The sequence below is a fragment of the Heyndrickxia camelliae genome, from assembly GCF_002844575.1.
Classification (GTDB): Bacteria; Bacillota; Bacilli; order Bacillales; family Bacillaceae_C; genus Margalitia; species Margalitia camelliae.
In genome coordinates this window covers 1-52,504 of record NZ_PIQO01000026.1, presented here as the reverse complement: position 1 = coordinate 52,504, position 52,504 = coordinate 1, and the positions used below count along the sequence as shown (strand labels likewise).

The window sequence follows — 52,504 nt, the reverse complement described above, 5'->3', positions numbered from 1 at the left end:
GTTCGATATTCGCTAACATAATCATTCTCCTCCATCGATTTATTTTTATATTTAAACTTTTAATTTACATTGCAATTTTACTTATCTATAATTAATAATTGGTGATTAAAATGACTGAATCTAAAATAGAAACTAAAGGTATTGATACTAGTATTGTTTACGACTATAAAGAATTCCCTGATGAAACCGAGGGACGTTGTGATAATTGTGGTAAAGCGCATTTTGAAAGTACAGTCAAAGATTATAAATTCATTCGTAAATGTCGTAATTGTGGAATGACTAAGAGTATTTGAGGGATCTGCAACAATCCCTCATTTATTTACTTCTTTTTTCCGTTCTAGTTGTTCAAAAAACTCTCTGACTTGTTCTACTGTCAATCCTGCCCTTTTAGCTTCCATCAACAACTCATACCATTCTTGATAACTAACTTCAGATTGGATTGTAAGTACCTCCTTTCTTTTTATGTAACAATCCAATCTTACAATGTATTTATCTACAAACTCTCAACAAATTACTGCACATCTGTTTAATTGTAATTTCTCCATTTTCAATTTCTTGCATCGCTTCTTCAAGTGTTAAATTTGCGAACATTCCATCTGCAACATAATCTAAAAAGCACAATTCAATATTACTGGCATTTGGTTCCCCTTCATAACCTGCAGCATCTAAAACTCGTTGAAATAATTCCTCCATTCATTTCATCTCCTTTAGATTTATTAATTACATTTTATCAATTTATTTATATTAATACAATACATTTTTTAAATTTATTTTCAAAAAAATAAGCCATCTAATGATGACTATTTAACCATACCTAATATTTTATTTACTTGGTGTTTTATATAATCATTGCTGTCTCCATACCATATATTTGCTTCATTTATCTCACCATATGCTAAAATCTGCAATATCTCTTTAATTCGGTTAAATTCAGACATCATTACTAATTTAATATCATATAACCAATCTAAGAATTCTAATGACTTGTTGTATTGATCCTCGTTCAGTGTAAATATCATTTAAAACACCCTTCCCTAATTTAAATATTCTACCTGATTTCTATTTAAAGCTTCCACAATGTCCCTGTATAGTTTCTTTGTCATCATCCCATTTTCAAGATGGATAGTCCCCATATTCTTACGTCCGTTTGTTTCAATGACCGTTGCTGTCAATGTCTTGTTGCAGTGGTTATACTTGAATCTCCTCATTATAAAACCTCCTACATTAATTTAATTGTTAATCGTGTCGATTTTAATGATATTATATAAATTCTCATCTACTCCACCTAATTCGATACCTGAATTTAATATTACTATGTTCTGAATTTCTGATAACATGTGCTTTAAAATATGATCATAAGACACTTCTTTTTTACCATTATCCCACCAAGCTCTTTTAAATATATCTGTTATGAATGTATCTAATTTAAATTGTATATGACCATTAGCTACTAACTTTTGATAAACATCTGTTACCATGTGCAGCACATTATACTGATATGTTTGTTCTAAGGATAATCCATAAAATTCAGAAGGAAAGTGAACTAAATCTTTTTCATAATCTGTTCTTGGATAATGTCCCTTTGTATATAAAATTAATTGTTTTTCCCAATATTTAAGATCCATTAAATTTCCCCTCCCATAAGCAGTCTTTTATTTTGAATTTTCTATTAGAGTACCTAAAATATTTCCAACCTGACTAATAGAATATTGATATTGTTTATCTAAATTTTCTCTGGACTCCCTTAGATCTTTTTGCAATCTTGTGTTTTCTCTTTTTAGTCTTCTATTTTCTTCAATGATTTGTACCGTCATTAAAGCGTTTTGATAAACTTCCTCATATTCATCATATTCATTTTCCCATAAACCATTTTCAAAATCTCTATTACTCATAATGTTTACTCTTTTCATCCTATTCTCTCCCTTCAAGTCTTAACGAAATGGATATTTTATCTAGTAATTACTAAGCCATTTTTCAAAATTATAACGATCAGGATTAAACGCTCTATCTATATCCATTTCACTAACAACTTCTCTAAATCCAAAATCTAAATAATTGAATGGTTTATAACAAAATAACCTTTTATTAAACTTTAAGAATGTAAAACCTAAATTATTTGTATAGGTATTTTCTTCAAAACATTTATCACAAAATTCTTTTGTTCCATGATAACTTCCTATGCCAATATCCTCTGTTACCCCTTCTCTAATTCCAATCACTTCTTTATCTCCGCATATCTCACATTCTTCTATATTTACAGATTTAAATCTCATGAGAATACCTCCATTTCCGTTAAAATCAGATTTTTAATCTAATATTTCAATTCTAACTCTTTTGCCATAATTAGCTCTCAAGATATCATTTACATTAACACCATCAATTGCATAGCCTTCAGGATACCAGTCACCTTCGTTACTATCGACAATTACACCTTCGTGAACTTGTAAATATGGAGTGTGATATTCTTTTACCAACTGTTCCACTAAAAACTCTTTTGTAAATCCTCCTTGCGAACCTCGACTATATTCTTCCCCTCTTTGTACTCCATCCTTGTAAACTACTAGTTCGATTTCTTGCCATTCTACAAAATTCTTTACATCGGTATTAGGATCACCATCCCAATCTATTTTGGCACCAGCTTCTCGAATTTCTATATCTAAACCAGTTATATTTTTAACTTCATTAACTGCTTCTTGTACAATGGATTTAAAACTTTCAGATCCTCCCTTTAAATTAAATTCGTGTACTAAACAATCTTTTTCTTTTTCAAATATTTTACCATCCACTGCCTTATAAATTTGTTTCATAGTGTTCCCTCCTTATAAAATTAGAAATTTATTTCAAAATACCTTTCATCACTTCATTAAAGGCTTTTTTATATCCTTCTCCTTCATTTCGAACATTCCAAACTTCATAACATGCATCTACATGCCAGTGATAATCTGATCTCGGATTATTGTTTGCATAAGCTGAAAGCCATATTTTACTTTTAGTTTCTTCAAACAACTCCTCATCTGACATGTTATTAATTTTATTTACATATTCCATTTTTGGTTTACCGTAGTTGTCATTCCCATCAAATCTATTCATTTTTCTCATCTCCTAATTATTTTATTAGTAATATATTTTCATTACAAATTATGAATCCAAATATACCCTGTTACTACCGCTAATCCTATAACTAAAACTGTATATGTGTTTTTCTTTATGTATGCTGTCATTATTATTTCACCTCCATCATTTTAATTTATTTATATTACTTTGTTAAATTTACTTTAGATAATTTCACTAGATTAATTGTATATGGTCTTTCTTGTGTTTGACGAGGTAATTTTACTTTGTTTAAGTTGATCATTTTAACACTCCTCTCCTTTTTAATATTGATTTAATTAACAAAATTCATGTGAAGCTTCAGATGTTCCCATTATAAGGTTTCTTAGTTCCTCTAATTTATCAGTATAATTTTTCAATTTTTTCACCTTTTTAGAAAGACATATTTCCATCCTTTCTACTGTACTTCATGATTCTTTAGTTCATTTTAAGTAATATCAACATTTGATCTCCAATTTCCTCTTATAATTCTCAAATCTTCATCTTCATCTTTATCAAAAACCTTATTGCATTTTGGACATATTAAATAAGATTTCAAAGTATCAGTGTAATATTCGCTTGTCATTCTACCTTCTCTGCCATCTTGGGTAATTTGATACTCTATTACACTTTCTTTTCTTTCTCTTATTCTTAATGGACTTCCACATGTACATAGTGGTTTTCTATATGTCATTTTATACACCCTTTTTTTATAAGTATCTTGCATAATAAATTTGTTATTTTATTCACTTATATAATTAGCTAATAATTTAATTACATTCTTGTTGTGACTATTGACAATTCCCATCGTTTTCCCATTAAAGACCGGAATATACAGTATTTCTCCATGCTCGTTTTCTCTAGCCAAGTATTCTAAAACTCCATCAAAGCCAATTGATTCCCATCCCATTGATATCAATTCCTCTTTAGTTCTATCCATGCTCTTCATACTCCTTTGTATATTCAAATATTTAAATCATCTAAAATCAATATCGTTTTCATTTCCACAAGAGCATTGAATTATAACTCTTCCTTGCACTGGATAAACTTCAAGCTTATTAAAACTATTAGCGTTTACATCTCCAGTTTCAATTAATATTTCTTCACCACATTGCATACATGTAATTCAAAACCCATTTACACCAACTCCTTATTAAGTTATAATACCTGTTTTAACGTGACCTACTAAGTAATCTTATTACTTCATCATCGTTTTCAGCGTATACAATAGTGAGAGTGGATTCTGGATTAAATACCCCTTGCTCTAACCAAAGTCTTCCATCAACTATTTCATTATTCTTACTTTCATTCACTAAAACTAATCCATAATTCACACAATCTTTGTTGTAAGACATATTAATATCCATTCCTAATATTTCTTCTGCTTCCTTTATAGTTACTGTTTTAGTTTTCATTTTTAATTACCTCCATTTTTCTTTTATTTTACCATCTCAATCACATTAAAAGGGAAACTTTATTTAAAATGTGATTGCGGCATATTTCCTACCTGTAACTAGGTTTTTAGTGTAACTATAAGACTTATTTATGATCTGAATTCTGTTATTTCCCATTTTGTTTTTAAGTTCAATTGATTCAACTTCAAATTGACTCATTTCTTTCTCAAAAAATTTTTCAGCAGCTAAATCGACCATTCGCACCATATAATATTTAATTTCTGTTGGCATGTATTATTCCCTCCTCAATTTATCTTAAGTAAATTATATCAATTTAATTTTATTATTACAAGTGTTATTTTAATTTATTTTTAAAATTATTCAAAAAGAAAAGCCTCCTTTTTAAGAGGCTTAATACACCAATACATTTTCCTTTACATACTGTTTATAAGTCTTCCTATATACTTCATCCTTGAAGTTTAATGACACATGTATAGGTTCGTCAGTTTCTTTAAGGAATCCAATCAGCAGCATATAAGCTATTTTCGCTTTCATTGAAATGTCATTTTTTCCATTAATTTTAATATGGAAAGGAGCTTGTGGAATAGGAATTCTTTTATCTGCCATTGCAAACTTTTGTGAAATTAATACAGCCCAACCATCTTTACCTGTGTATTTTTCACTCATGTCATCAATATATTTTACACGATCATAATTTTCATACAATAAGTCTAGGATCTTAAATACATACTCCTTATCTTCTTCATGATTCCGGTTAAATACTGCACTTAATTTCTTCATGTCATAGACAAAATCATGTTCCTTCATATTCATTAAAAATTCTCTTGGTTCAATAGTCATATAATCCCCTCCATGAAAGTGTATTCTACTTATTTACCATGCATTACTGTTTTAACTTCCTCATGTACAAATTTACATAAAGCATAGATACCGACTAAAACCAATGGAAAACCTAAACCCATTAAATCAACTCCTTTTGAACTAGATAGTAAATCATATGGGATGATATTCAGGAATATGACATTAACAATTTTATTAATTTATTATCATTATTTGTTGCACTTGTGGACATAAAAAAAGACAGAATAATAATCTGTCTCTCTTAGAAAGGTAAATCAGTAACATATTTAGGTTCTTTGATTTCACCTTTTGTTTTATCCCATCCTAAAGTATATTCTGTATATTGACTTACATTTAATAATACCCAGCCTAAATCTAAATAATCATTGACAACTTCTTCACGACTTGTTGAAAATACCTTAATGATATCTGGATAATTATATTGTTTCTCCATATTCATCCCCCTTTGATTCTTTAATTCTACTATATCAAATTATCCAAATAAAGAGATAAAACTGAGTTTTTATAATGATTGCAAGCGTTCTTCTAATGTGAATTTTAAATCCCACAATTCATTGTTTTTAATATGTCTAGAATTCTCATTTGTATTTGGATAAACATATTGACTTAAATTTTCTAGTTTATTGCTTATTTCTTTAATATCACCTTTTACTTCAGTTCTAATTTCGCTAATCTCATCATGTAAATTATCAATATGATCAATTAATTTTAGAATTACATTAATTAGATATTTTTCGTTCATTCTCCCATTCCTCCAGAAAGCTTTTCATTTTAATTGCTAATTCATCATTTAGTCCGTATCTACATTCCAAAGCATATTGAATACTATGTAAATCATCAAATGAAAACAACTCGAAAAATTTCTTTTTATATTCGTTATCTTTCACGATTCATTAACTCCCTTTATGTAAAAGTTTTTATTAATTCCACTGGTGCATGAATAGTAATTGTATTATAGCATTTCGGACAAATAAACTTTCCATATTCATTATTTGATACTGTTAATGGTTTATATGGTATCTTACATTGTTCACATTGTATTATGTTTTTCATTCACTTAGTTCCATTTCACACTTTTTAATTTTATTCATTAATACATTCCTTTGACTTTCACCACACCATGCAAAAGGATGAGTTGTCTTTGTTGATTTAATAAATTCATCTAGTGTCATTCTCTTTCTATCAGCAACCATTTTCACAAATGCTTCATGATTCAATCTTTCCCAACAATAAAAAGTTTCTGTAAGATGGTGATCCCATTCTTGCACAATTACATCATAAATTTTAAAATCCTCGTGTGGATGAAGTTTACTTCTCCATATTTGTCCTTTTTCTAATTTAATCATATTATTTACCTCCTACTCAAGATTTTATATTTCAGTATCAAATATTTTTTGTCTTTGTTCAACTGTATAATGTTCAGGTGCTGAAATAAATTTCTTCATTCCATTAAATAATTTCTTCTCATTTTCATCAAATATAATTAAAACTGGTGTTTCAGTAGAGTCATATACCTTACCATTTATCAATATTCTCATTATTAATCCTCCTCATAATCAAGTCGTGAATCAACTATTGTTAAATTATCTATTATATTCTTACAAAAGTTTCTAATAAAATGTAAATGGACGTTTATTGCATCTGTGTATGTATTTTGATAAGTCTGATATAGTAATTTCCGTCTAGTATGTGATTTTTTATCATATTCCCAAACAAAAGTTTCATAAGAATAAAATCTGCCTATTCCTTCATAATTTCTTTCTATTTCTGCTGAAGAAATATATCTATCATTGATAATCGTTGTTTCTATATTTCTACTATTCATCATATTCAACTCCTAAAGCGTATAATGCTGCTTTGCAAATTGCCATTGCTGGAGTATCACCATATCTAGCCCAACATTCTACAGGACTTCCATTATTGGCAAAAGCGAAAATTCTACATTCATATGTTCCTTGAAATTCTTTTGTTATATCAACTTCATCAAACTTTTCAACAACTAACCAAGCATCTTTTATATTTTCTGAAGGTCTGAAAAGTGTAGCATCCTGATCGTCATTTAAATATACCCAAAAACCTCTTTCAGTTTCCGAATGTAAATCAAATTTCAAATGTTTAATTATTAATTTATCTATTTGTCTACTCATTTATTATTCTCCTTCTTTTTTAATCTCTATAATATATTCATAATCAAAATTAATCTCTATTCCATCTGCACAAACGGTATTATTATCAATCTTTATTAATTCATCGCATTTTATAAAAATATCTCCGTCATATTCGCCACCATTTTGTGAAATTGTTACGCAATATTTATTCATGTTATTACCTCCTTATTTTTCACTAATTTTAATCATCGCTTTATCAACCTTGAATATGTCATTCCCTTTATTATCTGTAAATGCTACATTCTCAACAATTTTGTATTTTGTTTTTATAATTTCTGCTACCCTACTCATTGCCGAGTTACCATCCATATAAAGCCCAGTCCATAATTTACAAATGTCCTCAATATCAGATATTTTTGATTTATAATCTTCCACCAGTTCACCTCCTTTGACTATGAAAAAAGGTCAACTATTCGCTGACCTTGATGTTATGCAAAACTTAGTTCTTCACCTGTTCCAATAAATTCATCGTATAAATCAATTGGATCATATTCAATTGCTGCAACATGTTGATGTCTACCTATGCACAATAGATTTTTAAATTGTTTTCCATAAAATAAATCTTTCTCGCTTGTTAGTTTATCTTCTGTAAACAATTCAATGATTGTATAGTCACCTTCATTAATTATTCTATGTTGACTTAGTGTGTCTCCGTGAACTGCGATTTTTAATTCCTCAATTTCCTCTTCTAACATATCCATGTTTAAAATGTAATTTACTTTTTCCATTCAATTCAATCTCCTTTTGTGTTTGTTTTGTTAATTTAATTATATATTGTTATTAATGAGAAGTCAACAATTTTTGTATATTTATTTTTAAAATCAGAGATTAAAATGTACCTTTCATCGTGATTTATTTTACTTAGGTTCACATAAGACCTGAGTTAAGTTGCAAACAAAACTTAAAGCTGTTATACAATTTTTCATATTTTCAAAAATCACCTGCGATATTTCGGGTTGACTGTTATATCAAATTTCAAACCCGAATACCGCAAGCGATCTGTTATATAGTTTCTCATGATGTCAATTTCAATAATTCTTCTGTATTCATAATGTAGTATGATTTATTTTTCATTACATCATTATAGGATTGCTCCCCTTCAAAATCGTTTATAACTTCTTTTTCTTCCGGTGTCATGTCTTTGTATTGTGCTTTACCATAGGAAGGAGGAAGCCAGCCTTTTCTCTGTGATCCAAAAAGATTAAATTTTTTCAAAAGCTCCATATTCTTAAATTCAATGTGACAAGTACCTTTTTTATAAAATGTAATGTAAAAATACTTTAATTCTATTTTCTTAGTTTCTCCATAGTGTTCAGCCATTTTTAAAGTTTGTTCCATATCAATTTCTTCTGTTCTTCCTGAATCCAAGTAATTGAATACTTTTTCAATATCTCGCAATTTTTCCAAAACATCATAATGTGATGGATTATACCGACCCCAAGAATATTGCATGTCTCTATAACCATTTAAAGGAATAATAACCTTGTGATTAATTTTATATGCTTTGTTAGTTTTCCAGCCATTGTACATATGCACGTTCTTTGATTGCTCATCATAGTAATGTTTATATGAAAACTCTTCAAATAGGTTTAAAATGGTATCTTCTACCCCTTGCACCATTTCTTTATTTAGCTGAATACGTAAAGAATAAATGTTATAGAATGAAAAATCATAGTCTTTTAATTCCTGTACATACTGAAGATACTTTTGTTTTAAATTACTTGTAAATAGTCCCATGAATTGATCATTGCTAAATAATGCAGTCCAGTATTTAAGCCTAATTTGCTTTATATAAGCATTTTCTAAACTACTTCCCTCTTTATCCTCATATTCTAAACCAAGTTTTAGAATTGGGTTGCTGTTATCTTTAAAACTCGTTAGCATTAATGGCTTAAGACTGTTATACTCTTCTATTAGCTTTAATCCGGCTTTGACTTCAAAATTATACTGTTGTACAATTCCCTTTATAAAATCAGAATCTATTAAATAATGATTGTTATATTCATTATTATTCTTATGTATCTCTTCTTGCTTCAGTTCGTCCAATATCACGCTGTTATATTCAATTTTAGGAATGTTAATATAGATAATTGCCGTTTCTACGTCTGTTTTTCTTTCTGCATCTGTAAAGGCATTTTGAACAAATTCAACCTTTGCATTATATTGCTCTAACTTTTGGATCAATTCTTTTCTTGTATTTGTATATGGATTCTTTAAAGTTTCCCCATTCAATAAACAAACAATTTGACCGCCTTTTTGCTGCATTTCAATAGCCTTTAATAGATGTTTATCCCCTTGACTAAATGGAGGATTCATAATAATGCAATCGTATTTTTTAAATGTGTTATAGGTTAAAAAATCATCGTGAACAAGTCTAAATTTCTTCCCCTGTAAAATGTATTGCAAATTGTTATCTAGTTCTATTGTGTCAATATCATAGTTACTTCTGTTATATGACTGGTGATATTTGAACTTTTGTGTTATAGCCTCCACTAGATCCCCTTTTCCTGCTGATGGTTCTAGGACTGTTCTAATATATCGAAAATCTATATTGGATAACATTTTATTAATTAGCTTTGTTGGAGTTGGATAAAAATCAGGATTATTGTTAAACATTTTAAAACCTCCTAGCAATATTTAAGGTTTTTTGTTATAGCAGAAACCTTGTAAAAAACTGCCTTGACTGTTATATCAGAATCTAGGTTTATAAGTGTTTATAATTGGTTTTATTTCCTGCTCCTCAAAATAATTTAGAATTTCGTCATACTGTTTATTATCACATGAATGGTATTTGCTACTTGTTATTCTCATTCCGTCCCTTTCTTCTATATTGTGTAATACTGTTTCCGGTAATGATAGCCAACCTTTATAGACTAACAATGTAGAATAGAAATGCTTATAGTGTAACTTCCTTTTATTCTCCGGTGTAAATGTTAATTTAATTGCCTTGTCATATTGTGCATATTTTTCATTTTTCACGCTGTCAAATGTGATTCTGTTTGTTATAATGCCTCCCCAATCAGATATATAAAAGAGTGTTAGTTTTTCACCTTGTTGGATGTCTGCATCTGCAAATTGTTCTTGAATGCTGTCCACTTCCTGCAATATCTTATACATAGCAACTTTTAAACAATCAATTTCTAATTGTTGAATAATATCTTTTGTTAATTTAATTTCGTATTGTTTTAATTTGTTTTTAACCGCTTCTTTATACTCTTTCCAGTTTTCATTTTCCCATGTTCCACTGATATCTAATTCATCAATTACACTTGTTGAAATGTCTTCCAATACACTTGCTTGATGTTGTAATTCTTCTTGATCCTCTCCGCTTAAAACTTGCTCGACTGTTATATCTTTTTCAATGGTTGCATTGTCTGTAAGTCCAACATAACGAGCATATGAATAGCCCTGAGCATCAATAACGAATTGTAACTTGTTGTTATAATAAACTGCGACTCCGTATAGATTCCATTTAACCGTTTTTCTTTCATAATCATCCATGTTATAGAAGTCTGTCATTGAATTAATACGGTTGTCTTCTGTAAAGCTGCCGCCAGTATTAGCAAGGAAATCAAAATCTTTTAAAAGCATGTTAGAGAAATTATCTAATGCTTCTAAGTTGTCAAAATGTACTTCTTTAGTGATTTTTACATCTTCCAAAGAATATTTACCTTTTTCAACTTCTTCCTTGTATTGATCCAATGTGTTATTTTTATTTAAGTCTGCGAATTCTGCACCAGTTACAAAGTATTTTTCATTTTCATTTAGTTCTTTCACATCAATGCTGTTATAGATATTTTCGACTTGTTTCTTTTCTTCTTCTTGTTGCTTTTTATATTCTTCATTTCTTCTTTCTTGTTCTTTTACATATTCTTGATACTCTTTTTCTTTTCTTTCTTCTTCAGCTTTTTCAAACTCTGCTAGTTTGGAATCAAATTCTTCCATTTCTTTTTTAATATCTTCTGTTTGTTCAGTTTGTGTATATTGCCAATGAATCTCAGCCCAACCAGTAAAATTATATACTCCTGCATAGTCTGTATATGGATCGGCTGCACTGTAACAATGTTTATAAGCATTTAAAAGGTTACTGCAGTATTCTAGGACTGCATTTAAATAAGTTGATCCTTTTTCGAATGGACTTGATTTAATATCAAAGCTGATTCTTCCAGAGTATGGAACAGTTACAGAGAATTTACATTGCGGAAATCTTTTTCTAATGTGAGTTCTAATTTCCTTCGCTATTTCTTTACAATCTTGTTCTTTTTGGGATTCTGTTAACTCTATACCTTTCCATCTTGTAGCATCCCATAAGCTTAAAGTTTTTACTTTAGCATGTTTCTTTACTTCCTTAATTGGTGCTGCGGTTACTTCTTCATTGTTTGTAAGACTGTTAGCAATTTGGAAAGTGTTTTCAGATTGGCGAGCATACCAGCAATTTTTAAATGATGACCAACGAAATTTATTAGCTTTTAAATTATCTCTTACTTCTTTTGATGGTTTAGAGTTAAAGTATAATTCGATCCCGTTTAATTCTTCATTAATTTTCATTGCTACTGATGTCATTTGAAACACTCCTTAAAAATTGATTTAATATGTATTTGCTATCGTTAAATACATTATAGCAATTTATTTTTATTATTTCAATAGTTTTTATAAATTTATTTTAAATATTTTTCACCAAATAAATGATTGATTTTATGGTGAATAGAAAAGAAAAAACAGCCTTTTGGCTGCTTAGTTAAGTGTTAACTGATTATCTGTATATGCGTAGTATTTACCGTCATTAGCTCCAGCAAGTGAACATGAGTAGTTATCTTTGAGAATTGCTTCAATGATGAATTTTTTCCCTTTATTTGATCCCCATGTACATATAACTGTTTGCCCGACTTTGTAATTGTTCATATTAGTTTATCCCCTTTTGTTAATTTAATTTCTAATCAAATTTATTTTTTATTAGATTAATACAGCTGCTATTCTTCCGTTAATTGTTTTAAGTAATGCTTTTAATTCCATTCCTCTACTAGTCATCCATTCTTCAAATTGATCTTGTTCGAATTCATATTCTTCCATATCATCAAAGAATGTTACATTTAATCCCTCATCAAATAATAAATTTTCTTCTTTTGTATACATTGTATCGCTTCTTGTTTCCAGTAATTCGTCAATATCCTTATCAAAATATTCTACAGTTGTTTTAATATTCATTTTACATTCCTCCAAGTTATAATTTATTTATTATAAAATATTGTTTTTATTACGAAGTTTAATTACTATAAATTTCTCCGGTAACTACTTCATTAGAAGAATGCTTTGTAATATTTATAAATGGTTTACTGTGTAATGTTGGGATTAGATTAAATTTATAAAATCCTCTTTCATCCCATTTAGCCACACCAATTGCAATTTCTCTTTTTGTTTTCTTATTTACTAATTTTGCGTTATATAACATTTTACATATCCCCTTTAATCGTTTTATATATCGTTTAACTTTAATTAAATTATAGCAATTTATTTATATAATGTAAAGTGTTTTTATTTATATTATTTTCAATCCCCTTAAAACCATTATATTATTAGGAATTTATAAAAATAACCATCATAATTATGCAATGGCTTATAGAAAATTTATTAAGTTCATGAGAAAAGCACAGCCTTTCGAGTGATAAAATACCACTGTTTAGGATCTTACACTTTACATAGTGAATAGGTATCGTTATTTGCATACACAATATAGAGTATATGCAATGTGTAGAGTGTAAAGGTTATGTAGTGTATATATGTTTGTGTAGTTAGGCAAATAACTTCTTTCAGCGTGAAAACAAGTTTTCCCACTGACTTATATTTTTATATGTATTAGTATAATTATTAATTTAATATGTATTAATTTTAACTATCTCGTAATATATAGGGAAGAAGTATATAAGATAACTTTTTCGGCAAAAATAGGCTTTATCCTTAGAGCCTCAAGGGATTTAACGAAAAAATTATGTAGCAAATTAGAAACATATTGTATTTTTTAACGTTGATTTTATAACCCTATTTTTCGATTATGTGTCATTTTAGAAACATATTATATATTTAATTATTTAAGTTATGTTTACTATTAAAGAATTCCTTCACCTCTTTAGTTATCTTTTGACCTCTAAAGAATAAGCTAGGATCAATATAATACTTTTTATTTCTCTTATCGTTTTCATTTTGTTCAGTGTATAAGATTTCATTTTCAATAAGTGTTTTTATAGTTTGATTAACCTTCTTTCTATTCCATCCAGTTAATTGTACTATGTCATTTTGGTTTAAATATGTTCCATCTGATTTAATTAAACAATTGTCTTCATAGTTTAAATAGGATGATAAAACAGTTAAAAAGCCAATCATTTCTATATCAATTTTTTTATTTTCCATTGTTTTATTCAGCTCCGTATCAAATACCTTTACAAATTTACTTTTAGGTTTCCAGTTTACTTTAGATTTATCTTTTACTTGGAAAGATAGTTCTATGTCATCCATTTCTAAGTCATGTGATTCAAGAAAATCCTGAACAGCATTGACACCTATTGTCTGTCCTACCTTTCTCATTTGTTCAATGAGTTCCTTTTTATTCAATTAAGTAACATCTCCTTTTCGGTTTAACTATATAATTGCTTAACAATGATTTCACATGAGATTATGTAACTTTGATTCTATTATTTTATTGTTTCATAAATGTTGTATATTCTTCTATTAACTTATTAATTTCCGGTGTGCGTTCATAAAGCCAAAATGTTTTATGTGTTGTTTGGTGTAAAGCTGCACATATATAAGATTGCTTATGTATTTTATGTAAATATTTGTGTAACGATGAATCATAACAAAAGAAATAATTTGACAATTGCTTAACCTCCTGAATTTTTCGTTATTTAATTTTATATGTCAGTGAAAAAGTACAGACTTATCCCCTCATTATATATTATATTGATTTATTCCTATTACGACAACTAAATATTGAAAATAAATTACTAATTAGCGATAGAAAAGATTAATTGATTGTTGGATATATGATAAGTATTGCTTATTGATTTAATTATATAAAAAAGAGAATCAAAATTGATCCTCTTAATAGTTGAAAAATATTCTAATATTCATGTGATTTTCTCCAAATAGTTCTATTTCATCCCCATTTGAAAATTGATATAGTGCCTCACGTTGTCCATTCTGTACAAAATCATATACTTTAGTAAGAATGTCTTGATTGATTAGTTTATTGAGGTATGGAGTGAATAAGTCATTATTCCAGCTTGATAAGCCTTGTTTATATCCTAAGTTATTAGCATAATCAAAGCTGGAATGTGGATTGGAGTTGTAAGTGTATATTTGTTTTAATTCCTTGTGATTGGTTAATAGTTGTAACATGTGTATTGCCTCCTAATTGGTTATGATAATTTAATTTATTCACTTTAGTGGATATGTCTAAATAGCAATCTAATTTTATTAATTAGATAATATATTTATTAGAGTGTAACCGGTTAAGAGTGATAATGTAATAACTAATACAGTGTATGAATGTTTATGTAAGATTGTTTTCATGTGTAAAAAACCTCCGTGATATTTTGGGCTTGCTGTTATATTAAATTTTAGGCTGCAATATTTTTGCTTTGCTGTTATATGAAAATTGACTGGTGATATTTTGAGTAGTCTGTTATATAAAAATACTTAGCAATATTTTTGTTGTTCTGTTATATGGATTTTACCTAGTGATAATATTCGGTTGCTGTTATATGGAATAATTGCTTGGAATATAACAAGTGAACTGTTATAGAGATATGAGAATACAAGTGTATTATATAATTGATGAATATTAAAGTAGTATATACGTTAAAAAAGACATACCTCTATAACGTTCATATTGACTATATAAGAGGCTTTTCGAACATCCTATATAGTTATAGTTATTTAATTATGTTATGTGGATTATATCGCCTGCTGAGTAGCTTCTGGAGTATATGGAATTAGATTATAATTAGATAGTTCTATATCAGACAGTTGTCTATCGTATGCAATGATTCCATATTCACCTATAGTATTATCAGTGAATACATAGTTATTTATTTGTGTTAATGGTTCGGTATTTGTTGTATTCATATAGTACCAGTAAAGTCTATACTGTTTATATTCGTTCATATAGTCGCTAAAATGGTTATTGAATATATTGTGTATCATTGTATGATACTCATCTATTGGCATACCGTTTGATCGTACATCGAAATGTAATACATTATTATTGTAAATATATTTGGTTGAGCTAATACCGCAGTCTGATTTATTGATTAGTTGTAAGCCTTTCTTTTTCATAAAGTGTAATAATGTACATGCTTCCCTCATTAGATCCCTTAAATATTCTTTCCTATTCTCTTTTTGTTTCTGATTGTATTCGTATCGTTTGATATAGGATTGTAATTTATAATATCTTTCCTGTTGGTCTAATGATTCATTTAAGGATGAGATATAGGAAAAATATTCTTTCATATCATTGTATGACATGCTACCCTTTGAAAATGTATATTCCTTTTCTAGTTGCTGTAGACGTTCATTTGTCATAGTTGGATGATTTGAAGCTATAACCATTGTCACTGGTGATTTATTATTAATAGCATAGTTGTAAGCATCCATATAGTTGTCAAAGGATTGTTTGTAAAAATGATATGTGACTGGTTGAGTATTAGAAGGCTGCTGAGGTGCAACCTCCTTTATATATTCCGTGTCAAAGTCGTTTGATATACAATATGCTTCAGCTTCTGAATAAGTTGAGAATGTACGGTTAAACGCTGTATAAGATACATCTTCATTATTATCAGTTGTTTTATTCTCCTCTTTTTGTTCATTTAATTCTATATTGTTTAATACTGATTTAATTGTATTGAATACTTCATTTACTAATCGTTCTGATATGGCATTCTTAAAATTGTTTTTAATAACTTTTATTAGTTGTTCGTCCGTTACATCCATAAAGTTGTCTTTTAATACATTCACTAGTTGAGTATCATTGTTATTTAATTTATTTAGATATTCCAGTGCTTTTTCTGTTTGTTTATTTACTTCCTTTTCAGCAAGTGCAACCTTTTCCGCTTTACGTTTTTTAAGTCCAGCTTTTTTGCAATCCTCAACTAGTACATAGTTCCATCCAAACCTTTCATCATGTTTGAATATCATATTTAACATAGCATTGAAGCGTTTATATTCCTTTATACCTGCGTTCGGTACCGCAAGCCTACCTTCCATATTGTAGAAGTCAAAGCGTCCTATCTCTTCTTTATAAATGTACGAAGGTGAATCGTATTGTACTATGTATAATAACCAAGGTGCTGTTTGATCCTTTTCGAATTGAACATATTTGTAATCAGTAACATTAAATTTTTTTAACATTGTAACCGCTCCTTTTAAATAAGTATTATTTAACTTACTTATATTATAACATGATTTATTTTTATTGTCAATTTAATTTTATTAATAAAATTTTTGAGATTTTTTTGGTAGTTTAAAAGATATTTATGAGGATAATCGTGTGCGTGTAGATATAATATAATGATAAGAAAAAATTATGGTATGTTGGAGTGTGATAATATATACTTATGAATGTGTTCTATTATTGTCACGCTGTTATTAAACGATTTTTGGAAATTTTTTGGTATTTATAGACAAGATGTTAATAGCTTGTCCAATCTAGCAATAATCCAGTAAAAACGGATTAAAAGCTAAAGGTGTATATAATGAATATTAGATATAGGTTAAAGGGGGTTATTTTACATCTAAATCTCCTAATTATTTCCAAAATACACCCATAGCACTTCTATCCACACACCCTACTTATTTTGCCAATTCACCCCTAAAATCACCCTATTTCTATCGTTCAAACAATCGTTCATCCCTTGATATTCCTACATTTCTCCCACCTCCAAATCACCCACACTCCCCTTATTCCACCATCAAATCAACCTCCAACCCTTGCTACATCAACGTTTCAACGATACTCCTATCCTCCAAACACAAATAAGACGACTCATAAAGTCGCCTAAACCCACTCATATCAATACTTCTCCCCTATCTTCAGCCCATAGATCTATCGTCCATCACGATACCCAATTTTTCACCTTACGATACTCATAGGTAGGGGCATATTTTTAAACAAAAAAAAGAGCAGCACATTTAATGTACTACCCTCTCCATAAAATACTCCATTCTATCTCCTGTCTCTACATTGACTTTGACAATCAAACCATCCTCTCGGACACTGTAGTATATGTTATCATCGTCCCAATCTTGCTCATAATGGGTTATAATGTATTCCTTATTCATCCTCATCCCTCCATTTATCCAATTCTTCCTGATCCACATTAATCACATATCTATTCCCTTCCTTAGTTAACCATCCTTCTTCAACTAATTCCTTAATCAACTCATGCACCTTATTATTCCCCATAACCATCAACCTACCCAGTTCACTAACTCTAGTCTCATTTGTATTAGCAATAATCCTTTTTAATTTATCAATCGGTTCTTCCTCTTTTACCTCAATCAATTCCCCATCATCCACCTTTAAATCCTTAAACAATTCCTTTAGTCCATCATATATCCTCATTTCCTCTTTAACATCCAAACTTAATATTGCAGACTGAAACCGTTCAAACTCCATCTTACTCCCTTCAATCTTCGCTAACCCATCTCCTTTTCCTAATAACTTCTCAGCACCACCCTTATCCAACACTGTCTTAGAGTCAACTTGTGATGTCATACTAAAAGAAAACCTATTCGGTAAATTTGCCTTAATTAACCCGGTCACTACATCTACTGATGGTCTTTGAGTAGCAATAATTAAATGTATACCTGCAGCTCTTGCTTTTTGGCATAATCGCACAATATAATCCTCAACTTCTTTATTAGTAGTCATCAAATCCGCTAATTCATCTATCGCACATACAATGTATTTCATTTTCTTTTCCTGTGTCTCATTAAATCCTTGTATATCCCTAACCCCTACTTTAGAAAACACTTCATATCGTTTATCCATCTCATCACATAACGAAGATAATAAGGATTGTGCTCTCTTCATATCAGCAATGATACTTCTCACATGAGGAAAACCATTAAACTGTGCCAATTCCACCAACTTAGGATCAATCAAATACAACATCATTTCATCTGCTGGCACACTTAATATCAAACAAAGAATAATCAAATTCATAAATACACTTTTCCCACTTCCTGTAGTTCCGGCAATGAGAATATGTCTTAACTCAGTTAAATCCCCAAATAGATAATCCCCGTCTACATTTTCTCCAACAATAAAAGGTAATGTATGCTTTTCTCTGAATCGTTGAAATTCCTCAGACTCTAATATAGTTCTAAAATAAACTACATCTCTATTATCCAAAGGAACATAAACATTAATAGTATCCGGTTTATCTCCAATATCAATCGTTATTCCTTTATCCCCCATAGCTCCTTGAATATCCTCTAACTTTTTCTTAATTGTTGTATAGTTGATCTCTGGAGGAATGACAAATTGTATTTTCTGAATCGTTGCTCCCTGTTTAATATCATTCACTTTCAATGCTTTCTTCACTATACCCACCCTTTTAAGTGCATTATTCACTAATTCAGCTTTAGTCTCATCCACTTCTCTCTTTCTATTTTCACTAGTTGGCATTAACTTATATAAGTATTGTAACTGAATACTTTCATTCATTTGTTTAGTTATACTTGATGTTTTAACTGGTTGATTCAATTCAACTGATTTCATTTCAATCTGTTTATCACTTAATAAACTAAAAATCTCTTGTTCTGAATACAACTGATTTTGCGATGTTACTTGAAAGCTCCTATTCTCTATTTCTTTTAATAATACTTTCTTGTTTTGTACCTTTATCAATTTCAACTCATTAAACAGATTTAATTTAACAATTTCTTTCTTTATTAATTCCTCAAACTGCTTTTCATACTTATTTTCATAAACTACAAACCTGCATTCCATCCTATAGCCATGTGAAAGTATTTTCTCTTCCATTTCCTTGATACTATTACGCTTTAAGTTAAAACCGCCCATCCTATTCAATACATTTAATGCCTTATTTTGTAAGCCTCTTAGTGTCTTATTGGAAAAAGGATCATCATTACCACTTCTCCAATCCTCATACATTCCAATTGCTTCTTCTCTCCAATTATCTAACCTTTTGCAAAATAGTATTTGGATGAGAATCGGAGTATGTTTCATTTGCTGCACCACTTCAAATAAATTAACAAATTGTTTAGTATCCAATGGCATAAATAATGGATTACTCAATACTAATTCATAAACACTTAAATCTTTTATACTCTCCCCTTGAAAATCCCATTCCTTATTGGTGGGGGAGTACTCATAAAACTTATCAAAGGAAGGAGTAACGAGGTACTTTTCTATATAGTCATTGGCAGCATATGACTCCATACAATAGACTCCTTCCCCATTAAACCTTGTATCAAATATCTTTCTTAAAGTATGTGAATTTATCTCTTCAACCTCATAGATATTTTGATTCTTATTTTGAATTGGAGTTTTATTTATGATTCTTGTAATAGACATATGATACCTCCTACTTCAATAAATCATCTACAAATCTTCTTCCATGCTTTTGTCTTAATTCACCTATCTTTAATTCTCTCGCCTTGATATTAGCTAAATGATTCTTAATGAATCTATAAGGAGTTACGTTTTTCAATGTCAGAGTATCAAATATTCCCTTTCCTCTACGTTTCAAGTTGTTAAATGAATCGTTAATATCATGACCTCTTGTGTAAGATAGAATAAATTGTGGTGGATTTGCTAATCTCATTAAACTTCCAATAATCACTAGTAATCTTAAAAAGTAATTGTCTGGTGAAACAAATCTTGTTCCAACTAGAAATACTCCAATTAGTAAAACGAATGTTGCATAAACCAACTGAACAACTCCAAGTCGTTTGATGGAACTCCACCATTGTCTAAATAAATGAGAATGTCTATCGAAAATCCAACTTGTTAGTGCTAATGGACTGATAGCACACAACGTAAACAGATCCCACCACCTCAGAGCATTTTGAAGTAATACTTTAATTAATAATGCCAATAGAACAACATCAAATAATAACAGTCCAAAAACATCTATACTTCCTAATGAGAAAGACTTAGCAAAGGTATCACCTGAAACGATATTACCTCCCACTTGAGTAATCCCTTTTGTCAATTGGTTTATAAATTGAAATGATTTTTCAAAGAAAAATGGTGCAAATCCAGCTCCAGCAACTACCATAGGGAATCTCTTTAACACTTGTTTGAAGTCTGTATGATCTTTCCTTAGCATTTTCATTATGCTTTCGTATATCGTCAGAAGAATAACAATACTTACTGAAACAATTGAAAATAATATAGAGGTATTTTTGACGAATGAATTATTAAAGAGGAATAGTGGAGTATATAAAACAACATTTGTAAGAGTGGTATAAATCCAAGACAATAAATCGAGTGAATAATGGTACATGTTTTCTTTAATATGTTTAAGAAAATCTATAAGCCAAGTTACATTCTTAACTATCTCCCCTATTCCTAACCATGTAGTTTCATGGTTTCCCGAATAGTCATGTGTTAGAATTCCTTTTTTCTGTGTAATTATGTCTAATGTTGAGGCATTTGTGAAGTTTGAAAATAAAAATGATGAAGAAACTGCCGCAACTGGAAGAGTTATTTTCTTAAAGAAACTTATAATGGACTGATGTAGGTTGTGAAATTTCCTAGTAGTTTTATGGCTACGTAAAATATTAGAAAAATGACCGGAATGCTTAATAAAATTTGTGTGAATCCTCTTATAATGTCGTTGCTCCATTCTACTGCCTGTTTCTTTTGCCTTAACATTCGTAACGTCCCTGCTGCTATCATGAGTAGAATTGCTAAAAGGAATGAACCCCCTAGTGCCATTTTGATTAGTAGTAGGATCGGTTCGATAAAGTCTGGTGGTAAGCCTAGAGTTGATGATGGTTGTGACGCTGTACCTGCTAATCCTTGAGCCATTGACCTTGATGATAACATCAGAAAACTTACTGTTGTTCCTATGAAGGTTTTGATTATTTTTTGATACTTCTTCTTTTGATGCGGAGCAAGATTGATCACCTCCTTTAAATTGATTTCTACGGGGAAAGATTCTTCATTTAAAGTGAAAGATGACAATTGATAATTAACGAATTGACTTGGCTTTCTCACGCAAAGATTCACTTTCAACGTTGACATCATTATCACCTTTCTTTTTAGATTTAAATTTAAAATTGTGGAAAGTATCCATAAAAGTCGAAGCAGATATTCCGGCTGCTCCAATCGCAAATATCTTAATAGCTAAAAATGCAATTCCTGTACTTGTAAACATTGTGTTACCTCCCTATTCTTGATGATTAAGTGTATTCAGATTATATGGGCGGTGAATTTTGTCTTATTACAATTTCGAAGATAAATTTTTATTTCGAAAATCATTCTTCACGATAAAGACACCAATCTAATCTAGGACATTCTAAGGCTATCCAAATGCGGAGAAAATAATCTAACGATGGCTGATTGTGATTATTTAATATTTGACTTATATTCCCAGCATTAATCTGAGTCATATCACCAAGTTGTTTTTGGTTTATACCTTTTTCTTTAATTATTTCTTTGAAACGATTTCTTAATTTAAATGGTCTTCCAAGATCATGAAATCCAGCAATCTCCCTATTTGATTCTATAAGTTCAATATAATGGTAAACACAACCTACAATAAAATCCTCTACTGAAAAATGTTCGCTTTCTCCTTTGAATAATTCATCCTTCACATTCTTAAACATGGTAATTTTGTCTATCTTATCTACAGTTTCCTTCTTCAGTAAAACGTCAAATTTCTTATATTCCATGTATATTTAACTCCTTATTTGGTCAAATTATAGGTGAAAATGTATATTGGAGGACTAAATATGCCTAAAAATGATGAAAAAGACACAGAAAGATTAATTGATGAGATATTTGAAAGCTCTAAAGACAATAAAAGGTAGGTGGTTACAATCTGTTATTATGATCCACTCACATATGATAAGGAAATGCCCTGGGTAGATGAATTTTTAAAACTTAGTCATGTTGACTTCGAACAATTAGATATTGATAAAGAAAAGCTCTACAACATTCTTGAGCAATTGTACAAGTGGAGAGTAATCCGTTGACGTTATAAAGTTAATTAAATGAACACTGGTGTTGTGTAAGAAGTCATTAAATATGTTCATATGAGATTGAAACATATCCATTAACGAAAATTTTGTGGTAGCTATTTGTGTAGCATGGTCATTCATATGTTGAATTTGTTCAATATATGGTGAAGGATCAATAAAGTGTCCATTTTCCTTAAGTCCAAAATGAAGATGTGCTCCATTTCCACCTGATGAAGAAAATACATTCCCGCTGTGTCCTGAATAACCTAGCAAATCACCTGCATGAACGGTTTGACCATCTCTTACGGAAAATTGACTAAGATGACCATAAATTGCAGTCTTACCATCATCCCATTCCACAAATATTGTTTTACCTGCGTTTTGATTTCCATAATCAGCAAGATGAACAATTCCATCTCTAATTGAATGAATCTCTGTTCCATCATTCATCTGAAAATCGATTCCAGAATGACCTCTTTCACGAAATGATTCCACACTTCCAAAATAGGAAGTAATTTTATATGACATGTTAACTCACTCCTGATGTATTATTTTATGAGTAAAGTAAATTTATAGATTGATTACTGAAATTCCAACTTACTCAACTTCAGGTTACTGATGCTCTGAGTAATTACTGAGTGACTAGTAAGGTAATGAGTAACCACTTGGAAAAGCATTTAATAATGAGTCAGTAAGCACTGAGTAATGATCTTTTACTATATTCATAAAATTTTAGATTAGTTGTCTAAGGAAATCTTTGTTAATTTTAGGTTTGTCTGTTGATAATTCTGATATTTCCCCCACTTCAATATTTGCCACAGGTTGCTTTCCATTCATTGAAATATGGATAAGTCTTTTTACAAATGACGAAAAGTTAGAAAACTTCTTAGAGTACTCATACATTTCCTTTTCAAATGGATCTTCAGTGTTAAATGATACTGACTTTACCTTTCTACTCATAAATGTTCACCGCCAATATATAGAAGGAAATTGCATTAGCAAAAATAGGACTAATTTGTTGTCTATTGAATATCGGATATAATACTCGTGCGTTAGGAAAGTAATTCTTCAAATGAGATACCATCTGTTCTGCAATTCCACCTATTAAAAAAGTTTTATCATTTTGATCCCATTTCTTTAATAACTGAGTTGAAATTCCTCTCGCTAATGCTTGAAGATTATTGGTTTTAGTTGTATTTACACCAAATGTTAAAGTATCCGAATCTTTATCAATGAACCTTCCGTTTAATACGGTTGAGTAATTTACAGTCCCTCCCCCAATATCAATAATTCTAACCAATCCTTCTTTTGGGTTACTCCAGTAAGCTGTTGCACACTCTGCTGCACATTCAACTCGATTGATAATAAAGGTTTTAGTAATTCCATTAACAGTAAGAGTATGTTGTCCTTTCAACATCCCTTTTATTTTTTCCTTTTCAATGTGATTGTGCATTATGATTGGTTGACCAACTACAATATCGAATATAGATTCATTAAGATTATAGAGAGTTGAGTATCTGTGAATACCAATTAAGACTCGAAGTAATGTATCTTTATGTGCTTTCGTGCTACCCATTATGGAACCTACAAACTCCGATTCATATAATGCCAATGTTCCTGCAAATCCTGATTCACCTTGATACTCAAAATACATATCATCTTGACCGTGAATTTGCTGAAGGTTTATCAGTCTACTCTCCCCTATTGCTGAAATGAAATTAATTAACCCATAATCTCCACAAATCTTCACTTGATCATTGCCAGCATCAATTCCAAGCTTCATTGTCATACCTCCTTAATAAATTTGTCTTACATTGATGTTATCCGAGGTTTATTTATTACACTAGAATGATATGTGTATGACATAGGTAAATTGCCTGTACAGTTTAAAAATAATAATTTTGTTTTTATTTTTGAATTTCACATTGACATTATAAAAATAAATTAATATAATAGTAATATATCAGAAAACACTAAACTCTTTGTGAGTTTTAGCCGATATAATAGTTAGATAGATTGCTAGGACAAGGAGGTGAAAATGATGAGGACAGTTTTACAATTCAGTGAATTGGAGGTGTTGGCGTTTTTTGAAGACATGATTAGATCAGGAGAAGCTAACAACGAAGAGTTAAGGGCATACGAGGATTATCAATGGTTTGGTAGATTAAATAAAAATACATATGACAAGTTAGTTAAAAAGATGAAAAAAATATGGAAACAGGTTTATTAATATAAATAAATTAATATATTGTAGAGGTGATTTGATGGGGTATTCATCAGAAGAACAAGAAATTAACATAAACAAAATAAGAACAGAGGATAAATTTATTATATATTGTAGTGATTCAACTTGGCTGACAAAATTATTAAAGATTGCCGAACCAATTGAGCCTGAATATGAAGATGGTCGTATTATCTCTGCTAGGTTTGAACTTGGTGCTAATCAAGTTAGCTTAAGGAAACCATCAAAGAAACGTGAACTTAGTGAAGAGCAGCGTCTTGCTATAGCAGAAAGAATGAGGAATCTACATATGAAGAAAAATGATTAGTGTTATTTGTCAGTATCCTAATTAAATTATTATGAATAAGAAATTATAGTTAAACTGAATGTATTTAGTCTAGGTCGATATTGGAATTTGTAGATTATGATTAATTAGTTAGATTACAGACGAATAAAGCGATGTTGAATAGATTGGAGGTAAATGATGAGTTATGAAAATGTAAAGTTGTGGTTTGCTAAAGATGAAAATAATGAAATCATAACAATTGATACTGTAAATGAATTAAATAAACAAAATACATATCATTGTCCTGTTTGTGGATCAGATTTAAAACCAAAAGCAATTGAGTCAAAAAGGATTGCTCCTCACTTTGCCCATGTGGATGCTAGTAAATGTAATTCGGAATCACAAATTCACTTTTGGTTTAAGAACAAGTTTCTTGAAAAAGGTGATAAATTCACGGTTGTTTCGGATACTGAAAAAGAATATATTTGTAAGGATATTCTAGTCGAACAATCTTATGAAACTGAGAGTGGTTTATATAGACCGGACGTAACCGTTGTTACTGAATGTGGAAATACTATATACTTTGAGATGGCTTTTACTAATAAGAAACATGTTAAGGATTATCTTGATAAATGGTTGGAATTAAAGAATATTGTTGTTGAGGTAGATATTAAGCAATTAGCATTGAATGATAAATTACCTACTTTCAAAGCTTTGTTTTATGATGGTAAATGCTTCAATGTTAAAAAAGGAGATGCATATTATAATACGATTGGTAAGTATAAAGAGGAAAAACTACTTGGGAATGTTGATGAAGATTTAAAGAAACGCATTCAAAAATTAGATTGGTTTTGGGATGATATTTTTCGGTATCAGAAAGGTGAAGTTGAAATTGAATACATGGTCAACTTAATAGATAATATCAATATATTTGACATAGAAATTGTTAAAACCATACTTATAAAATCAAATTGTTCTTTATCTTGGGATGATTATATTAACTATAAGACAGACTTGAAATTAAAAGAGACAAGTGATTATTTTAATAAAATAAATATTAACTATTTATACCATATTAAAATCGAAAAAATAATAAAGTGGAATAAAGTTCTTGATGTGGTTTTCGTTTTTCAAAATCAATACAAGAATAATATGAATTTCTCACTTTCATTAAGAAATATGTCAATCAATCGGATAATCAAAGAATTAGATAAAAAAACTGGAGGAATAGATAATTTCAAAAAGTTAGTGTTAGAGTTAGAGGAAAAATATGACTTTTCCACTCAATATTTATATAAAAAAGGTATTTGCAATTTCTTTACTTTGCACAAAGGAATTGATGATGAATTATATGGATATTTAAATTTTGAATATGTAGGAAAATATAAAATTGGGAAAACAACTTTTACATTAAAAACATCACTTTCAAAAGATGATATTTGTGAAATTATTAATAATAAACAGAGAAAAATGATTGAAAGGATTAAAAGAGTTTATAGATGGCACACTGCTAAAAATAATAATATATTGGATGATGCTATAATATTTCTTAATGATAAATACAAGAAGAATGATGATAAATTTCATTTTAGATTAAATCGGGAAGTTTACGATAACAAATATGTGCCAGTATTAACGTTTTCTTATGATTTTTGCACTTTGAAACAAATTAAATTAAACGATGAAATAATCGGAACGAGTGTAATCAATACAATTTTAAATTTTGTAAATAACAGTTTAAATAAAGAATTTTTAGGAGAAAGTTGTTTAATTGATGAACCAAAAATTTTATCTGCTATAAAGACTTTAAAGAATAAACATGAGAACTTAGGTATCTCATGCCTTCGTGGCTTTTCTAGTTTTAATAGAACCAATATCATATTATATTCAACATATAAACAATACAAAGATTTGTGTCTCACTATTGATAAAGAAAGTTATAGTAAAATGTTATATAGTAATAATACGTGTAATAATGTGGAAAAAATTATAGAAAATGAAGTGTTTAATTGTATTAGACAAAAACATTTGAACAAATATAATAGGTGTACAGAGTGTGAATCACTCCTTCGCATCGATAATGGAGAAATTAAATTTTATGTAGAAAAAGGATTTGAACTACCAAAACGTTGTAAATCTTGTCGTAACAAAAGGAAATTAAATAAATAATGGAGGTCGGATTATTGCAAAAACAAATATTCTATACATATAAATTCAAGTCTTCAAGATTAGAAGAATTTCATTACAACATTGAGAATTTGACTCTCGAAGAAGCTAGAAAGAATAAAGAAGTAATTTCAATGTTTGATAGCCAACTAATGCGTTCTATCCGATATGTAAATGAAACTGAAATTGATTTTCATAATATAAATAAATTAAAAAAGGAATTAGAACAATTACGAAAAGAAGAACATTCTAAAGAAAATGTGAAAAAAATCACCACTAAGCGGCAAGAATTGGATCAGATGTTATTCGTTCCAGAAATCATTAGTATTGTGATGGAAAATAAAAAACACTACCGATATTTATTCAAACATGGATTAAAATTAAATAACAAACTATACCGCAGATTCTCATGCTCTGCTGGTCAAGCTAGGGTTTCAACTGTTATTTTTTGTGAAACTGAAATGGCAGATAAGTTAGATGTTATTTTTAATAATGGCAGAGATGAGAACAAAGAACTTGTACCTTCTAAATTCAATGCATACAAGGGATTAATCACAAGCTCTACATCAGTAGTTACTACACCAAGATTTTGTTTAATTCCTGATTACGAAAGCCCAACTGATGTTAAGGTTAATTTCGTAACGGAAACAGGATTAAACGAAGATGATATTATTGAAGAGAAGGTTATTACAGAAATGTTTAATCGCTTTGATGGTCAAGGATTAATTAGTATTGAAATGGCTAAACAATGGGCAGAAGATTTAGGATTAGACTATATCCCCTCTCAATGGTGCATTAGACAGAATTATATAAAGGGAATGCTTTGCACATTTGATATAAAAGGATTCTGCGACAAAATAAATAATAAAAATTATAACATTAGAACTTCCTATAAAGATGAAAATGGTGATCAGAAAATAGTAGATTTACGAGAAGTTGACGTTATAATCAATGAGAGTCAATTTAAACTTTGGGACTCCTTCCCTAGCATTGAAGTTTATCAACAAAACTGTGAAAAGAATAATTTACAATGGGGAGTTTCATTGATTAGTCCTAAGAAAGATAAGGATATATTGCGAATGAATTATCAGTTTTTGCAAACTCTTTCTTTAGATGATAAATCAATCGAAAAAATATGTAAGAAATTTGTAGATTGGATTAGTGGTGTCACAACAAACGACATCTACTACACTCTCCTATTCTTATTAGGAACAGATGTTGATGAGGATAAAATCACTAAATATTTAGATGAAAGTGATAATTATTGGATAAAGTCACTAATAGTGAACCATGAAGTGATACATGACAAATGGATTAAGAAAAAGATATATGATTTAATCAAAAAGAAAATTAAGAATGGCTGTCTTGGACAAATTTTTGTAGATGGAAATTTTCAAGTTATTGTTTCCGATCCATTTGCTATGATGCAACACGCTTGTGGATTAGAAGTAACAGGTCTACTTGGTAAAAATGAGTATTATGCAAATTATTGGAATCAAAAAGGTGTAAAAATCGTTGACTCCATGAGAGCACCTCTTACTTACAGAAGTGAACATGTATTATTGAATTTAAAGCAAACTGAACAGCTTGACTATTGGTATAAATACAATACTACAGGAATCATCGTAAATGTACATGGACATGAAACAATGAATTGGGCTGGTTCAGATTTTGATATGGATATTATAGCTACTACATCAGATGAATCAGTGATTAAAGGTGTATATAAAGATGAATTACCCGTTGCGTATGAAGCCCCTAAGCCAAAGAAAGATAAATTAACAAGAAGAAAATTATTCAATTCAGACTTACACTCCTTTGGTTCTGAAATAGGTCAAATTACAAACAAAAGTACAAGTGGTTTTGCTTTACTATCACAACTAGATGAAAAAAGTGAAGAATATCAAACCACACTAAGGCGAATCCAAATGTGTACAAAGTTACAATCTGCCCAGATTGATAAAGCGAAAATTGGTAGAAAAGTGAAATCAATACCTAATATTTGGCTAAAATATAACAAAATAAACGAAGATGACTCACAAGAGATAAAAGAACAAAAGGAATTTTTGAATAGTATCCTATTAGAAAAACACCCTTACTTTTTTACATATTTATATAAAGGCACTAGACGGAAATATAAGCAATATTATAATAATCAAGATGCTACCTGTAGACAAAAATTTGGAATCGGTATTGAAGAGTTAAAAAAATTAAATAGGAAAACAAGAGAACAGTTAGAATTTTTAAGTAATTATGATAAATACTCCCCTGTCATCGACAGCGATTGTGTAATGAATAAGATTTGTAGATACATAGAATCAGTTGATTTCGGAATTAAAAACATAGTTAAACAAGAAACAAATGAAAATTATCATAAATTATTGATGAGAAATGAATCGTTTGTGATTAATGAAGAAATGTACAAGAAAATAAAAAAAGCTTATAAAAATTTCAAGGAAACAAGTGAAAGTTTGGCTTCCACAACTGCAAATGAGAAGTCAGTTAGAGATGATACGGATGAAACGGTCGAAGGAAATATTAATGTTGTTTATGAAATGTTAGAAGAATCTTTATCTGAAATTTGTTCTAATGTTTATGAGTTGGTCGACTACTTAATACATATGTTTTATGTTGATAAAACTGAGTCGAATAAAGAAGTATTGTGGAGTGTTTATGGAAAATACATATTTGAAAATGTGAAAAGTAAATGTACAACGATTACTATACCTGTTCCTTCTGAAGATGGTGAAATTAATTATTTGAATACAAAATATACATTGAAAGAGGTTGATTTAGAGAATGCATGAATATCAATATAAAGAAAAAGATCACGCTTTGCAAATTTTGAATAATGGTTTTCTCTCCAAGCATATCAATAGTGAATTAAAAATTCTTGCTAAGTATTTTAATGAACAAGATAAAACCGAAGAAGACATAAAGCAATCATTACATGATTTTTGTAAGACTAATCTTAAAGGTTACAATGAGGCTGTACATTTTAAAATTATCAATGGAGCAATCAAATTTGGAACTAATAATAAAAATAAATTAATACAAATTGATAAAATTGATATTACTAAATCAGAACTTCATGTAATAGAACAGATGGACTTACCACATAAATTTAAACGAGTTGTATTTACGTTATTGGTATTGACGAAGTTAAGTAAGGAATTTTTGAAGATTAGAGATGGAGAAATTAAAAACCAAGAATATTATTTTGGTGGATATAAGCATTATAAGGAATTGGTTTCTGTATCTAAAATCACATTCAATAAAAAGAAAAAATCAACAGTAAAAAATATTCATGACTTAGTACATTTATTAGATGAAAAAGGCGTTGTGGAGATAACTAATAACGGAAATATAAAACTATCATTTATGTATGACATTGAAAATGATAAAGATGTTGCGTTCTCAGTTAATGATTATAGAGTGATTGGGCTATATTATGATTTATATTATGGTGAGAATCGAGTTAAACAATGTGAAAATTGTAATATACCAATCAGAGCAAATAGTAGCACGACTAAGTATTGTAAAGAATGCTCTATTGATATTGAAAGAAGAAGACAACGGGAAAAATGGCATAAATACAAAGAAAAATACCACACTACCTAAGCGAAAAATCCTGCAATCCCTTGCGACTCTAGGGTTTACTCCATTTTTTGTTTTTCTGTTACTATGATAGAGAAAACAATAGTAAAATAGCATTTTTCTATCATATTTCAAAATGCCATAAAGGAGGATACCATGTCATAATGGAAAAGGAAACACCCAAACAAGAATACATAACAAACGAAATGATTAATCAATACTTAAATAAACATATTTACCATGATCGAAATGGTGTTATACATACAATAGATAATAAATATTCAATTAATGAAGATTAATATTTTTATATAAATAAATTAACATACATTAGTAACTCACAGTAGATAAGCCCCTTCCCTACTGTACCAAATAAAAAAGGATTTTAAGGAGGAATTGTTGTATGGAAATGACTATTACTAGAGCTTTAGCAGAATTAAAACTCCTAGATAAACGTATAAATCGTGGAATTAATGATTCCGTTTTAGGCGGATTTACTGTTGGCAAAAAGCCAATGACTGGTTATACAACGGTTGATGATATTGAAAGTCGTGTAAAATCTGATTTTCAATCGGTAAATGATTTAATCAAAAGACGTAATCAAATTAAATCTGCAATTGTAGTTTCCAATGCAACAACGATAGTAGAAATTGCAAGTCAGAAAATGACTGTTGCAGAAGCTATTGAGAGAAAGTCTTCTATAGATTATGATAAATCATTATTAAATAAATTGAAAAATACATATGCAACTCTTGTTAACCATGTTGACAGAGTAAATGAAGAAGTAAAACAACGTTTAGATAAACACCTAGAAACACTTTTCGGGAAAGACGGAAAAGTAAATGCTCAAGCAAATGAAGACATAGTGAAGTCATTCAAGGAGCAGAATGAAGCCAAGTTAATTGATCCAATTGGTTTAAAAGACAAAATTGATAAGTTAACTAAAGAAATCGAAGCATTTGAAATGGAAGTTGACTTTATACTTTCTGAATCAAATACGATTACTAGAATTACAATAGAAGATTAATAAATAGATAAATTGTTAGTTAGTTGAAATCTAATAAACTAAACACCCTTTTGGGAGATGGGTTAATTCTCCCAACTAAACCTAAAAGAGAATGGGATATAGGCTATATATCAAATTATATTTGATACCTACTTTACAGAGATTAAGTTGGGTATGTAGATATTAATACTACATTAAAACAATGGATGTAAAAGTTCAAAGGTGAAAGCTAAAATCTCAAAGTTTAGGAATTAAAGTTCTTTAATTTCAACGATTAGGTTTTAAGTCTGAAAGTTTTATAAAATCTAGGATCAAAGGTTTATAGGTATTTGTTTATTGACCTAGTTTAGATGCCTCCTAGCTGATTAGCTAACAATTTCAATTTAACATGACCTCTTCTTTATTATTTAGGGTATTTAAGAGTGGGAACTTGAATACCCTACCTCATGATGTGAATAGTTTTTATGGTGCAATTCCATAACACATCCCCTAAAAAGGCTATATGCCGACTTGAATTTTAGCAGAATGTGAAGTTCCCCCTCTTCTCTTCTGTCTTTTTTTATAAAAAATCTACCATAAGGTATTGGAGGAAAACATATGCCACTCCCGAAGAATAATTTACTGTTTGGATTTGAACCAAGGTTAACCGATGAACAAAGAGTTTACGTTAATTCCATCTTTGATAATATGATGACATTTGTAAATGCACCAAGTGGTAGTGGAAAAACAACATTGGCAGTAGCTTGTGCAAGAATTTTAAACAAGCCTTTAGTTTATATATTTGCTCCAGTTGAAGAAAAGAAAATGGGATTCCGCCCCGGAAATCAAATGGAAAAAGAAAAAGAATATTTGCAACCTCTTAAGGATGCTCTGTTGGAAATTGGTGAAATTCCAGATAGAGTAATATATTCAGAAGATAATATTGAGAATATAAAGAATGGAAATGTGTGGGTCTATCCGAAATCACACATTTTTGCAAGAGGAACGAATATTAAAGATAGTGTGGTAATACTTGCAGAAAGTCAAAACTTAACAAAAGGTGAAATGAAAAAGATTCTAACGAGAATTCACGATACATGCACAGTCATTGTTGAAGGACATACTGGACAATGTGATTTAGACGATCCTAGAAAAAGTGGATTTTCACCATACATTGAACATTATAGAAATGAAGATTATGTTGGTATATGTGAATTAACCAAAAACTTCAGAGGAAGAATTTCAAGACATGCAGATTTATTAACATGGTAATTTAAGTTGCTTCGAATTAAACCATAATTAAAATACATTACGATTCGGTTTCTCCATGAACTGTTAATCATGGATTAGGTTATAAGGTTTCTTTCTCCCCTATTTTATTTAGGGGATTTTTATTAATTAAATTTATGTAAGGATACAAAAGGAGGAGAAATACCATTGGCAAAGCAAACTTTAAATTATTCTTTTAAAAATGCAGTTATTTCATTAGAGGAAAATACAATTACTGAGTATGGCAAAGAAGATATCAAAGTATATGTATTATCAGATGTACTAAAGAAATTTGAAGGTGAAAACAAAACTGTTGATATATCGATTAAAGAATCATCTGACTTAGAACCATCAGAAGTTGATGGAGAATAAGGAAGGTGATTAGATGACTGATATTTTACTAAGACAAAAAGATGAATCGTTTCTCGATTACCATATTCGGTTGTTTGAAAACATGGATGAATACGGATTGGATAAATTTAAAATTGCTGATCTTCTTAATGAAGAATATGGAAGTAATTACGATGAAAGTAAGTGGCGTAAGGATTATGCGCAATATGTGAAATGGAAAGAGTATATAGTATCCAAGAGTCTAGATGAAGAAAGATTATCTAAATATGAAGAATCACGTTTGGAAAATGAAAAAGAAAAAATACGTAATCGAGATCAAAAACGTGAATATCGTAAAATGATTACTCATCAAGCACGTTTTGAACAGATTAAAGATGATGTTTATGATGCCATATTAGAATTAGAGAAAACTAAACCACTTTCCTTCCATCCTAATTTTAATAAAACTTTTGGAGATAAACATGGTCTTGCTTTATTTAGTGATTGGCATTATGGTATGGAAATTGATAATTCCATGAATGTATTCAATAAAAAAGTATTTAACGACCGTGTTGAAAAACTAGTTTCTAAGATTATAGAATTTGGAAAAATGAATAACATCTCAACATTGCACGTTGCTCAATTAGGTGATTTAGTATCCGGTATTATACATGTATCTACTAGAGTTCAAGCAAATGAAGATATTATTGAACAAACCAAGTATGTTTCCGAGGTTCTTGCTGAAGTTTTAAGTAGATTAGCAAATGAGTTTCAAATAATTAAATATTATAATGTCATTGGTAATCATGGTAGAACTGGAAACAAGCATGATGTGGGTATCAAAGAAAACTTTGAATATCTGATTCCTTGGTTCTTAGAAGCTAGATTGCGAGAATTTAACAATATTGAAATCATAGTTGATAAAGATGGTTACATTACTTCTCGTATATTCAGTGATGAAATTGTGTTCGTGCACGGTAACTATGACAGGGTTGATCAATGCGTGTCTAGACTTCCCCAGGTATTGGGTTACGTCCCTTCTTATATTTTTGGAGGACATGTTCACCATAATTATGAAAAAGAATACGGAAAAACCACCGTAGTAATTAATGGTTCTTTGATTGGCGCTGACGATTATTCTATGCAAGGTAGATATGGTGCTAAACCTAGTCAGAAGTTTATGATTTGGGATGAATCAGAAGGTTTGCAATGTACTTATATTATAAAATTAAATGATTAAAAAGGAGAAAACGGTGACTAAACTTATAAATTTTATCCAAGATCAAGAAGAATTCTGCTGTCCTACTTGTGAGTTAGTTTCAAAGTATGTTGAAATTGCAAAACAAGCTGAATCAGAAGAAGACCTATTTGATATTCTTAGCAATTTAATTGATGAATCAAGGCTTATTGATATTAAACAAAAATTAATTCATGAGATTCACTATAAAATGGATTTATTAGAAAAATTAGAGTGTGATTGTGATGAGTGTCACTGCGAAGTTTAATAGGTTAATATTGTACATCTATACTTATTATTACATAAGGTTTTATAGTTACTTTAATTATATAAATAAATTACTAAAATAGGTAAGATAGGCATTCACCCTATCCTCTCCTCCCCATTACTTTAAGGAGGATTTAAAATGGATGATTATCCTAATGTACTAATAACTCCAGAGAACGATGAATCTCCAGAGGAAATCATTGAAGATTAATAAAATAGACATTGGAGAATTTGAAGATGTCGATGAAGAAGATTATTAATAAATTAAATTAATATTAAAACCTAACTTTTATAAAACTCCTCACTCTGCTTATCACTTCCACTCCCCTCTTGGATTGTGATAGGCAGTAATGAGTAGTTTTAAATTTTATAAGGTGGTGAGTACTGTGGCTAAACAAAAAGACAAATTTACATGTACTTGTTGTGGAAAAGACAAAATTGAGGATCATTTTTATTCATCGAACTCCCCTTTTCATAAAAACACAGGAAAACTTCATGTGTGTAAAGATTGTTTTTGGGAATATGTTAATGATGATGTTGAAAACTTAAAACAAGCATTGAGAATGATAGATAAGCCATTTCTGATAGATATATTAAATAGTTCCGAAGAAGAATCTAAAAGTACTGGAAAAAGTTTAATAAAACTTTATATGAAAAATGTAGTAATGAATAGGAATAAAGATTTAACTTGGGCAGATAGCGATATTTTCAATTCGAGTCAAACTATTGTAGAAAATCACATACAAGATGATAACGATGAGGAAATTGAAGAATCAGTTAAGTATTGGGGACGTGGATATTCTGAATGGGAATACTCATTCCTAGAAGAAGAACGATATAAATTAATGTCAAGCTTTGAGTGTCCTGATTATGGAATGGAAATGATTATGAAGGACATCTGTTGTATTAATTTGGACATTGAAAAATTAAGACAAGAAAGAAAAGATAATAGTCAAAAAACAATCACGAATCTAATAGATACGAGAAGTAAATTAATGAATGATGCTAATATGAAACCAATTCAGTCCACTGGTGCTGAAGGAAATGATCAAATTACATTTGGCACTCTAATTAAGAAATGGGAAAACGAAAAACCTATTCCAACACCATTAGAAGATGAAATGAAAGAATATATTGATACTTTTATGATTGGTCATTTAGCAAAAATGGAAGGTTTAAATAACGAACTTACTGAAAAATATGATCAAGCACTATCAAATTACACTATTAACTTCAATGAAATAAATAAAAACGATGAAGATTTCGAGGACTAGTCTAAATGGCTGGATATAAAAATTTTGAGGTCAATAGAAATAAACAAAAGAATACAGTAGGTGTTTTTGATAGGAAACGTAAGTTCAATAAAAGTTCGGATAATATAACTAAGTCTGAGAAGCTCATGCAAGGTGTTGCTGCGTGGGCTGCTTTCTATTTATCAAGACCAGATATTTTTGCGGATGAATATTTAGGATTATCATTAAAACCATTTCAGAAGATTTTACTATATTGCATGATGCATTATAACTATACGGCATTATTCGCAAGTCGAGGATTAGGTAAAACATTTCTAACAGCATTGTTTTGTGTAATAATATGTATCCTTAAGCCGGGAACAAAAATAGTAATTGCTGCTGGTCAAAAAGGACAGGCAATGAAAATTGTTACTGAAAAGATACCAGAATTAATGAATATGTCAAAAACAGGTATGTTGAAACGAGAAATAAAAGGTTCAATTAGGACATCTATGAATACAGATGATCCCAACGTTGAATTTTTGAACGGATCTTGGATAAAGGTAGTAGCTGCTACACAAGGTGCTAGAAGTGCAAGAGCAAACTTATTAATTTTAGACGAATTCAGAATGATTGATCCTAAAATTTATAAAAACGTACTTAGACGTTTTCTTGCATCCTCAAGACAGCCTGCTTACTTGGATAAACCGGAATACAAGAATAAACAGGAATACCTAGAACGTAACAAAGAAATATTCTTAACTTCTTGTTTTTATAAATTCAACTGGTCTTATGAACGTTTCAAAGTGTTTAAAAAATCTATGTTGAATTTAAAGAAGTATTTTGTATGTGGCTTCCCCTACCAAGTTGCTATCAAAGAGAATTTAGTTAACAAAGAGCAATTATTAGATGAGTTAGCTGAAGATGATATTGATGAAATTGGATGGCATATGGAGATGGACACACTGTTCTTCGGTGAAAGTGAAAAAGCGTATTTTAAAACCGAAGAAATCCAAGATATAAAAGTGTTACAATTCCCTGTTTATAAGAAAGAAATTCAAGAATTAGTAAAAACTAAAAAACCATTCCATAAAAAATCAGATAATGAAATTCGTATACTAAGTTGCGATATAGCATTATTAGGTGGGGATGCAAATGACTCCTCTGTATTCACATTAATTTCAGGGAAAAAATCAAAAAATGGTACTAAATATAAACGTGAAGTATTGAATATGGAATCATTCCAAGGTCTACATCCTGAAACTCAAGCATTGATTATTAGACGTTTATTTGATGATTTTGAATGTGATTATATTGTATTGGATAGACAAGGTAACGGTATCAGTGTGTACGCATATCTATGTCGGAAACTATATGATCCTGAACGTAAAATAGAATACCAAGCATTCATCTCTATGAATGAGAAAAATGATCCAAAACTTGAAGCGTTTCATATGGAAGATGAGTACGAAGAACGTATTTTTACAATTTCTGCTACTGAAGAGTTTAATAGTGATATTGCATTAGATTTAAAAGATAAGATTACTAATAAACGAATAAGCTTCCTAATTTCCAAGAATGATGTTCGTGAACACTTTGTAAACGAACCTTGGTTCAATAAACTCAGTATTGAAGAACAAGTTCAATTATTAAACCCTTATGTTCAGACACAATTATTAGAGAATGAAATGGTTTTACTAGAACGTTTGGATCATCCGAAATATGTGAAGCTAAAAGAACAAGCTGGAAAAAGAAAAGATAGGTATGTGAGTGTGGCATATGGAAACCATTTTATCAGCTTAAAAGAACGTGAATTAAGTAAAAGTAATCGTTCGTATGATATAGATGACGATTTAGTTTACTATTAAAAAATTAAATAAACAGGAGGTGAATTGATTGGAAGAAAATATTATACAAGTTGATACTGAATCGGAAGAATACAAAAGAATGGTGAATGATTACAATGACTATGTATCAACTTATGTAAATGGATTCATCACTTCCCTATTCTCTCAAGATATTATTAATGAGGTTCAGGCAGAAACCTTAAAGAAATACTTTTCAAATCCAGATGCTTATCAAAAAGAAATTGAAGATTTAGCACAGTATTACTATTTATCAACTGCAGAAGTTCATATGTTGTATGAATTAATCGAAGCACTTCCTACTTTAAACTATAAGATTGATTCATTTGAAAAGAATAAATCAACTGATAAGCATATCGCAACTCTAAATAAAACATTACATCGAGTCAAGCATAAACGCTTAACTCGTGACTTGTTAAAACAGAATGCAACGGCTGGAACTTTAGTAGGAATTTGGCTTGGTGATAAAAATAACCTATACCCTTTTGTCTTTGATGAAATAAAATATGTTTTCCCTGCTTATAGGAGAAATGGTGAATGGGTTAGTGTAATTGATATGAGCTGGTTTGATTCAATGAAGGACGATTTTCGCAAAATACAATTACAAAATCTTAACCCCTATGTTACCGAAAATGATTATAAAAAATTCAAGGAAAATTCTACAGAATATCAATACAAAGAATTACCACAGGATAGAACATTTGTATTAAGAACTGGAACGTTAAAAAGAAATCAAGGTTTAGGATCATCATGGGTTACTCCGGGACTTTATGACGTACTTCATAAAAAGAAACTAAAAGATGTTGAGCGTTCAATTGCTAACAAGATTATTAATGCTGTAGCAGTATTGACAGTAGGAGTAAATGGTAATGACAAGTACGATGATTTAACCAACTTAAAACTCCCTAAAGCTGTAAAACAGAAAATACATAGTGGTGTTAAAGCTGCACTTGAAAAGAATAATCAAAGTGGTGTTACTGTAGTAACCATTCCTGATTTTGCTAAAATTGACTTCCCTGATGTTAAAACAGATGGTTTAGATGGCAAAAAGTTTGATCATATCAATTCTGATATTCAATCTGCATATGGTTTATCTGGATCAGTTCTAAATGGTTCAGGCTCAAACTTCGCTGGTGCTAAATTGAACATGGATACTCTTTATAAACGTATTGGAGTTATGCTTGAAGATGTTGAACAAGAAGTGTATCAAAAGTTAATTAACTTAATATTACCAGCAAGCCAAAAAGATAACTTCAAAATGGAATATGACAAAGAAACACCTCTTACTCTTAAGGAAAAAATTGATATTCTATCTAAACTTAATGATAAAGGTTGGTCAGTTAAACATCTTGTTGATAATATGGCAGGTGTAAATTGGGATAACTATTTGGAACAGACTATTTTTGAAACTGAAGAACTTAAGTTACAAGACAGAATTCGACCATATCAATCAACTTACACTTTAAATGGAAATAAAGTTGGTCGAGAATCAATTGAAAATCCAGAAAATGATAATACTAATAGATCAAAAACTTCAGATGGTAATAGTTTACCAGAATAATTTAAGAATGGTGATCTTATGAATAAATTATTTTATTGTTATTCTAAGCCTTTAAAAAACTTTTTACTGAAAAATGGAGAAAAATTTATAAGTAAATCAATTCACTATGAAACAAAAAAAGATATTGGATATTTTGTGGAAATGAAAATTTGAATAATTTATTAAAAACTTGGAGAGCTAAAAAAATTTAGCTCTATTTACTTTATATTTTGGAGGGTTTACTTTGCCTAAAAAACATGATTACGAATATATAAAAAGTATCATTGAACGAAGAGATGGATGTGAATTAGCTTCTAAAATTTATAAAAACGCAAGAACAAAATTAGAGATTAAATGTCCATCTAATCACATTTTCCACATGACATTTGATAATTTCATAAAAGGTCATGATTGTAAGCAATGTTCTGACACAAAAAGAAGAAAACCTTTTTTAACATATAGTGACGTAAAACAATACATAGAGATTGATTCAAAGAGTAATTGTTTATTATTGAGTGATGATTATACAGGAGTTACTCAAAAAATGAAATTAAGATGTGAATGTGGAGATACATTTATTACAGACTTCCATAATTTCCAAATGGGCAAAATTAAATGTAATAGATGTAATGGTATAACTAATTGGACTTATCCGATGGTGAAAAAATATTTAGAAGAAAATGGATACAAATTAATCAGTGAAGAATATCACAAAGCTGTTGAAAAGTTAGAATTAGAATGTTCAAAAGGACACTTTTGTCAATTGAGTATAAACGATATCCAACAAGGCGTTGGTTGTGCACAATGTGCAGGAAATAAACGATACTCAATTGATGAGGTAAAAGAAATTGTTGAACAAGAACATGGTTATAAACTAATAAGTGAAGAATACGTTAACCTGACAACTATATTATTAATCAAATGTGATAAAGGTCATATTTATGAAAGTAACCTTGCTTCTTTCAAATTTGGTTGTAGATGTAAAATTTGCAATATGTCAAGTGGTGAGAAAAATATCAAAAATTGGCTAAATGAAAATAATATAGAATTCACCACTCAATATAGATTCATAGATTGTAAATATAAAAATACTTTACCTTTCGATTTTGCAATATTTTATAAAAATGATTTGATATGTTTAATTGAGTATGATGGGATTCAACATTTTGAGCCAGTTGATCATTTTGGTGGAGATAGAAACTTTGAAATTACTAAAATTAGAGATGAAATTAAGAATGAATATTGTAGAAGAAATAATATCCCACTAATCAGAATCCCATATTGGGAAAAAGATAATATAAAAAATATTCTTGACAATAAATTAATTAAATAATATTTCTTCATAATATCTATTAATCTTCTTTTAAGGAGGTGAGAAATTGGAAAAGAAAAAACACGTTTTTAATATTCAATTAAACTCAATATCCGATACTGATAATCCAACAAGGAAAGAATGCGAGTTCATACTTCATGATTTTGAAGTATCTCATAATAATGCTTTTATATCGAAAGAAACTGCTCAAAAAACATTACACACTCTTAAAGACATGCCAATAGTGTGCCAGTATTTCCCTGTCTCTGAAGCTGGGGCTAAAGATGATGCTTTAGGGACACATGGAGTATATCTTGACGAAGATAGAGACACTGGTGATCCTATAATAGGGTTAAATACAATTCCAATAGGTGTATTTACTGAAAATGCTTATATCACCACTATTAAAGATCAAAATGGGAATGAAAAAGAAGTTGTAGCAGGAAAAGGTATATTATGGGCTTCGAGATTTCCTAATATTATTGGACTTCTTAAAGAATGGAATGACGCTGGAGTCAATATCTCTTCTAGTATGGAGATATTATACGATAGTTATTTGTTTAAAGATGGAGTTGAAGAAATTCTCTCTTATGTATACGAAGGACATTGTGTCTTGAATTCTGAACAAAGAGGTAATCATTCAAAAGTCTATCCTGCATATGACGTTTCTAAATTAAATAAATTAGTGGCACAAGCTATTAATCAAGAAGTTAAGGAAGGTGAAAAAATGGAGAAATTTAAAAAAGTATTTGAATTGTCACATGATGATATTCGTACAAAGTTGTATAGTGAGTTAGATCCTAGCCTTGGTGAAAGAACTTATTCATGGATTGCCGATGTATTTGATACGTATTTTGTAGCAAATATTTATAGTTATGCTGATGGGAACGAATTTGATAAATATTTTAAATACAATTATTCGAAATCTGAAAATGATGTAACTATTGATTTTGATTCAAAAACTGAGGTTTTTCTAAAACGTAACTGGGAAGAAGTTGTTCCTGACGAAGTTCAAACTCAGTTAAATGAAAAAGACTCTACTATTTCTGAATTAAAAAATCAGTTAAATTCATTAACGAATGAGAAAAAACAAATTGAGGATAAATTTAATACTGCCAGCGAAACTATTATTCAATTAAATTCTCAAGTTGAGGAATTAAAACCATTCAAGAATCAAGTTGAAGAAGAACAAATGACTAAAGCATTAAACGAAAAGAAAGATTTCTATTCTGCTAAGTTTAAAGCTTTAAATGCTTCAGATAAGTTTGAATCTGAGGAAGTTCAAAAGTTAGTTGAGAAAACAGTTTTTGAAACTGAAGAAGGACAACAAGCTGTCCTTCAATTAAACACTATGCTTGTAGATATGGTAGTTGTTCAAAAGGAAGAAAAATCTGAAGACACTGTAATCAGAGAGGTTTCTAGTAAACGTGAAAATTTAATTCCTACTAGTGACGACTTTGAAAGCAGATATTCTAAATAATAATTAAATTAATATTAGGAGGAAAACAAATATGGCAAGTCGTATTTTGAAAGCTTTACAAGAAAAAGGAACTCATGCTGTAGGTAACTTAAATTCCTTAAAAGTAAAAACAGTTGCAAACGGTGCATTAATCGAAGGAGCAGACGTAGATAACTTTACACTTGTTGAGTTAGGTTTCAACGCTGATGGCGAACGGACTGCAAAACAATTATCTGCAATTGATAAAAAAGCTTATCTAATTGCTTCACCTGAAACTCGATATCTGGGAGAAGAAATGGCTGATTTCTATAATGCAGTTGGAGATCGTGCAAGAATCGTAATTTTGGAGGAAAATTATACTCGCTTTGATACTTCTGCTTTTTCTTTAAATGATGGAGTTACTGAGATTAAAAATGGTTTCGTTGCACATTTTGACCCTGCAAGTAAGAAATTCATTATATCTGATCCTGCTTCTGCACATGCGGATTATGCTGGCTCATCTGCACAATTTTTAGTTGTTTCAAACGAAGATGACATTCAATATACTCTAGGTGTTCCTATGGTACGCCTCGAAGTAGCAAAAGCTTAATTTGGAAATTAAATTATAAAAGGAGAATACATATATGGTACTTGATAACATGAAATTAAAAGGTTTATTTAATCGTGTATATAACAACAAATTGGAAGGAACTGATTCTGCTGATATTAAAGCATATATCACAAAAGTTTTTGGTGATGGTTCTGCAAATCCAGACCCTTCTATGTTACACCAATTCAATCAATTAGTAGTCGAAACTGCTGATCAAATTGCAAAACCAATGGTAACTAATTTATTCGGTATCTTTGCTAATGTTGATTCTGAAGTTCGTGGAAATATTAAAGAACTTAAAATACCACAAAAGAACAAAGCCAAAGTTGTTTGGTCTGCTACTGGATCTGGCGTTGACTTAGTTCGTGTCGAAGGTAAAAAGTCTATTTTTGCTATCCCTGCTCACCTATCAACTGGTTTTTATTATGAGCCACTTGATCTTGTTAAAGAATCAGAAGAATACTTCCGTTCTTTAGTAAACGATGTTGCCAATGCAAAAGTAAGATTGTACTTGGACAAAATTAATGAATTAACTGCTCAAGCTATTGCTAGCGGAAAAATTCCTGCTGCAAACGTTAAAACTGGTTCAAACATTTCAATTGCAGAATACAATAAAGTTGCTTCTGTTCTTCAACGATATGGTGGTCGCCCAGTATTTGTTGCTGACTCTTTACTAATCGATTACTTTGCAATGCAGCAAGCAACCGATAGCACATTGAAAAACCTTCTTTTTGATGGAATTAAAGAAGAATTATTAACTGCCTTGAATCCTACTCGTATTGCTCGTACTACTGCAGTAAACTTAGTTAACCCATTTACAGATGAAACAAACTCTAAAGTAGAACTTCCTGTAAATAAAGGTTACATGTTTGCTGGCGCTGTTGAACAAAAACCTTTCTCTGTTGTTGAGTATGGTGGTTTGCGTCAACAAACTGAACAAGATATTGAAGATGAGCGTGTAAAAATGAAAATCACTCAAGATGTCGCTATCAACCTTGTATTCGGTGAAGCAATTGGTGTAATTGAAGAACAAGCTGCAGTAAGTCTTTAATAATTAAAATTAAATTTATAATAGGGTGGTAGATTAACCACCCTATTACTTTTAGGATATTAGGAGGAATTAAAAATGGATAAAGTTAAACTTGCTAGACACAGAAATACTTCTTACTTTGTACGTTATACGGCAGATGGTTCAAATCGTCAATGGAGTTGGGCGGGAAGTCGTAATGGGAAAGTTGATGTAAAGGAAGTTCCTAAAGAAGTTGTTGAATGGCTTCAAATGAATAGTATTTGTTTTGATAAAGGTGAATTAGTTATTGTTGAAGACAATGAAACTACAAAAGAAATTAAAGATGGTATTGTCGAAATTGATACTTATGAGAATAATACACATTCAAAAGAGGAAATTGAGAAATTACTAAATGGTAATATCAATAAGATGAAGGCTGAACTAAAGAAAATTACAGTTGATTCTGAAAAGCAATTTGTAATTGAAGTGGCTTCTTCATTAAAAGATGATCTTACTAAGGGTAAGTTAGATTTCTTATCTGAATGGATGGGAATTGATTCTTCTATTCTATTTGATTAAGGGGTGATTGATAATGTCAACCACCTATGACCGAATCTACCAAACTTTTCTTAATAACTGCAAAGTGTCAGATATTGACCTCCCTTCAACTGATGAGGGAAAGTATGAAATGATTAAAAATGCAGTTTTACTATTTAATAATCGATTACGAACTGAAATTAAATGTGATGATTTAACTGAATCAGTAAGTGAAGAATTGAATGAGGATTATCTTTTAATAATTGCTCATTATATAAGGTACAGCTTCCTTTTAAACGAAAGAACATTTTTTGAGTCACTATGGCAACCTTTTGAAAAGGATGTTGGATTAAAGAACTTTAGTTCTCAGCTAACTTCTTTGAAAAATTCCGTATCAGAGCAAGAAAGATTAATTGACAGACTCATTATGAATACGGAGGTTGACTTCCTATGACTGAGTATAAAGTAAGAATCGTTAAGCAAGATGGATCACTAGAATTCGAGAGCCTATATAGTTATTGCTCAAGACTAAGTAAAAAGAATAACTCAGTCCTTTATCGTCTTGAATCTTATCTTCATAAAAAACTTTTAGATGAACCAGAATTAGCTGAAATTAGAGATATTTTGTTGACTGTTAGTGCAGATATAACAAAATTACATAGTTACCTACATGTTGAAGTTGGTGATGATAGTGAAAAATTACAGTAACTATCACTCCAATAACATAAACGATAAAATGATGCATGATGGTTTACTGTTATTACAAAATTCTTTAGATGGCTTTGAGGGTTATGAAGGTATTCTTAATAATACTAAGAATACTAAAGTATTATTTTATGATAAATATGATGCACAAAGCACAACCAAGAAGATTATTGGCTATGTTGAAGATATTGAATTAGGTAATCTATTTAAGATCAATAATGAAAATTGGTTAATTACTACATATCCTGAAGACAATAAGGTTTATCGTAAAGCTGAGGTTCAACTATGTAACTCTACCTTCCCTATTGAAGCTAATAAAAACAAAGTTTTAATTGGATATGATAATTTTGGGAAGCCTGTTTACAAGGAAGAAATAGAATACGACTATGTTCCGTGTATTGTACAAAGTAAACTCTATATGACAACACTCAATCAACCTATCAATCTTCCAAATGATGCACTATTAATTACCCTTCCCTATAATGAAATGACCAAGAAAATCATAGAGAATTACCCATTCATATATCATGATCGTAATTACAAAGTAATTGATATTGATTTTAGTGGGGTTGTTATTGATAAGGGAATTATTAATGTCACAGTAAATAGAGTGGTGAGTAAAACATGACGATGCATAAAAATTTCATGGATATTTATCATTTGCTTAATAATGACGAACAGTTAAATAGGTTGCTATACTACTCCCCTCTTAACCTAATTGAAAATACACCAGATCCATTAGACCCTTCCCTCCCTAACGTTTTAGATATTGATGAGGATTGGGAGATTAGAACAGATAGAATATTACTGACTCCGAAATCTGATGATTTAACTGCTGATAAATCAATCTGTAGAATATTAATATATCCTGGAACAAGAATCCCTACATCTAACTACTATGTGGCTGATCAACAGTTAGTAGTTGATATATTATGTCACTTTGACTATGAAAATGGTGATTTAAGATCAACAAGAATAAGTGACAGATTGAATGAGTTATTTTGTTTAAATAGGATTACAGGAATTGGGAAAATGGATTATGTACGAGGGACACCTATTGGAGCACCAGTTCAATATGTCGGATATAGACATGCGTATGAATTTGGGAGTTTTAAAAAATGAATGAGTTAAAACTTATTAAAGGTTCCCCTATTGAAATAGCTAATGGATTATTTGTCTACCCTTTAAGAATGGATGAGATTGCCGAGATAGGTGAAAGTCTTTATAACTCATATCTTTCAATCATCACTTCAAGTAAAAAAATTCTTTATAGTTTAGAAGAATCTATAATATCTAAACAAGAATTAACTATGCTAAGTAAGGAATCGGATTTATTTACTATTCTTTATATTTCAGAAAAAGATCAAAACACTTTTGCAATTTTTATTAATGCTTTAAAAACATTTCTTAAATCAGAATTAGATTTCGATGGTCAAAATTTAATTCTAAAAAATGATAGTGGTTTATTTACATTTGATGATGAATTATTTAAGAAATTCAAAGAAGTTATCATGAAACAAAATTTCTTAAAAGATGATTCAGTTTCGACTTACAAGCCAGCTAACTCAAAGGCAAAAGCATTATTAGAAAAACTAAAGAAAGCTAAAGAAAAGATACAAGAACAAAATTCTGATGATGGACTTAGGTTGAAGGATATTATTTCCATTGTAGCAACTTATTCTAATGATATTAACCTATTGTCTGTTTGGGATTTAACAATTTACCAATTATATGAAGCATATTTAAGATTAATCGTATGGGATAAGTACCATACGAATTTTTTATTGCTTCCTCATGTTTCGGATTCAGGATCGCTTGATTTACAACATTGGGCGACTGATATAAATAAAATTAAATAATTAACGGAGGTAATGAAATGGGTTTACAATATGGTATTAAAGAAGTCCTTGATGTTAACGTTTTAGACTTCGCAACAAAAAAACCTTGGTTTTTTGTTGATTATGCATCTGCAACAAGTAACGAAAATACTGCTGAAAGATTAGGCCTAAATGGTGGTCGAGGCAATGCTCTCCAAATGAGTTTTGATCATACTAAAAAAGCAACTTTCAAATTAACTGTTCCACTTGTTGACTTAAACATGTTGGCAATGCTTTCTGGTGATGATTTAGGAACTGGTGTTGGACAGATTTTTAAACGTGAAGAATTGAAAGTTACTGATAATTCAGGTTCACTTGAAATTTCATTATCTGAAACACCGATTTCTGGAACTGTAAAGATATATAAGAAAGAAGGTTTAAGAGATACAGGAGAAGAATTTACTGTAGGCTCAATTTCTGGTAAAACGGTTGATCTTACTACTCCTGCCGTTGCAGGTGAAGAAGTAATTGCTTTTTATCAATATGCTGCTCCTGCAACATCCAAGAAAATTTCTATTAAATCTACAAAATTCCCTAAAGCAGTTGAAATTTTTGGTACAGGTTTAGCTCGTATGCAAGAAGATGAACAAGATTATCCTTGCCATGTACATGTATTTAAGGCTCGTCCACAAGCCAACTTTACATTTACTATGGAAGGTACTAATGCAACTAACCTTGAGATTACATTTGACATGTACGAGGTGAAGGATGCTAACGGAGAAGGTCAATACATTGACTACATCTTTGAAACTGGAGATGAATCATAATTAAACTAATAGTGAAGGGTTAGTTTTAAATAACTACCCTTCTCTTTTAGTTATTAGGAGTTAAATCTAATGATATTAAATGAAACTGTAGAGTTGAGAAACTATGGATCAAATAGAATATTAATAGAATTACTTGGTTATGAATTTAAACATGGTGAATTATATTCAAAATATAAAATTAAAAATAAATTACAGATACAATAAATAATTAAATTACCATTAAACATATCAATTTGGTTCGAACTTAATAATATGCTTAATATTATTAGAAAAACTACCAGAGGTGTGACTCCGTACAAGTCCCCTCTCTTTTTTATTTTATAGGAATAAAAGGAGGAATAAGGAATGAGTAAAACTACTCAACTAAAAGTATCAAAAATCAAAAAAGCAGCTAAAGAGGTTAATAAACAAATTGAACATGAATTCGAAGATGGATCTACATTAAAGTTCTACCCTATCTTCCCTGAATTAAAGATTGATGAACTTATTGAAGATAATCAAAAGTTAATAAGAGAAGCTGATGAGTTAGGAATAGAACTATCCGAAAAAATGACTTATCATTTAATATCCTTGCTTATCATTAAACACTTTACTCATCTGGGTGCTGATATCGAGGATGGAGTACAAAATCATATTGCATTCCTTGAAGCATTGATTGATTCTGGTTATTACAAAATTATTATGGAAGAAGTTTTCCTACCTGCTGAGATAAGTAAAGTATTTGATAGAATGGTTGACTTAGTGAGTCAGTATCAGATGATGGAAAAGTTAGTGGAGAAAACTAAGGAACAAGTACAAAGACTTGAATTGAAAAATGCTGAAGTGTTCAAGCAATTAGAGAATGTTGGTGTAGAAAAGCAAATTCCTGAAGTGTAGGAGTTGATGATGTGGAATTCAAAGACTTAAATGATCTGGCAAAGTACATACCTCAATTAACAAAAGAGGCAATGTTAAAAGGTAATGCAACAAAGAATACAGTAATTGAAACTGGAAAAGAACATGTTCAAAGTGATGTATACGATCCATATACGCCTGTTATTTATGAACGTTCTGGAGGCTTAATGAATGATTGGGAAGTTGAAGAAACTGCCGATGGAATTGAAGTTTATAATACACGCAGTGACGAAAAATCAGGAAAAAATATTGTGGATACCATCGAATATGGGCGTAATTATGACTATGAATTTGAATACTCTAACAAGCCAAGACCATTTATAGAGAATACAATAAAAGAATTAGAAGTAAGTAATAAATTATCCCAATCACTAAAAGCTGACTTAAAGTCAATAGGCATTGAGGTTAAATAATTAAATTAACAACAGGAGGTGAAATTGATGGCTAGTAGAGGTCGAGTTTATAATCGAATATTTAATGAAAAAGAATGGGAACAAGTGAATCCAGAAAATAAAGTAATGATTGAAGATTTCTTAGAAGAATATCGTTCACGGAAAATTAAGGAAAGTACACTAAATCAATATTTTAATGATTTACGTTTAGTGATGATATATATTCTTCGTAAGCTTCAAAATAAGTCAATATTGGAATTAAATAAAAAAGACTTCAGACGTTTTAATTTATATCTTAGTGAACAATTGGGGTTAAGTAATGCTCGTGCTAATCGTATGATGTCTGCTGTGAGATCAATGCTTACATACATAGAAGACGATGATGATTATGATTACGACAATAACCTTGCGAAAAAAGTTAGAGGTTTGCCAAAAGACCCTGTTAAAACAAACGAAGATGATTTCTTTTTAACCTATGACCAAATTATGAAACTAAGGGAAGAACTCATTAAACGAGATAGATTGCAAGATGCAGTATTATTAATGGTGATGTTTGACAGTGCAGCTCGTAGGAATGAAGTATTTCAGATAAATAAACATGGTTTATTGGAAGGAAATCGTGCTAATGAAGTTATCGGTAAACGTGGCAAAAGATATAGACCTGTGTATTTGAATGATACTAAAGAGTTAATTAGACAGTATCTTGAACAACGTGGTGATGATGATATTGACTCTCTTTGGATTAAAGGTAAAGGTGAAAATAAAAAACCTGTAGAATACAACGCTCTCTATGACAGAGTTGTTAGTATGAGCAAAGTATTAAATGAACTTGAAGGAACTAATATTCAATTCTTCCCTCACTCTTTACGCCATAGTCGTGCTGAGTGTTTACTTCAAGGTCAAGATTTACGTATTCTTGATGAAAATGGTAATCCTAAGAAATTTACACTTGAAGAAGTTCAAGTATTTATGAACCATTCAGATCCAAAAACTACACAGTCTTACGCAAAAGACCATAGTAGTGAAATAGTTGATAATATGTTTGGAATTTAAAAAAATAAAAGGTATCTTTTATTACATAATTAAATAAACAATCTCCCTGAATTAGACACCCTCCATTCTCCTCTTTTGAGGGTGTTTACTTGAGATGAGATTCTTTAGTCAAATAGTTACAAAATATCCCTCTATTCCCACTGCTTTTGTCGTATAATGGTAGATAAGTAGGAATGGAGGGGTGGAAATGGTGAGTGAAAATGGATTATCATTCTCAGCCAAATTTATAAAAAATAATGTTAAAGAATCTGTAATAAAGCATTATGAAAAACAATCAGTAGTAAGAAGTTTGATTCAATTAATCCCTTTTGGAGCAATGCTTGATACTTATGTTACAAGTACTTTTAACAATATTTTAATAGAAAGATCTAGAACGTTTTTTGATGAATTAGGGACTGGTAAATTTATTTTAACTCCAGAACTAATTGAAAATGAAGATTTTTTACATGCATTCTTTTCGACTTATAAAAACGCAATCTACACTAGGCAGAGGGCTAAAATTAGGTTTTTTGCGCGATTATTAATAAATTCTTTTGAAATAAGTAGTATTAATGAATTCGAAGACTATTTGAAAATATTAGATGAATTGACATATAGGGAGATCTATATTTTATACACATTATATGAATTTGAACATGAAATTTGTTCTAGTATTTTTGGTAACGATAGATCATATATAAAACTTATAAATTCCCATAAGTATTGGAATAATTTCACAAACAAAATAACTTCAGATTTAAACATAACTTCAGTAGAGATGCCCGGATTAATTCACAGGCTATCTAGGACAGGTTGTTACTTGGAATTTACCGGTTTGGCTTATAGTGATAAGGATGGTAGTGGGTATACGACAGAAGTCTTTGATAAACTTGTGAAACTTATTGAAATGAAAAGAGAAGATTTAAGTGATATTGAAAATATAAATATCATTTAAAAATGATACTGAAGTGAGAAAAATAATTATCTACAAACTTTGTAGGATACTTATAGATTAAAGAAGGATTTCTTTGATTTTAGTCGAATAAATAATCAAATCTATCATTATATGATGTTTTTCGTTATTTTATACCTAAATTTATTGATAACTTGACGATTTTTGGTATAATTTAGATAAAGGATAGCACACTAATCATGTCTAATATGTTGATAAAACCAACCGAGGAGTGATTAGATGTGTAATGAGGAGGAAAAAGACATGGCAACGATTGAAGCAAAGATCACTAAAACGCCATCAGAAGCATTTATGAGTATTAGAAATAAAGTTAGAAGTCAAATGAAAAAGAAAAATATCTCATATTCTCAAATCTTAAAGTCCATTAACGAAAAAGATAATGACAGATAAATTAGTTATAGATACATGTGTATTTATTGAAGGAATATTTGGTGATGAAGGAAATCCGAGTAGCTTATTATTAGAGCAATTAGATTCTTTAGATGCTAGATTAGTATTTTCTCAAGATTCTATAGGTGAACTTCTTTATATTCTCAAACGTGAATGTAATGAAATTCAACTGAGTGATACGGATATTATGGAGATATTAACTGATATCATGTCTCTCTTTCAAAGGGGTAAATCGATTAACATCAAGCATTATAAAAATCAAAAAGGTAGAGTCAGAGCTAGAGATAAAGATGACCAAATGTTTATAGATGCTGCATTTGCATCAAAATCATCACATTTAATTACATTGGATAAAAAAAGTGGAATATTAAATTTAAAAAATACACCATTTATATGCTGTACACCTAAAAGCTACATAGACTCAAAGACAAAAATAGAAAAGTCTGGATAAAAGACCTTTCACATTAACTTGTGAGGGTCTTTTTCGTTTTATGGAGGAATTTTATCAATAATTGTAGAATACTGTTTCTCATAATAATTTTTTAAGGAGTAACAGCATGAATATTGATTGGACACCTCTGTTTGGAGAAGTTAATGGTCTTGCATTAAAATTTTTTATATTGTTAATAATTTTAATTATATTTGCTGCAATATTTGCTGTGTTAATTAAGTTGACCAATTTACCTAAGATGTTTATTAGACCAACGATTGGAGTATCTTTATTATTGGGGTTATTTACTTGGGCTAAATACTTTTTGTAACTCTTTGACTTTTCCGTAAGAAATCTATATACTCGATAACGTTGTGCACACGCATATACTGGAGATTGATC

72 protein-coding genes are annotated in these 52,504 nt (G+C 29.9%); 31 read left to right on the top strand and 41 right to left on the bottom strand.

The window, feature by feature from the left end; genetic code table 11:
- The first annotated feature begins 110 nt into the window (after positions 1 to 110).
- Positions 111 to 293: a DUF8096 family protein gene (locus CWO92_RS22215; RefSeq protein ID WP_101356393.1), complete on the top strand. Its 183-nt coding sequence runs from the start codon at positions 111 to 113 to the stop codon at positions 291 to 293.
- 18 nt (positions 294 to 311) lie between these two features.
- Here the strand turns inward: CWO92_RS22215 and CWO92_RS26390 are convergent, their stop codons facing one another.
- From CWO92_RS26390 to CWO92_RS22035, 40 genes are all read right to left on the bottom strand, one after another.
- Entirely contained in the window at positions 312 to 476 is a 165-nt protein-coding gene (locus CWO92_RS26390; protein WP_268877615.1) for an anti-repressor SinI family protein, read from the bottom strand.
- Between the two features lie 13 nt (positions 477 to 489).
- Positions 490 to 693, bottom strand: coding sequence for a hypothetical protein (locus CWO92_RS22205; RefSeq protein ID WP_101356392.1), 204 nt, complete (start codon positions 691 to 693; stop codon positions 490 to 492).
- Positions 694 to 800: 107 nt separating this feature from the next.
- A complete protein-coding gene (locus tag CWO92_RS22200) occupies positions 801 to 1,019 on the bottom strand; it encodes a hypothetical protein (protein WP_101356391.1) in 219 nt (72 codons plus the stop codon).
- Positions 1,020 to 1,034: 15 nt separating this feature from the next.
- Complete coding sequence (locus CWO92_RS25660) at positions 1,035 to 1,208, bottom strand: hypothetical protein (protein WP_165786753.1); 174 nt, start codon at positions 1,206 to 1,208, stop codon at positions 1,035 to 1,037.
- 21 nt (positions 1,209 to 1,229) lie between these two features.
- Positions 1,230 to 1,625, bottom strand: coding sequence for a hypothetical protein (locus CWO92_RS22195; protein ID WP_101356390.1), 396 nt, complete (start codon positions 1,623 to 1,625; stop codon positions 1,230 to 1,232).
- Positions 1,626 to 1,652: 27 nt separating this feature from the next.
- Positions 1,653 to 1,910 carry a hypothetical protein gene (locus CWO92_RS22190; RefSeq protein WP_101356389.1) on the bottom strand — a complete coding sequence of 86 codons (258 nt, stop codon included), beginning with the start codon at positions 1,908 to 1,910 and terminating at the stop codon, positions 1,653 to 1,655.
- 42 nt (positions 1,911 to 1,952) lie between these two features.
- Complete coding sequence (locus CWO92_RS22185) at positions 1,953 to 2,273, bottom strand: hypothetical protein (RefSeq protein ID WP_101356388.1); 321 nt, start codon at positions 2,271 to 2,273, stop codon at positions 1,953 to 1,955.
- A 33-nt stretch (positions 2,274 to 2,306) separates the two neighbouring features.
- Entirely contained in the window at positions 2,307 to 2,807 is a 501-nt protein-coding gene (locus tag CWO92_RS22180) for a hypothetical protein (protein WP_101356387.1), read from the bottom strand.
- Between the two features lie 28 nt (positions 2,808 to 2,835).
- Positions 2,836 to 3,090: a hypothetical protein gene (locus tag CWO92_RS22175; RefSeq protein ID WP_101356386.1), complete on the bottom strand. Its 255-nt coding sequence runs from the start codon at positions 3,088 to 3,090 to the stop codon at positions 2,836 to 2,838.
- 448 nt (positions 3,091 to 3,538) lie between these two features.
- Positions 3,539 to 3,784 carry a hypothetical protein gene (locus tag CWO92_RS22170; RefSeq protein WP_101356385.1) on the bottom strand — a complete coding sequence of 82 codons (246 nt, stop codon included), beginning with the start codon at positions 3,782 to 3,784 and terminating at the stop codon, positions 3,539 to 3,541.
- A 48-nt stretch (positions 3,785 to 3,832) separates the two neighbouring features.
- Entirely contained in the window at positions 3,833 to 4,030 is a 198-nt protein-coding gene (locus CWO92_RS22165; RefSeq protein WP_101356384.1) for a hypothetical protein, read from the bottom strand.
- A 232-nt stretch (positions 4,031 to 4,262) separates the two neighbouring features.
- Positions 4,263 to 4,505 carry a hypothetical protein gene (locus CWO92_RS22160; protein ID WP_101356383.1) on the bottom strand — a complete coding sequence of 81 codons (243 nt, stop codon included), beginning with the start codon at positions 4,503 to 4,505 and terminating at the stop codon, positions 4,263 to 4,265.
- Positions 4,506 to 4,568: 63 nt separating this feature from the next.
- The gene (locus CWO92_RS22155) at positions 4,569 to 4,775 is read right to left on the bottom strand and encodes a hypothetical protein (RefSeq protein WP_101356382.1); all 207 of its coding nucleotides are present in this window, start codon (positions 4,773 to 4,775) and stop codon (positions 4,569 to 4,571) included.
- 120 nt (positions 4,776 to 4,895) lie between these two features.
- Positions 4,896 to 5,345, bottom strand: a complete 450-nt coding sequence (locus CWO92_RS22150; protein WP_101356381.1) for a hypothetical protein — start codon at positions 5,343 to 5,345, stop codon at positions 4,896 to 4,898.
- 262 nt (positions 5,346 to 5,607) lie between these two features.
- Positions 5,608 to 5,799 (bottom strand): hypothetical protein, encoded by a 192-nt coding sequence (locus CWO92_RS22145; RefSeq protein WP_101356380.1) that lies wholly within the window; start codon positions 5,797 to 5,799, stop codon positions 5,608 to 5,610.
- A gap of 69 nt (positions 5,800 to 5,868) precedes the next feature.
- Positions 5,869 to 6,108: a hypothetical protein gene (locus tag CWO92_RS22140; RefSeq protein ID WP_101356379.1), complete on the bottom strand. Its 240-nt coding sequence runs from the start codon at positions 6,106 to 6,108 to the stop codon at positions 5,869 to 5,871.
- Entirely contained in the window at positions 6,086 to 6,253 is a 168-nt protein-coding gene (locus tag CWO92_RS25655; RefSeq protein WP_165786752.1) for a hypothetical protein, read from the bottom strand. Before CWO92_RS25655 ends, CWO92_RS22140 begins: the two co-directional genes overlap by 23 nt.
- Positions 6,254 to 6,415: 162 nt before the next feature.
- On the bottom strand, positions 6,416 to 6,712 hold the full coding sequence (locus tag CWO92_RS22135) for a hypothetical protein (RefSeq protein WP_101356378.1): 297 nt from the start codon (positions 6,710 to 6,712) through the stop codon (positions 6,416 to 6,418).
- 24 nt (positions 6,713 to 6,736) lie between these two features.
- Positions 6,737 to 6,904: a hypothetical protein gene (locus CWO92_RS25650; RefSeq protein ID WP_165786751.1), complete on the bottom strand. Its 168-nt coding sequence runs from the start codon at positions 6,902 to 6,904 to the stop codon at positions 6,737 to 6,739.
- A 2-nt stretch (positions 6,905 to 6,906) separates the two neighbouring features.
- A complete protein-coding gene (locus tag CWO92_RS22130) occupies positions 6,907 to 7,191 on the bottom strand; it encodes a hypothetical protein (RefSeq protein ID WP_101356377.1) in 285 nt (94 codons plus the stop codon).
- Positions 7,184 to 7,513, bottom strand: a complete 330-nt coding sequence (locus CWO92_RS22125; protein ID WP_101356376.1) for a BC1872 family protein — start codon at positions 7,511 to 7,513, stop codon at positions 7,184 to 7,186. The genes CWO92_RS22130 and CWO92_RS22125 overlap by 8 nt, the downstream gene beginning before the upstream one ends.
- A 3-nt stretch (positions 7,514 to 7,516) precedes the next feature.
- Entirely contained in the window at positions 7,517 to 7,687 is a 171-nt protein-coding gene (locus CWO92_RS25645) for a hypothetical protein (RefSeq protein ID WP_165786749.1), read from the bottom strand.
- Positions 7,688 to 7,699: 12 nt separating this feature from the next.
- The gene (locus CWO92_RS22120) at positions 7,700 to 7,909 is read right to left on the bottom strand and encodes a hypothetical protein (RefSeq protein ID WP_101356375.1); all 210 of its coding nucleotides are present in this window, start codon (positions 7,907 to 7,909) and stop codon (positions 7,700 to 7,702) included.
- Positions 7,910 to 7,962: 53 nt separating this feature from the next.
- On the bottom strand, positions 7,963 to 8,262 hold the full coding sequence (locus CWO92_RS22115) for a hypothetical protein (RefSeq protein ID WP_101356374.1): 300 nt from the start codon (positions 8,260 to 8,262) through the stop codon (positions 7,963 to 7,965).
- Between the two features lie 286 nt (positions 8,263 to 8,548).
- On the bottom strand, positions 8,549 to 10,150 hold the full coding sequence (locus tag CWO92_RS22110) for a DNA N-6-adenine-methyltransferase (RefSeq protein WP_101356373.1): 1,602 nt from the start codon (positions 10,148 to 10,150) through the stop codon (positions 8,549 to 8,551).
- A 75-nt stretch (positions 10,151 to 10,225) separates the two neighbouring features.
- Complete coding sequence (locus CWO92_RS22105) at positions 10,226 to 12,097, bottom strand: LPD29 domain-containing protein (protein WP_101356372.1); 1,872 nt, start codon at positions 12,095 to 12,097, stop codon at positions 10,226 to 10,228.
- Positions 12,098 to 12,487: 390 nt separating this feature from the next.
- Complete coding sequence (locus tag CWO92_RS22100) at positions 12,488 to 12,739, bottom strand: hypothetical protein (protein ID WP_101356371.1); 252 nt, start codon at positions 12,737 to 12,739, stop codon at positions 12,488 to 12,490.
- A 58-nt stretch (positions 12,740 to 12,797) separates the two neighbouring features.
- Positions 12,798 to 12,983: a hypothetical protein gene (locus CWO92_RS22095; protein ID WP_101356370.1), complete on the bottom strand. Its 186-nt coding sequence runs from the start codon at positions 12,981 to 12,983 to the stop codon at positions 12,798 to 12,800.
- Between the two features lie 629 nt (positions 12,984 to 13,612).
- Complete coding sequence (locus tag CWO92_RS22090; RefSeq protein WP_101356369.1) at positions 13,613 to 14,140, bottom strand: hypothetical protein; 528 nt, start codon at positions 14,138 to 14,140, stop codon at positions 13,613 to 13,615.
- Between the two features lie 489 nt (positions 14,141 to 14,629).
- Positions 14,630 to 14,926 carry a hypothetical protein gene (locus CWO92_RS22080; protein WP_101356367.1) on the bottom strand — a complete coding sequence of 99 codons (297 nt, stop codon included), beginning with the start codon at positions 14,924 to 14,926 and terminating at the stop codon, positions 14,630 to 14,632.
- A gap of 558 nt (positions 14,927 to 15,484) precedes the next feature.
- Positions 15,485 to 16,936: a hypothetical protein gene (locus CWO92_RS22075; RefSeq protein WP_101356366.1), complete on the bottom strand. Its 1,452-nt coding sequence runs from the start codon at positions 16,934 to 16,936 to the stop codon at positions 15,485 to 15,487.
- Between the two features lie 780 nt (positions 16,937 to 17,716).
- Entirely contained in the window at positions 17,717 to 17,866 is a 150-nt protein-coding gene (locus tag CWO92_RS25635; RefSeq protein ID WP_165786747.1) for a hypothetical protein, read from the bottom strand.
- Entirely contained in the window at positions 17,859 to 20,129 is a 2,271-nt protein-coding gene (locus CWO92_RS22070) for an FtsK/SpoIIIE domain-containing protein (protein WP_101356365.1), read from the bottom strand. Before CWO92_RS22070 ends, CWO92_RS25635 begins: the two co-directional genes overlap by 8 nt.
- A 10-nt stretch (positions 20,130 to 20,139) precedes the next feature.
- A complete protein-coding gene (locus CWO92_RS22065; RefSeq protein WP_101356364.1) occupies positions 20,140 to 20,835 on the bottom strand; it encodes a hypothetical protein in 696 nt (231 codons plus the stop codon).
- A 446-nt stretch (positions 20,836 to 21,281) separates the two neighbouring features.
- Positions 21,282 to 21,779 carry a hypothetical protein gene (locus CWO92_RS22060; protein ID WP_101356363.1) on the bottom strand — a complete coding sequence of 166 codons (498 nt, stop codon included), beginning with the start codon at positions 21,777 to 21,779 and terminating at the stop codon, positions 21,282 to 21,284.
- Entirely contained in the window at positions 21,754 to 21,939 is a 186-nt protein-coding gene (locus CWO92_RS22055) for a hypothetical protein (protein ID WP_101356362.1), read from the bottom strand. The genes CWO92_RS22060 and CWO92_RS22055 overlap by 26 nt, the downstream gene beginning before the upstream one ends.
- Positions 21,940 to 22,039: 100 nt before the next feature.
- On the bottom strand, positions 22,040 to 22,456 hold the full coding sequence (locus CWO92_RS22050) for a helix-turn-helix domain-containing protein (RefSeq protein ID WP_101356361.1): 417 nt from the start codon (positions 22,454 to 22,456) through the stop codon (positions 22,040 to 22,042).
- Positions 22,457 to 22,690: 234 nt separating this feature from the next.
- Entirely contained in the window at positions 22,691 to 23,272 is a 582-nt protein-coding gene (locus CWO92_RS22045) for a M23 family metallopeptidase (protein WP_101356360.1), read from the bottom strand.
- 204 nt (positions 23,273 to 23,476) lie between these two features.
- Positions 23,477 to 23,704, bottom strand: coding sequence for a hypothetical protein (locus tag CWO92_RS22040; RefSeq protein ID WP_101356359.1), 228 nt, complete (start codon positions 23,702 to 23,704; stop codon positions 23,477 to 23,479).
- Positions 23,697 to 24,527: a ParM/StbA family protein gene (locus tag CWO92_RS22035; RefSeq protein ID WP_101356358.1), complete on the bottom strand. Its 831-nt coding sequence runs from the start codon at positions 24,525 to 24,527 to the stop codon at positions 23,697 to 23,699. Before CWO92_RS22035 ends, CWO92_RS22040 begins: the two co-directional genes overlap by 8 nt.
- Positions 24,528 to 24,785: 258 nt before the next feature.
- On the opposite strand from CWO92_RS22035, the gene CWO92_RS22030 reads away from it, so the two are divergent.
- The 30 genes from CWO92_RS22030 to CWO92_RS21890 all read left to right on the top strand — a co-directional run bounded on the left by CWO92_RS22030 (position 24,786) and on the right by CWO92_RS21890 (position 52,123).
- A complete protein-coding gene (locus CWO92_RS22030; RefSeq protein ID WP_101356357.1) occupies positions 24,786 to 24,974 on the top strand; it encodes a hypothetical protein in 189 nt (62 codons plus the stop codon).
- 34 nt (positions 24,975 to 25,008) lie between these two features.
- Entirely contained in the window at positions 25,009 to 25,293 is a 285-nt protein-coding gene (locus tag CWO92_RS22025) for a hypothetical protein (RefSeq protein WP_101356356.1), read from the top strand.
- 156 nt (positions 25,294 to 25,449) lie between these two features.
- Entirely contained in the window at positions 25,450 to 27,420 is a 1,971-nt protein-coding gene (locus CWO92_RS22020) for a competence protein CoiA family protein (RefSeq protein WP_207767826.1), read from the top strand.
- 14 nt (positions 27,421 to 27,434) lie between these two features.
- Entirely contained in the window at positions 27,435 to 30,224 is a 2,790-nt protein-coding gene (locus CWO92_RS22015; RefSeq protein WP_101356395.1) for a hypothetical protein, read from the top strand.
- Positions 30,217 to 31,038 carry a hypothetical protein gene (locus tag CWO92_RS22010; protein WP_101356354.1) on the top strand — a complete coding sequence of 274 codons (822 nt, stop codon included), beginning with the start codon at positions 30,217 to 30,219 and terminating at the stop codon, positions 31,036 to 31,038. Before CWO92_RS22015 ends, CWO92_RS22010 begins: the two co-directional genes overlap by 8 nt.
- Positions 31,039 to 31,414: 376 nt before the next feature.
- Positions 31,415 to 32,038, top strand: coding sequence for a hypothetical protein (locus tag CWO92_RS22005; protein WP_101356353.1), 624 nt, complete (start codon positions 31,415 to 31,417; stop codon positions 32,036 to 32,038).
- Positions 32,039 to 32,614: 576 nt separating this feature from the next.
- Positions 32,615 to 33,268: a PhoH family protein gene (locus CWO92_RS22000; protein WP_101356352.1), complete on the top strand. Its 654-nt coding sequence runs from the start codon at positions 32,615 to 32,617 to the stop codon at positions 33,266 to 33,268.
- Positions 33,269 to 33,433: 165 nt separating this feature from the next.
- Entirely contained in the window at positions 33,434 to 33,637 is a 204-nt protein-coding gene (locus tag CWO92_RS21995; RefSeq protein WP_101356351.1) for a YonK family protein, read from the top strand.
- Positions 33,638 to 33,650: 13 nt separating this feature from the next.
- Positions 33,651 to 34,835: a hypothetical protein gene (locus CWO92_RS21990; protein ID WP_101356350.1), complete on the top strand. Its 1,185-nt coding sequence runs from the start codon at positions 33,651 to 33,653 to the stop codon at positions 34,833 to 34,835.
- Between the two features lie 13 nt (positions 34,836 to 34,848).
- The gene (locus CWO92_RS21985) at positions 34,849 to 35,100 is read left to right on the top strand and encodes a hypothetical protein (protein ID WP_133120604.1); all 252 of its coding nucleotides are present in this window, start codon (positions 34,849 to 34,851) and stop codon (positions 35,098 to 35,100) included.
- Positions 35,101 to 35,485: 385 nt separating this feature from the next.
- Positions 35,486 to 36,373, top strand: coding sequence for a YonG family phage-derived protein (locus CWO92_RS21980; RefSeq protein WP_101356348.1), 888 nt, complete (start codon positions 35,486 to 35,488; stop codon positions 36,371 to 36,373).
- 5 nt (positions 36,374 to 36,378) lie between these two features.
- Positions 36,379 to 38,199: a terminase large subunit domain-containing protein gene (locus tag CWO92_RS21975; protein WP_101356347.1), complete on the top strand. Its 1,821-nt coding sequence runs from the start codon at positions 36,379 to 36,381 to the stop codon at positions 38,197 to 38,199.
- A 79-nt stretch (positions 38,200 to 38,278) separates the two neighbouring features.
- Positions 38,279 to 39,757 (top strand): hypothetical protein, encoded by a 1,479-nt coding sequence (locus CWO92_RS21970; RefSeq protein ID WP_101356394.1) that lies wholly within the window; start codon positions 38,279 to 38,281, stop codon positions 39,755 to 39,757.
- A 223-nt stretch (positions 39,758 to 39,980) separates the two neighbouring features.
- Complete coding sequence (locus tag CWO92_RS21965; RefSeq protein WP_101356346.1) at positions 39,981 to 41,069, top strand: PDDEXK family nuclease; 1,089 nt, start codon at positions 39,981 to 39,983, stop codon at positions 41,067 to 41,069.
- 46 nt (positions 41,070 to 41,115) lie between these two features.
- Positions 41,116 to 42,528, top strand: a complete 1,413-nt coding sequence (locus CWO92_RS21960) for a DUF8531 domain-containing protein (RefSeq protein ID WP_101356345.1) — start codon at positions 41,116 to 41,118, stop codon at positions 42,526 to 42,528.
- A 31-nt stretch (positions 42,529 to 42,559) separates the two neighbouring features.
- Positions 42,560 to 43,096: a hypothetical protein gene (locus CWO92_RS21955; protein ID WP_101356344.1), complete on the top strand. Its 537-nt coding sequence runs from the start codon at positions 42,560 to 42,562 to the stop codon at positions 43,094 to 43,096.
- 34 nt (positions 43,097 to 43,130) lie between these two features.
- The gene (locus CWO92_RS21950) at positions 43,131 to 44,147 is read left to right on the top strand and encodes a YonB family capsid-like protein (protein ID WP_101356343.1); all 1,017 of its coding nucleotides are present in this window, start codon (positions 43,131 to 43,133) and stop codon (positions 44,145 to 44,147) included.
- Between the two features lie 75 nt (positions 44,148 to 44,222).
- Positions 44,223 to 44,684 carry a hypothetical protein gene (locus CWO92_RS21945; protein ID WP_101356342.1) on the top strand — a complete coding sequence of 154 codons (462 nt, stop codon included), beginning with the start codon at positions 44,223 to 44,225 and terminating at the stop codon, positions 44,682 to 44,684.
- 13 nt (positions 44,685 to 44,697) lie between these two features.
- Positions 44,698 to 45,096 carry a hypothetical protein gene (locus CWO92_RS21940; RefSeq protein ID WP_101356341.1) on the top strand — a complete coding sequence of 133 codons (399 nt, stop codon included), beginning with the start codon at positions 44,698 to 44,700 and terminating at the stop codon, positions 45,094 to 45,096.
- Complete coding sequence (locus CWO92_RS21935) at positions 45,093 to 45,350, top strand: hypothetical protein (protein ID WP_101356340.1); 258 nt, start codon at positions 45,093 to 45,095, stop codon at positions 45,348 to 45,350. Before CWO92_RS21940 ends, CWO92_RS21935 begins: the two co-directional genes overlap by 4 nt.
- Positions 45,334 to 45,975 carry a hypothetical protein gene (locus CWO92_RS21930; RefSeq protein WP_101356339.1) on the top strand — a complete coding sequence of 214 codons (642 nt, stop codon included), beginning with the start codon at positions 45,334 to 45,336 and terminating at the stop codon, positions 45,973 to 45,975. Before CWO92_RS21935 ends, CWO92_RS21930 begins: the two co-directional genes overlap by 17 nt.
- Positions 45,972 to 46,469, top strand: a complete 498-nt coding sequence (locus CWO92_RS21925) for a YomW family phage-derived protein (RefSeq protein WP_101356338.1) — start codon at positions 45,972 to 45,974, stop codon at positions 46,467 to 46,469. Before CWO92_RS21930 ends, CWO92_RS21925 begins: the two co-directional genes overlap by 4 nt.
- Entirely contained in the window at positions 46,466 to 47,206 is a 741-nt protein-coding gene (locus CWO92_RS21920; protein WP_101356337.1) for a hypothetical protein, read from the top strand. Before CWO92_RS21925 ends, CWO92_RS21920 begins: the two co-directional genes overlap by 4 nt.
- Before the next feature lie 17 nt (positions 47,207 to 47,223).
- Positions 47,224 to 47,991: a YomU family phage tail tube protein gene (locus CWO92_RS21915; RefSeq protein ID WP_101356336.1), complete on the top strand. Its 768-nt coding sequence runs from the start codon at positions 47,224 to 47,226 to the stop codon at positions 47,989 to 47,991.
- 345 nt (positions 47,992 to 48,336) lie between these two features.
- Positions 48,337 to 48,867, top strand: a complete 531-nt coding sequence (locus CWO92_RS21910) for a YomO family phage-derived protein (protein WP_101356335.1) — start codon at positions 48,337 to 48,339, stop codon at positions 48,865 to 48,867.
- Between the two features lie 11 nt (positions 48,868 to 48,878).
- Entirely contained in the window at positions 48,879 to 49,298 is a 420-nt protein-coding gene (locus CWO92_RS21905) for a YomN family phage-derived protein (RefSeq protein ID WP_101356334.1), read from the top strand.
- 27 nt (positions 49,299 to 49,325) lie between these two features.
- Positions 49,326 to 50,330 (top strand): tyrosine-type recombinase/integrase, encoded by a 1,005-nt coding sequence (locus CWO92_RS21900; RefSeq protein WP_101356333.1) that lies wholly within the window; start codon positions 49,326 to 49,328, stop codon positions 50,328 to 50,330.
- Between the two features lie 187 nt (positions 50,331 to 50,517).
- Positions 50,518 to 51,264: a hypothetical protein gene (locus tag CWO92_RS21895; RefSeq protein WP_101356332.1), complete on the top strand. Its 747-nt coding sequence runs from the start codon at positions 50,518 to 50,520 to the stop codon at positions 51,262 to 51,264.
- A gap of 261 nt (positions 51,265 to 51,525) precedes the next feature.
- Positions 51,526 to 51,672: a hypothetical protein gene (locus CWO92_RS25630; RefSeq protein WP_165786745.1), complete on the top strand. Its 147-nt coding sequence runs from the start codon at positions 51,526 to 51,528 to the stop codon at positions 51,670 to 51,672.
- The gene (locus tag CWO92_RS21890; RefSeq protein ID WP_101356331.1) at positions 51,662 to 52,123 is read left to right on the top strand and encodes a putative toxin-antitoxin system toxin component, PIN family; all 462 of its coding nucleotides are present in this window, start codon (positions 51,662 to 51,664) and stop codon (positions 52,121 to 52,123) included. The genes CWO92_RS25630 and CWO92_RS21890 overlap by 11 nt, the downstream gene beginning before the upstream one ends.
- Positions 52,124 to 52,201: 78 nt before the next feature.
- Here the strand turns inward: CWO92_RS21890 and CWO92_RS25870 are convergent.
- A partial coding sequence (locus tag CWO92_RS25870; protein WP_207767825.1) for a hypothetical protein occupies positions 52,202 to 52,504 on the bottom strand: 303 nt, incomplete at its 5' end.

Coding starts and splice junctions, on each gene's coding strand:
- CWO92_RS22215 (WP_101356393.1), top strand. CDS start 111: ATGACTGAATCTAAAATAGAAACTAAAGGTATTGATACTAGTATTGTT.
- CWO92_RS22205 (WP_101356392.1), bottom strand. CDS start 693: ATGGAGGAATTATTTCAACGAGTTTTAGATGCTGCAGGTTATGAAGGG.
- CWO92_RS22200 (WP_101356391.1), bottom strand. CDS start 1,019: ATGATATTTACACTGAACGAGGATCAATACAACAAGTCATTAGAATTC.
- CWO92_RS25660 (WP_165786753.1), bottom strand. CDS start 1,208: ATGAGGAGATTCAAGTATAACCACTGCAACAAGACATTGACAGCAACG.
- CWO92_RS22195 (WP_101356390.1), bottom strand. CDS start 1,625: ATGGATCTTAAATATTGGGAAAAACAATTAATTTTATATACAAAGGGA.
- CWO92_RS22190 (WP_101356389.1), bottom strand. CDS start 1,910: ATGAAAAGAGTAAACATTATGAGTAATAGAGATTTTGAAAATGGTTTA.
- CWO92_RS22185 (WP_101356388.1), bottom strand. CDS start 2,273: ATGAGATTTAAATCTGTAAATATAGAAGAATGTGAGATATGCGGAGAT.
- CWO92_RS22180 (WP_101356387.1), bottom strand. CDS start 2,807: ATGAAACAAATTTATAAGGCAGTGGATGGTAAAATATTTGAAAAAGAA.
- CWO92_RS22175 (WP_101356386.1), bottom strand. CDS start 3,090: ATGAATAGATTTGATGGGAATGACAACTACGGTAAACCAAAAATGGAA.
- CWO92_RS22170 (WP_101356385.1), bottom strand. CDS start 3,784: ATGACATATAGAAAACCACTATGTACATGTGGAAGTCCATTAAGAATA.
- CWO92_RS22165 (WP_101356384.1), bottom strand. CDS start 4,030: ATGGATAGAACTAAAGAGGAATTGATATCAATGGGATGGGAATCAATT.
- CWO92_RS22160 (WP_101356383.1), bottom strand. CDS start 4,505: ATGAAAACTAAAACAGTAACTATAAAGGAAGCAGAAGAAATATTAGGA.
- CWO92_RS22155 (WP_101356382.1), bottom strand. CDS start 4,775: ATGCCAACAGAAATTAAATATTATATGGTGCGAATGGTCGATTTAGCT.
- CWO92_RS22150 (WP_101356381.1), bottom strand. CDS start 5,345: ATGACTATTGAACCAAGAGAATTTTTAATGAATATGAAGGAACATGAT.
- CWO92_RS22145 (WP_101356380.1), bottom strand. CDS start 5,799: ATGGAGAAACAATATAATTATCCAGATATCATTAAGGTATTTTCAACA.
- CWO92_RS22140 (WP_101356379.1), bottom strand. CDS start 6,108: ATGAACGAAAAATATCTAATTAATGTAATTCTAAAATTAATTGATCAT.
- CWO92_RS22135 (WP_101356378.1), bottom strand. CDS start 6,712: ATGATTAAATTAGAAAAAGGACAAATATGGAGAAGTAAACTTCATCCA.
- CWO92_RS25650 (WP_165786751.1), bottom strand. CDS start 6,904: ATGAGAATATTGATAAATGGTAAGGTATATGACTCTACTGAAACACCA.
- CWO92_RS22130 (WP_101356377.1), bottom strand. CDS start 7,191: ATGAATAGTAGAAATATAGAAACAACGATTATCAATGATAGATATATT.
- CWO92_RS22125 (WP_101356376.1), bottom strand. CDS start 7,513: ATGAGTAGACAAATAGATAAATTAATAATTAAACATTTGAAATTTGAT.
- CWO92_RS25645 (WP_165786749.1), bottom strand. CDS start 7,687: ATGAATAAATATTGCGTAACAATTTCACAAAATGGTGGCGAATATGAC.
- CWO92_RS22115 (WP_101356374.1), bottom strand. CDS start 8,262: ATGGAAAAAGTAAATTACATTTTAAACATGGATATGTTAGAAGAGGAA.
- CWO92_RS22110 (WP_101356373.1), bottom strand. CDS start 10,150: ATGTTTAACAATAATCCTGATTTTTATCCAACTCCAACAAAGCTAATT.
- CWO92_RS22105 (WP_101356372.1), bottom strand. CDS start 12,097: ATGACATCAGTAGCAATGAAAATTAATGAAGAATTAAACGGGATCGAA.
- CWO92_RS22100 (WP_101356371.1), bottom strand. CDS start 12,739: ATGAATATTAAAACAACTGTAGAATATTTTGATAAGGATATTGACGAA.
- CWO92_RS22095 (WP_101356370.1), bottom strand. CDS start 12,983: ATGTTATATAACGCAAAATTAGTAAATAAGAAAACAAAAAGAGAAATT.
- CWO92_RS22080 (WP_101356367.1), bottom strand. CDS start 14,926: ATGTTACAACTATTAACCAATCACAAGGAATTAAAACAAATATACACT.
- CWO92_RS22075 (WP_101356366.1), bottom strand. CDS start 16,936: ATGTTAAAAAAATTTAATGTTACTGATTACAAATATGTTCAATTCGAA.
- CWO92_RS25635 (WP_165786747.1), bottom strand. CDS start 17,866: ATGAATAAGGAATACATTATAACCCATTATGAGCAAGATTGGGACGAT.
- CWO92_RS22070 (WP_101356365.1), bottom strand. CDS start 20,129: ATGTCTATTACAAGAATCATAAATAAAACTCCAATTCAAAATAAGAAT.
- CWO92_RS22065 (WP_101356364.1), bottom strand. CDS start 20,835: ATGGTAGTTGCTGGAGCTGGATTTGCACCATTTTTCTTTGAAAAATCA.
- CWO92_RS22055 (WP_101356362.1), bottom strand. CDS start 21,939: ATGTTTACAAGTACAGGAATTGCATTTTTAGCTATTAAGATATTTGCG.
- CWO92_RS22050 (WP_101356361.1), bottom strand. CDS start 22,456: ATGGAATATAAGAAATTTGACGTTTTACTGAAGAAGGAAACTGTAGAT.
- CWO92_RS22045 (WP_101356360.1), bottom strand. CDS start 23,272: ATGTCATATAAAATTACTTCCTATTTTGGAAGTGTGGAATCATTTCGT.
- CWO92_RS22040 (WP_101356359.1), bottom strand. CDS start 23,704: ATGAGTAGAAAGGTAAAGTCAGTATCATTTAACACTGAAGATCCATTT.
- CWO92_RS22035 (WP_101356358.1), bottom strand. CDS start 24,527: ATGAAGCTTGGAATTGATGCTGGCAATGATCAAGTGAAGATTTGTGGA.
- CWO92_RS22030 (WP_101356357.1), top strand. CDS start 24,786: ATGAGGACAGTTTTACAATTCAGTGAATTGGAGGTGTTGGCGTTTTTT.
- CWO92_RS22025 (WP_101356356.1), top strand. CDS start 25,009: ATGGGGTATTCATCAGAAGAACAAGAAATTAACATAAACAAAATAAGA.
- CWO92_RS22020 (WP_207767826.1), top strand. CDS start 25,450: ATGAGTTATGAAAATGTAAAGTTGTGGTTTGCTAAAGATGAAAATAAT.
- CWO92_RS22010 (WP_101356354.1), top strand. CDS start 30,217: ATGCATGAATATCAATATAAAGAAAAAGATCACGCTTTGCAAATTTTG.
- CWO92_RS22005 (WP_101356353.1), top strand. CDS start 31,415: ATGGAAATGACTATTACTAGAGCTTTAGCAGAATTAAAACTCCTAGAT.
- CWO92_RS22000 (WP_101356352.1), top strand. CDS start 32,615: ATGCCACTCCCGAAGAATAATTTACTGTTTGGATTTGAACCAAGGTTA.
- CWO92_RS21990 (WP_101356350.1), top strand. CDS start 33,651: ATGACTGATATTTTACTAAGACAAAAAGATGAATCGTTTCTCGATTAC.
- CWO92_RS21975 (WP_101356347.1), top strand. CDS start 36,379: ATGGCTGGATATAAAAATTTTGAGGTCAATAGAAATAAACAAAAGAAT.
- CWO92_RS21970 (WP_101356394.1), top strand. CDS start 38,279: ATGGTGAATGATTACAATGACTATGTATCAACTTATGTAAATGGATTC.
- CWO92_RS21955 (WP_101356344.1), top strand. CDS start 42,560: ATGGCAAGTCGTATTTTGAAAGCTTTACAAGAAAAAGGAACTCATGCT.
- CWO92_RS21950 (WP_101356343.1), top strand. CDS start 43,131: ATGGTACTTGATAACATGAAATTAAAAGGTTTATTTAATCGTGTATAT.
- CWO92_RS21945 (WP_101356342.1), top strand. CDS start 44,223: ATGGATAAAGTTAAACTTGCTAGACACAGAAATACTTCTTACTTTGTA.
- CWO92_RS21940 (WP_101356341.1), top strand. CDS start 44,698: ATGTCAACCACCTATGACCGAATCTACCAAACTTTTCTTAATAACTGC.
- CWO92_RS21935 (WP_101356340.1), top strand. CDS start 45,093: ATGACTGAGTATAAAGTAAGAATCGTTAAGCAAGATGGATCACTAGAA.
- CWO92_RS21925 (WP_101356338.1), top strand. CDS start 45,972: ATGACGATGCATAAAAATTTCATGGATATTTATCATTTGCTTAATAAT.
- CWO92_RS21920 (WP_101356337.1), top strand. CDS start 46,466: ATGAATGAGTTAAAACTTATTAAAGGTTCCCCTATTGAAATAGCTAAT.
- CWO92_RS21915 (WP_101356336.1), top strand. CDS start 47,224: ATGGGTTTACAATATGGTATTAAAGAAGTCCTTGATGTTAACGTTTTA.
- CWO92_RS21910 (WP_101356335.1), top strand. CDS start 48,337: ATGAGTAAAACTACTCAACTAAAAGTATCAAAAATCAAAAAAGCAGCT.
- CWO92_RS21900 (WP_101356333.1), top strand. CDS start 49,326: ATGGCTAGTAGAGGTCGAGTTTATAATCGAATATTTAATGAAAAAGAA.
- CWO92_RS21895 (WP_101356332.1), top strand. CDS start 50,518: ATGGTGAGTGAAAATGGATTATCATTCTCAGCCAAATTTATAAAAAAT.
- CWO92_RS25630 (WP_165786745.1), top strand. CDS start 51,526: ATGGCAACGATTGAAGCAAAGATCACTAAAACGCCATCAGAAGCATTT.
- CWO92_RS21890 (WP_101356331.1), top strand. CDS start 51,662: ATGACAGATAAATTAGTTATAGATACATGTGTATTTATTGAAGGAATA.